General features: G+C 73.7%; 49 protein-coding genes (1 of these 49 only partly in view). 30 read left to right on the plus strand and 19 right to left on the minus strand.

The window, feature by feature from the left end:
• Both FHU30_RS38170 and FHU30_RS38175 read left to right on the plus strand, forming a co-directional pair.
• On the plus strand, window positions 1–706 hold a 706-nt coding region (locus FHU30_RS38170), incomplete at its 5' end, for an aromatic acid exporter family protein (protein WP_253882453.1).
• A gap of 109 nt (window positions 707–815) precedes the next feature.
• Window positions 816–2,279, plus strand: a complete 1,464-nt coding sequence (locus FHU30_RS38175; protein WP_253882454.1) for a cutinase family protein — start codon at window positions 816–818, stop codon at window positions 2,277–2,279.
• Here the strand turns inward: FHU30_RS38175 and FHU30_RS38180 are convergent.
• The 3 genes from FHU30_RS38180 to FHU30_RS38190 are packed head-to-tail and all read right to left on the minus strand — an operon-like array spanning window position 2,276 to window position 6,545.
• Entirely contained in the window at window positions 2,276–4,309 is a 2,034-nt protein-coding gene (locus FHU30_RS38180; protein WP_253882455.1) for a protein kinase domain-containing protein, read from the minus strand. The two genes, FHU30_RS38175 and FHU30_RS38180, sit on opposite strands and share 4 nt — an antisense overlap.
• Window positions 4,310–4,340: 31 nt before the next feature.
• On the minus strand, window positions 4,341–5,381 hold the full coding sequence (locus tag FHU30_RS38185; RefSeq protein ID WP_253882456.1) for an outer membrane protein assembly factor BamB family protein: 1,041 nt from the start codon (window positions 5,379–5,381) through the stop codon (window positions 4,341–4,343).
• Window positions 5,382–5,405: 24 nt separating this feature from the next.
• Window positions 5,406–6,545, minus strand: coding sequence for a serine/threonine-protein kinase (locus FHU30_RS38190; protein WP_253882457.1), 1,140 nt, complete (start codon window positions 6,543–6,545; stop codon window positions 5,406–5,408).
• Window positions 6,546–6,808: 263 nt separating this feature from the next.
• Here FHU30_RS38190 and FHU30_RS38195 point away from each other — a divergent pair, with 263 nt between their 5' ends.
• Window positions 6,809–7,309 (plus strand): hypothetical protein, encoded by a 501-nt coding sequence (locus FHU30_RS38195; RefSeq protein WP_253882458.1) that lies wholly within the window; start codon window positions 6,809–6,811, stop codon window positions 7,307–7,309.
• Here FHU30_RS38195 and FHU30_RS38200 read toward each other — a convergent pair.
• On the minus strand, window positions 7,288–9,591 hold the full coding sequence (locus FHU30_RS38200) for a LuxR C-terminal-related transcriptional regulator (protein ID WP_253882459.1): 2,304 nt from the start codon (window positions 9,589–9,591) through the stop codon (window positions 7,288–7,290). The genes FHU30_RS38195 and FHU30_RS38200 overlap by 22 nt on opposite strands.
• A complete protein-coding gene (locus FHU30_RS38205) occupies window positions 9,588–12,308 on the minus strand; it encodes an ATP-binding protein (protein ID WP_253882460.1) in 2,721 nt (906 codons plus the stop codon). The genes FHU30_RS38200 and FHU30_RS38205 overlap by 4 nt, the downstream gene beginning before the upstream one ends.
• 129 nt (window positions 12,309–12,437) lie before the next feature.
• On the opposite strand from FHU30_RS38205, the gene FHU30_RS38210 reads away from it, so the two are divergent.
• From FHU30_RS38210 to FHU30_RS38220, 3 genes are all read left to right on the plus strand, one after another.
• Window positions 12,438–13,031 carry a helix-turn-helix domain-containing protein gene (locus tag FHU30_RS38210; RefSeq protein WP_253882461.1) on the plus strand — a complete coding sequence of 198 codons (594 nt, stop codon included), beginning with the start codon at window positions 12,438–12,440 and terminating at the stop codon, window positions 13,029–13,031.
• A 278-nt stretch (window positions 13,032–13,309) separates the two neighbouring features.
• Window positions 13,310–15,379: a hypothetical protein gene (locus tag FHU30_RS38215; protein WP_253882462.1), complete on the plus strand. Its 2,070-nt coding sequence runs from the start codon at window positions 13,310–13,312 to the stop codon at window positions 15,377–15,379.
• A gap of 171 nt (window positions 15,380–15,550) precedes the next feature.
• Window positions 15,551–16,672, plus strand: a complete 1,122-nt coding sequence (locus tag FHU30_RS38220; protein ID WP_253882463.1) for a glycoside hydrolase family 5 protein — start codon at window positions 15,551–15,553, stop codon at window positions 16,670–16,672.
• 40 nt (window positions 16,673–16,712) lie between these two features.
• Here FHU30_RS38220 and FHU30_RS38225 read toward each other — a convergent pair whose 3' ends face one another.
• Complete coding sequence (locus FHU30_RS38225; protein ID WP_253882464.1) at window positions 16,713–17,075, minus strand: DoxX family protein; 363 nt, start codon at window positions 17,073–17,075, stop codon at window positions 16,713–16,715.
• A 35-nt stretch (window positions 17,076–17,110) separates the two neighbouring features.
• Window positions 17,111–17,608 (minus strand): cupin domain-containing protein, encoded by a 498-nt coding sequence (locus FHU30_RS38230; protein ID WP_253882465.1) that lies wholly within the window; start codon window positions 17,606–17,608, stop codon window positions 17,111–17,113.
• A 100-nt stretch (window positions 17,609–17,708) separates the two neighbouring features.
• Between FHU30_RS38230 and FHU30_RS38240 the strand changes: the two genes are divergently transcribed.
• Window positions 17,709–18,560, plus strand: a complete 852-nt coding sequence (locus tag FHU30_RS38240) for a LysR family transcriptional regulator (protein WP_301324277.1) — start codon at window positions 17,709–17,711, stop codon at window positions 18,558–18,560.
• Here the strand turns inward: FHU30_RS38240 and FHU30_RS38245 are convergent.
• Window positions 18,548–19,366 carry a dienelactone hydrolase family protein gene (locus tag FHU30_RS38245; RefSeq protein ID WP_253882466.1) on the minus strand — a complete coding sequence of 273 codons (819 nt, stop codon included), beginning with the start codon at window positions 19,364–19,366 and terminating at the stop codon, window positions 18,548–18,550. The genes FHU30_RS38240 and FHU30_RS38245 overlap by 13 nt on opposite strands.
• 99 nt (window positions 19,367–19,465) lie before the next feature.
• On the opposite strand from FHU30_RS38245, the gene FHU30_RS38250 reads away from it, so the two are divergent.
• Window positions 19,466–20,497: a GlxA family transcriptional regulator gene (locus tag FHU30_RS38250; protein ID WP_253882467.1), complete on the plus strand. Its 1,032-nt coding sequence runs from the start codon at window positions 19,466–19,468 to the stop codon at window positions 20,495–20,497.
• Here FHU30_RS38250 and FHU30_RS38255 read toward each other — a convergent pair.
• A complete protein-coding gene (locus tag FHU30_RS38255; protein ID WP_253882468.1) occupies window positions 20,470–20,946 on the minus strand; it encodes a DUF1203 domain-containing protein in 477 nt (158 codons plus the stop codon). The genes FHU30_RS38250 and FHU30_RS38255 overlap by 28 nt on opposite strands.
• Window positions 20,947–21,099: 153 nt before the next feature.
• Between FHU30_RS38255 and FHU30_RS38260 the strand changes: the two genes are divergently transcribed.
• Window positions 21,100–21,480, plus strand: a complete 381-nt coding sequence (locus FHU30_RS38260; protein ID WP_253882469.1) for a hypothetical protein — start codon at window positions 21,100–21,102, stop codon at window positions 21,478–21,480.
• Between the two features lie 73 nt (window positions 21,481–21,553).
• Here FHU30_RS38260 and FHU30_RS38265 read toward each other — a convergent pair whose 3' ends face one another.
• Window positions 21,554–22,432: a LysR family transcriptional regulator gene (locus FHU30_RS38265; RefSeq protein WP_253882470.1), complete on the minus strand. Its 879-nt coding sequence runs from the start codon at window positions 22,430–22,432 to the stop codon at window positions 21,554–21,556.
• Window positions 22,433–22,545: 113 nt separating this feature from the next.
• Here FHU30_RS38265 and FHU30_RS38270 point away from each other — a divergent pair, with 113 nt between their 5' ends.
• Both FHU30_RS38270 and FHU30_RS38275 read left to right on the plus strand, forming a co-directional pair.
• The gene (locus tag FHU30_RS38270) at window positions 22,546–22,986 is read left to right on the plus strand and encodes a hypothetical protein (protein WP_253882471.1); all 441 of its coding nucleotides are present in this window, start codon (window positions 22,546–22,548) and stop codon (window positions 22,984–22,986) included.
• On the plus strand, window positions 22,979–24,577 hold the full coding sequence (locus tag FHU30_RS38275; RefSeq protein ID WP_253882472.1) for a multicopper oxidase family protein: 1,599 nt from the start codon (window positions 22,979–22,981) through the stop codon (window positions 24,575–24,577). Before FHU30_RS38270 ends, FHU30_RS38275 begins: the two co-directional genes overlap by 8 nt.
• 70 nt (window positions 24,578–24,647) lie before the next feature.
• On the opposite strand, the gene FHU30_RS38280 is transcribed toward FHU30_RS38275, so the two are convergent.
• Window positions 24,648–26,372, minus strand: a complete 1,725-nt coding sequence (locus FHU30_RS38280; protein ID WP_253882473.1) for a carboxylesterase/lipase family protein — start codon at window positions 26,370–26,372, stop codon at window positions 24,648–24,650.
• Window positions 26,373–26,499: 127 nt separating this feature from the next.
• The gene (locus tag FHU30_RS38285; protein WP_253882474.1) at window positions 26,500–27,195 is read right to left on the minus strand and encodes an SDR family NAD(P)-dependent oxidoreductase; all 696 of its coding nucleotides are present in this window, start codon (window positions 27,193–27,195) and stop codon (window positions 26,500–26,502) included.
• Window positions 27,196–27,292: 97 nt separating this feature from the next.
• Between FHU30_RS38285 and FHU30_RS38290 the strand changes: the two genes are divergently transcribed.
• Window positions 27,293–27,892 carry a TetR/AcrR family transcriptional regulator gene (locus FHU30_RS38290; protein ID WP_253882475.1) on the plus strand — a complete coding sequence of 200 codons (600 nt, stop codon included), beginning with the start codon at window positions 27,293–27,295 and terminating at the stop codon, window positions 27,890–27,892.
• Between the two features lie 11 nt (window positions 27,893–27,903).
• On the opposite strand, the gene hemC is transcribed toward FHU30_RS38290, so the two are convergent.
• The 3 genes from hemC to FHU30_RS38305 all read right to left on the minus strand — a co-directional run bounded on the left by hemC (window position 27,904) and on the right by FHU30_RS38305 (window position 31,673).
• The gene (gene hemC / locus FHU30_RS38295) at window positions 27,904–28,923 is read right to left on the minus strand and encodes a hydroxymethylbilane synthase (protein WP_253882476.1); all 1,020 of its coding nucleotides are present in this window, start codon (window positions 28,921–28,923) and stop codon (window positions 27,904–27,906) included.
• 63 nt (window positions 28,924–28,986) lie between these two features.
• Window positions 28,987–29,889, minus strand: a complete 903-nt coding sequence (locus FHU30_RS38300) for a hypothetical protein (RefSeq protein WP_253882477.1) — start codon at window positions 29,887–29,889, stop codon at window positions 28,987–28,989.
• Between the two features lie 137 nt (window positions 29,890–30,026).
• Entirely contained in the window at window positions 30,027–31,673 is a 1,647-nt protein-coding gene (locus FHU30_RS38305; protein ID WP_253882478.1) for an alpha/beta fold hydrolase, read from the minus strand.
• 164 nt (window positions 31,674–31,837) lie between these two features.
• On the opposite strand from FHU30_RS38305, the gene FHU30_RS38310 reads away from it, so the two are divergent.
• From FHU30_RS38310 to FHU30_RS38330, 5 genes are all read left to right on the plus strand, one after another.
• Window positions 31,838–32,440 carry a hypothetical protein gene (locus FHU30_RS38310; protein ID WP_253882479.1) on the plus strand — a complete coding sequence of 201 codons (603 nt, stop codon included), beginning with the start codon at window positions 31,838–31,840 and terminating at the stop codon, window positions 32,438–32,440.
• Between the two features lie 83 nt (window positions 32,441–32,523).
• A complete protein-coding gene (locus tag FHU30_RS38315; RefSeq protein ID WP_253882480.1) occupies window positions 32,524–33,612 on the plus strand; it encodes an ABC transporter substrate-binding protein in 1,089 nt (362 codons plus the stop codon).
• A gap of 58 nt (window positions 33,613–33,670) precedes the next feature.
• Entirely contained in the window at window positions 33,671–34,690 is a 1,020-nt protein-coding gene (locus FHU30_RS38320) for a FecCD family ABC transporter permease (RefSeq protein ID WP_253882481.1), read from the plus strand.
• A complete protein-coding gene (locus tag FHU30_RS38325; RefSeq protein ID WP_253882482.1) occupies window positions 34,690–35,457 on the plus strand; it encodes an ABC transporter ATP-binding protein in 768 nt (255 codons plus the stop codon). The genes FHU30_RS38320 and FHU30_RS38325 overlap by 1 nt, the downstream gene beginning before the upstream one ends.
• Before the next feature lie 174 nt (window positions 35,458–35,631).
• The gene (locus FHU30_RS38330) at window positions 35,632–37,059 is read left to right on the plus strand and encodes an NAD(P)/FAD-dependent oxidoreductase (RefSeq protein ID WP_253882483.1); all 1,428 of its coding nucleotides are present in this window, start codon (window positions 35,632–35,634) and stop codon (window positions 37,057–37,059) included.
• A gap of 56 nt (window positions 37,060–37,115) precedes the next feature.
• On the opposite strand, the gene FHU30_RS38335 is transcribed toward FHU30_RS38330, so the two are convergent.
• Both FHU30_RS38335 and FHU30_RS38340 read right to left on the minus strand, forming a co-directional pair.
• Window positions 37,116–38,534 (minus strand): TrpB-like pyridoxal phosphate-dependent enzyme, encoded by a 1,419-nt coding sequence (locus FHU30_RS38335; protein WP_253882484.1) that lies wholly within the window; start codon window positions 38,532–38,534, stop codon window positions 37,116–37,118.
• Between the two features lies 1 nt (window position 38,535).
• Window positions 38,536–38,820: an acyl carrier protein gene (locus FHU30_RS38340; protein ID WP_253882485.1), complete on the minus strand. Its 285-nt coding sequence runs from the start codon at window positions 38,818–38,820 to the stop codon at window positions 38,536–38,538.
• A 472-nt stretch (window positions 38,821–39,292) separates the two neighbouring features.
• Here FHU30_RS38340 and FHU30_RS38345 point away from each other — a divergent pair, with 472 nt between their 5' ends.
• The 4 genes from FHU30_RS38345 to asnB all read left to right on the plus strand — a co-directional run bounded on the left by FHU30_RS38345 (window position 39,293) and on the right by asnB (window position 44,674).
• Window positions 39,293–40,471: an acyl-CoA dehydrogenase family protein gene (locus FHU30_RS38345; RefSeq protein ID WP_253882486.1), complete on the plus strand. Its 1,179-nt coding sequence runs from the start codon at window positions 39,293–39,295 to the stop codon at window positions 40,469–40,471.
• Complete coding sequence (locus FHU30_RS38350; RefSeq protein WP_253882487.1) at window positions 40,468–41,985, plus strand: amino acid adenylation domain-containing protein; 1,518 nt, start codon at window positions 40,468–40,470, stop codon at window positions 41,983–41,985. The genes FHU30_RS38345 and FHU30_RS38350 overlap by 4 nt, the downstream gene beginning before the upstream one ends.
• A 3-nt stretch (window positions 41,986–41,988) precedes the next feature.
• A complete protein-coding gene (locus FHU30_RS38355) occupies window positions 41,989–42,786 on the plus strand; it encodes an alpha/beta hydrolase (protein ID WP_253882488.1) in 798 nt (265 codons plus the stop codon).
• A 64-nt stretch (window positions 42,787–42,850) separates the two neighbouring features.
• Window positions 42,851–44,674, plus strand: a complete 1,824-nt coding sequence (gene asnB, locus FHU30_RS38360; RefSeq protein ID WP_253882489.1) for an asparagine synthase (glutamine-hydrolyzing) — start codon at window positions 42,851–42,853, stop codon at window positions 44,672–44,674.
• Window positions 44,675–44,756: 82 nt separating this feature from the next.
• Here the strand turns inward: asnB and FHU30_RS38365 are convergent, their stop codons facing one another.
• Window positions 44,757–46,511, minus strand: a complete 1,755-nt coding sequence (locus tag FHU30_RS38365) for an AMP-binding protein (protein ID WP_253882490.1) — start codon at window positions 46,509–46,511, stop codon at window positions 44,757–44,759.
• A 207-nt stretch (window positions 46,512–46,718) separates the two neighbouring features.
• Between FHU30_RS38365 and FHU30_RS38370 the strand changes: the two genes are divergently transcribed.
• Complete coding sequence (locus FHU30_RS38370; protein WP_253882491.1) at window positions 46,719–48,143, plus strand: MFS transporter; 1,425 nt, start codon at window positions 46,719–46,721, stop codon at window positions 48,141–48,143.
• Here the strand turns inward: FHU30_RS38370 and FHU30_RS38375 are convergent.
• Window positions 48,116–50,338, minus strand: a complete 2,223-nt coding sequence (locus FHU30_RS38375) for a lantibiotic dehydratase (RefSeq protein ID WP_253882492.1) — start codon at window positions 50,336–50,338, stop codon at window positions 48,116–48,118. The two genes, FHU30_RS38370 and FHU30_RS38375, sit on opposite strands and share 28 nt — an antisense overlap.
• Window positions 50,339–50,511: 173 nt before the next feature.
• On the opposite strand from FHU30_RS38375, the gene FHU30_RS38380 reads away from it, so the two are divergent.
• The 8 genes from FHU30_RS38380 to lysX all read left to right on the plus strand — a co-directional run.
• Window positions 50,512–51,549 (plus strand): ketoacyl-ACP synthase III family protein, encoded by a 1,038-nt coding sequence (locus FHU30_RS38380; RefSeq protein WP_253882493.1) that lies wholly within the window; start codon window positions 50,512–50,514, stop codon window positions 51,547–51,549.
• A 157-nt stretch (window positions 51,550–51,706) separates the two neighbouring features.
• Entirely contained in the window at window positions 51,707–52,594 is an 888-nt protein-coding gene (locus FHU30_RS38385; RefSeq protein WP_253882822.1) for a sulfotransferase, read from the plus strand.
• Window position 52,595: 1 nt separating this feature from the next.
• Window positions 52,596–53,369 carry an SDR family NAD(P)-dependent oxidoreductase gene (locus FHU30_RS38390; RefSeq protein WP_253882494.1) on the plus strand — a complete coding sequence of 258 codons (774 nt, stop codon included), beginning with the start codon at window positions 52,596–52,598 and terminating at the stop codon, window positions 53,367–53,369.
• Between the two features lie 13 nt (window positions 53,370–53,382).
• Window positions 53,383–54,210 carry a family 3 encapsulin nanocompartment shell protein gene (locus FHU30_RS38395; RefSeq protein WP_253882823.1) on the plus strand — a complete coding sequence of 276 codons (828 nt, stop codon included), beginning with the start codon at window positions 53,383–53,385 and terminating at the stop codon, window positions 54,208–54,210.
• 41 nt (window positions 54,211–54,251) lie between these two features.
• Window positions 54,252–55,076, plus strand: a complete 825-nt coding sequence (locus FHU30_RS38400; protein WP_253882495.1) for a transketolase — start codon at window positions 54,252–54,254, stop codon at window positions 55,074–55,076.
• Complete coding sequence (locus tag FHU30_RS38405) at window positions 55,073–56,107, plus strand: transketolase family protein (RefSeq protein ID WP_253882496.1); 1,035 nt, start codon at window positions 55,073–55,075, stop codon at window positions 56,105–56,107. Before FHU30_RS38400 ends, FHU30_RS38405 begins: the two co-directional genes overlap by 4 nt.
• Window positions 56,082–56,249 (plus strand): lysine biosynthesis protein LysW, encoded by a 168-nt coding sequence (gene lysW / locus FHU30_RS38410; protein WP_253882497.1) that lies wholly within the window; start codon window positions 56,082–56,084, stop codon window positions 56,247–56,249. The genes FHU30_RS38405 and lysW overlap by 26 nt, the downstream gene beginning before the upstream one ends.
• Window positions 56,246–57,141: the 5' portion of a lysine biosynthesis protein LysX gene (gene lysX / locus FHU30_RS38415; protein ID WP_253882498.1), read on the plus strand. 19 nt of this gene lie beyond the right edge of the window; the window shows 896 of its 915 coding nt (coding positions 1–896); the start codon lies at window positions 56,246–56,248; the stop codon falls past the right edge of the window. The genes lysW and lysX overlap by 4 nt, the downstream gene beginning before the upstream one ends.

Consider the following 57,141-nt stretch of genomic DNA (forward strand, 5'->3'; position numbering starts at 1 on the left):
TCGGCTGGTCGACGCGGTCATCGGCGTCGCGGTCGCGCTGCTGTTCAGCCAGCTGCTGCTCCCGGCCGAGCCGGTCGCCGTGCTGCGCCGGGTCGAGCGCGACGCGCTCGCGCACCTCGCCGCCACGGTCGGCCTGGTCACCGAGGGCATCCACCGGGCCGACCGCAAGCTCACCGCCGAGGCGCTCTCGGAGATGGAGGAGACCGCCTTCCACCTCGCCGACCTGACCGACATCCGCGGCGCGAGCACCCGCTCCGCCTGGCTCTCCCCCCTGCATCTCCGGCGGCTGGCCGCCGTCAAGCGGGAGGTCCGGCACGCGCGGCGGCTGGAGCTGCTCAGCCTGAGCTCCCTCACGCTGATGCGGACGATCCTGATGCCGCCGCCGGAGGAGCGGCCGACCGCGCACGCCGTCCCGCACCGGTTCCAGCAGGTCCTGGTGACGCTGTCCACCGACGACGGCAACGCCGGGGCGCTGGCGTCCGGCCAGATGCTCGACCTCGTCCGCTCCACCGCCGCGGCCACCCTCCACCACGAGGCGCTGAACGCGGTCGGCGCCGTGCTGTGCCTGACCGCCGAGGACGTCCTGGTCTACGCGGGCCGGGGCCAGCGCGAGGCGGCCGCGATCGTCCGCGACGCCTGGCGCGAGGCCCGCACCTCCCACGACACCCCCGACGACGCCGAGGGTCACGACGACCGCGACGCCTAGACCGCCCCGGGCGCGCGCCGCCTCGTTGTCATCGGGTGCGTATCGCGGCGAATGTCAAATAGATAGCTTCGTCTGAGTGAGTTGGTCCACGACGAGGCAGGAGACCACCGTGCGCAGATCGACTCGGAGCAGGACGTCCCTCCGCAGCCGGGTCCTCGCCTCCGCCCTGGCGGTCCTGGCCGGGACGGCCGGGGTGTGCGGGCCGGGCGCGAGGGCCGAGGCGGACGGCTGCCAACTCCGCCGGACGGCCACCGACCCCGACACCGGCTACGTGTACGGCTTCCCCATCGACAACCCGACCGCGCCGGTCACCGATCCCGGTGCCTGCGACGCCGACCATGCGGGCGCCTACCCGTTCGTCCCGGTGAAGCAGAGCGACGGAAGCTGGGTCTATCCGCCGCCCGCGAGCGTGGAGCCGGGGTTCGACGCGGTGCCCGCCACGATCACCTCGTGCCCGGCCGTCATCACCTACGCGATCCGCGGGGCCCGGGAGGACGTCGATGCGGGCGTCGATCCCGCCTCCCAGAAGTGGTGGAGCCGCAGCGGGCTGGCGGCCGACCACGGGGCCGGGGTCATCGCGAACGCGGTCTACCAGCGGCTGGCCGCCGTCGAACCACCCGGGACGACCGCCCTCTACGCCGACCACTACCCCGCCGACTACCTGATGACCGACAGCAGCTACCTGGACATCCCCGGCCAGTTCCTCGCGAGCGTGAAGCTCGGGATCGACCAGGCGGTCGGCGACCTGAACCGGCTCGACGCCGCGTGCCCGGACTCGCACCTGCTGGTCATCGGCTACTCGCAGGGCGCCTACGTGCTGCGGCGGACGCTCGCGGACGCGCGCCTGGCCGCCGGGGTCGGCCCGAACGACCTGGTCGAGATCTTCGCGGACGTCAACTTCGAGCCCGGCGACCGGAACCAGCCCGGAAGCCCCGGCTACGACCCCGCGCGCGCCGCGATCACGCTGCACGGCGCGTTCACGCCAGGGCATTCGGGCATCGCGAACGCGGCCCAACCGGTCATTCCGCTGCCCGCGCCGATCCCCCGGCGGTTCACCGTGCACTCGTGGTGCCACGACCAGGATCCCGCGTGCCAGGGGACGCCCGGTCCGAACTTCCTCGACCAGCACCTCACCTACGGTGCGCAGGATTCGTTCGCGGGCGCCTACACGGCGGCGCAGTATTTCGCCACGTCCGGGTCGCCGAAGGTGACACCAACGGCGGCTGTCCCGTCGGCACACCTGCTGAGCCACGCGTGCGTCAGCCTCACTCCGGGCACAACGCGGGTTCAGACCGTCCTGAACGACAGCGGTTCTCCTGCCGCCGCCACGTTCGACGGCGGCGTCGGGTACACGAACGGCGGGACGATCACTCCGGCTCCGGGCTCGACCAGCCGGACCGTCGCGGCCGGCGCGTCCGACACGTGGTCGCAGAACCTCCCGTTCGTGTTCGGTCAGAACCGGTTCCTCTACAGCGTCACCGCCCACGGCGTGAGCAACCCCGATGCCGTCACACCCGCCGGCACGCATCCGGACGCGCTGCTCCATGAAGGCTTCTACGACACCCTCTGCTAGGCGGTGAAGCTCAGTGCGATCAGGGCGCGGTCGTTGCCGAGGATGAGGAGGTCGCCGAAGGCCACGGCGACGGCGTTGCGTCCGGTGAGGGTCGGGACGGGATGGCTCGCGATCGGCCGTCCCGTTGCCGGGTCGACGCCGTGGACCTGCTGGTCGCTGACGTAGGCGACCACGCCCCGGGCGACCGTCGCGACTCCGTTGTCCGGGACGAGGTGGTCTGAGCTCCAGTGCGCGGCACCGGTCGCCGGGTCGAGCGCGTGCAGGCCGTCCCCGGCGACGATGAGGCGGCCGTCGTGGACGGTCAGGCTGGACGCGTGGTGGTCCGAGGTCCAGCGGACCGCGCCGGTCCGGGCGTCCAGGGCGGCCAGCCGCCGGGACGGGCCGCCGACGAACAGGAGGCCGCCCGCCAGCAGCGTCGTCGGGCCCGCGACCTGCGGGGCCGTCCACCGCCGGGCGCCGGTCGCCGTGTCGAAGGCGAGCACGGACCCGGTGGACGCGTCGCCCAGGTAGAACAGCCGTCCGGCGGGCCACGCCACGCCGGTGACCAGGTCGGCGCCGGTCGGCGGTGAGTAGAGCTTGCGCCGCCACCTCGGACGCCGCCGGCGCAGGTCGAGCGCCAGCGCTTCGCCGTTCTCGGCGGTGCAGATGAGGCTGCCGCCGACGGCGAACTGCGGCGCGAAGGTGGTGTTGGAGGTCTGGTCGCGCCATCCCCACGTCCCGTCGCCGGTGTCGATCGTGTAGGCGACGATGTAGAGGTTCGACATTGCGTACAGGGTCGTCCGGTCGACGACACCGGCCGCGTCGCCCCACAGCGGGCCGATCGATCCCTGCCCCCACATGAACTTGCCGTCCCGGACGTCGGTCGCGTTCACACCGGGCGTGATGGACGTGCCGGCGCCGCTGAACAGGGTGTGGCCGAGAACGAACGGGCGGCGCGCGCCGGTGACGCCGTTCGCGGACCAGGCGTGGTGGAGTGCGGGGAACCGCGGTCCCTTTCCGGTCGATGTGCGGGCGGCTTTCGAGCGCGACGGGCGTCGCTGCGCCTCCCAGATGGCCGCGCCACCGCCTGCGGTCAGAACGGCGGCGCCTGCTGCTCCGAGGCCGCCGAGCAGGAGCGTCCGGCGCTTCGGGGGACGCACCCGGGTGACGGCGAAGGTCTCGGCGAGCGTCGCTTCCCGGTGCTCGATGTCGCGGAGGATCGGCTGCGGCAGCGTCCAGTTCCCAGACGCCTGGACGGACGGGAACCGCGCGAGCAGGTCGCGCGCCGACGGACGGTCGGCCGGTGGTTTCGCCAGGCAGTCCGCCATGATCCGGGCCAGGTCGGCGGGGAGGCCGGACAGGTCGGGGGCCTCATGCGCGGCCCGGTACATCAGGACCGCAGCCGGGCCCGTTCCGAACGGCGGACGGCCTGCGGCGGCGAAGGCCAGCACGGCACCCAGCGCGAAGACGTCGGCGGCGGGTCCGACCTGCTCGCCCTCGGCCTGCTCGGGCGCCTGGTAGCCCGCCGTGCCGGCGACCTGCCCGGCGGCGCTGAGCACGCTGTCGTCCAGCACGCGCGCGATGCCGAAGTCGATCACGCGCGGGCCGTCGGCGGCGAGCAGGATGTTGCCGGGCTTGAGGTCGCGGTGGACCTGGCCGAGCGCGTGGATCGCCGCCAGCGCCTCGGCCAGCGCCGCGCCGAGCCGCGCCACCGCCGCCGGGTCGAGCGGGCCGTGCGCGTCGACGGCCTGCTGGAGCGACGGACCGGCGATGTAGGCGGTGGCCATCCACGGCGTCGGCGCTTCGGGATCGGCGTCCAGCACCGGGGCCGTGTAGGCGCCGCTCACCTGCCGCGCGGCGGCGACCTCGCGCCGGAACCGCTCGCGGAAGCCGGGCTGCCCGGCCAGCTCGGGCCGGACGACCTTGACCGCGACGGGCCGTCCGCCCGGCGACCGGCCCAGGTAGACCCGTCCCATGCCGCCCGCGCCGATGCGTCCGAGGAGCGCGTACGGCCCGACCGCGCCGGGTTCGGCGTCCTGGAGAGACTGCATGCGGCTCCTCTGGCGCGGCTTCTGCGGGCCCTTACGCGCGGAAGCCGGTGAGGGCCCGGCTTCCGGACGTGAGCAGGCAGATGATGTCGCCGACGACGGCCAGGCCGTACGACGTCGAGATGTCGCCCGGCAGCGTGTAGGTCCAGGCGCTCTTCCCGTTGGCAGGAGAGAGGACGCGGAACCCCTTCGAGCGTCCGGTCGCGATCGCGGCCGCCACCACCCGGTCGGACGCCGCGATCAGGTTCGGGCTCGGGTCGAGCTGCTTGGCGCCCTTGCCTTCGACATGCCAGCGGACCTTCCCGAAGGACGGGTCGACGGCCCGGACGCTGTAGTCCGCGCCGAGCAGGTAGACGTGCGTGCCGGTGGCGGCGGCCTGCGCCATCGGCCCCGCGTCCAGCCGCCATTTGGTCGTGCCGTCTGCGGGCGAGATCCCGAGCAGCTGGTGCGGTTCGTCCGAGGCCGGCCCGTATCGGGCCACCAGCATCCCGCCCGCGATGAACAGCTGGCCCGACGTGCCGCGAAGGGTGGTGCCCCAGCGCTGCTTCCCGGTGCGGGCGTCCAGCGCGATGAGGTCGCCGGTCTCGGCCGTCCCGAGGGTCTCGGCGACGTAGAAGCCGTGCCGGTCGGCCGCCAGCGCCGGGAACGCGCCGCCCCTGCGCGGACGCGTCCAGAGGATCTTCCGGGCCTCCAGGTCGTAGGCCGCCAGCCGGAGGTCGGTCGGGTCGGCCATGCTCATCGAGCACATCAGGACGGACCCGGACATCGGGCCGACGGAGCTCACCGCCTCGGTCCCCGGGGCGACGAGCCCGACCTTCCGGGCGGCGCCGGTGCGCGGGTCGATCGCCGCGAGCGTCTGGCCCTGGGCCGGTGCGGCATCGACGATGCCGTAGAGCGTGCTTCCGTCGAGCCAGACGTTGGTGCCTGCCGCGACGGTCGTTCCGGCCGGGTGGGCGCCCGCAATGCCGGGGATGTGCCAGCGCGTCGTGCCGTGGTTCGCATCGATGCCGAACACTCCGGCGCCGGCGGTCGATGCCACGAGCAGGTCGCCCGCGGCCACCGTGCCGGCCTGCACGCTGACGCTGGGATCGGCGTAGATTCAGATCGGCACGTCGCCCCGGACCGGTTCCTTCCGGACGGCCACTCCGGTCGGCCGGGCGGAACCGCGAGGAGCGGCACCGTGCCGCGCGCCGGACCCGCCGATCCCCTGCTCGACCAGCGCGCCGACACCGGCCAGCCCCGCGACGCCGCCGACCGCGGCTGCCGTGAGCCCGAGCACGCGCCGACGGTTCGGGCCATGTCCGCCCGTCGGCTTTGGGGCCGCTTTCGGTTGGGTGGTCTGGTGGCGGACGGGAGGCGGCGGGGCGGCGGCGAGGGCGGCGGCCTCGGTGGCGCGGCGTCGCAGGTCGTCCCACAGGGCGGGCGGCGGCCAGGCGGAACCGGCGCCGAACATGCCGAGGAGCTGTTCAGGCGTGGGCCGGGCCGCCGGGTCCTTCCGCAGGCAGTCGGCGAGCAGCGGCCCCAGCCCGGGCGGCACGCCGTCCAGGTTCGGCTCGGAGTTGACGATCCGGTAGAGCACCGAGGCCGCACTGCCCGTCCCGAACGGCCCCCGGCCGGTCAGCGCGTAGACCAGCGTCGCGCCGAGCGCGAACACGTCGCAGGGCGGACCTGCGTCCTGCGGCGCGGCGACCTGCTCGGGCGCCATGTACCCGGGCGAGCCGAGGACGGTCCCGGTCCGGGTGAGGACGGTCCCGTCCAGGGCCCGGCTGATGCCGAAGTCGATGACGCGCGGGCCGTCCCCGGCGATCAGGACGTTGCCGGGCTTCATGTCGCGGTGCACCAGCCCGGCCCGGTGCACCGCGAGCAGCGCTTCGGCGAGGCCCGCGCCGAGCGTCCGCACGGTTCGCTCGTCCATCGGCCCGTGCGCCGCGACGGCCTCCTGAAGCGACGGGCCCGGGACGTAGGCGGTGGCCAGCCACGGGACCGGGGCGGCGGGGTCGGCGTCCACGACCGCGGCGGTGAACGCGCCGCTCACCGCCGAGCAGGCCCGGACCTCCCGGTCGAAGCGCGCCCGGAACGCCGCGTCCTCGGCCAGCTCGGGCCGGACGACCTTGACCGCCACGAGCCGTCCGCCCGGGGACACCGCCAGGTGCACCTGCCCCATGCCGCCCTCGCCCAGGAGCCGCAGCGGCCGGTAGGGGCCGATGCCGCCGGGCATGACCGCGTCCTGCGGCTGCATGGCCCCTCCCTCGGCGCCGACGTCCCGCGACATTCAACATCAACTCCGCCGCCGGGACGGGAGGGACCGGACAAATCGCAGCGAGGGGCCCCGGCACACCGTGAGGACGTCACGCCCCCGAACCGCAGGCCCCTCGCCCGGCCCCGCCGGTAGCGGATGGCGGGGATAACCGATGCTCGCCGCGGACGGGCCGGACGACACTCCTGCTGTCACATCGTCGGCTCCGGTCCAGGTGGCCGGGGTCGTCCTGGAGAGGCAGGGGCATGAGACGACGGGTCTTCGGAGTGGCGGCGGCGCTGGTGGGGCTGGTGGTTCCGCTGGCGGCGGCCGTGCCGGCGTTCGCGGCGGACTCCACGCTCACTCTTAACGTCACCTTCGACGGGCAGGGGCGTCCCACGGTCACGATCCCCGGGGACTGGGGTGTCGGCGACTGCTTCATGAGCCAGGGGACGTCGGTGACGTGGACGGGCAGCATCAACGTGGCCGACTCGCCCAAGGGCGTGCCGTTCCCGCACCCGACCTTCCACTGGGACGGATATACGAAGACCACGCACACCAACAACTACGACCAGTGGTGGTTGACGGTGTCGTTCCTAGACGGTTCGGGGAACTACCTGTTCGGGTTCAGCGATGTCGGCGGGCCGCAGATGTCCTCCACGGGCTACTGGTACCACGCGAACATCAATGCGCTCGGGCATTACGCCAACTTCAGCGCTCCCCGGACGTCGCAGGCGGCCAAGGCTCAGGTGAGGTCCACCTGCTGATCGGCGCCGGACGCCCCGGACGCTCCGGACAGCCCGGACGTCACGGCGAGCGCGACGGCCGCGCGTGAGACGACGCCGAGCTTGGCGAACAGGGCCGTGAGCCGCCGCTCGACCGTGCGGATGCTGAGGTGGAGTTCGGCGGCTATCTCTTGGTTGGTGCGTCCTGCGGTGACGAGCGTCGCGATCCGGCTCTCGTGGTCGTCGAGGAGGCGGGGGAGGCCGCGTCGTGCCTTGCGTTCGAGCGGCGTCGCGCCGCATCGGCGGGCCAGGATCGCTGCGCGGGCCAGCGGTCCCGTGCTCGCCGAAGCGTCCGCCACGGCGATGAGCGCCCATGCGGCCAACGCCGGGTCGCCCAGGCGGAGGAAGCCTGCGGCGGCCCGGCGGGCGTGCTCCGCACGGTCGGCGGGACGGGACGCGGCGGCAAGCGCCAGGTCGGCGATGGCCCGGTCGCGGGGCAGTCCGCTCGCCTCGGCGCGCAGGTTCGCAGCTCTGGCCGACCGGTCGGCATCGTGGATATCGGACGCGCAGTCGGCGAGCAGCATGAGGCCGAGGACGCCCGCCGGTCCCGGCAGCGCGGGCAGGTCGCGGCCGCCGCCCTCGGCCAGCAGGAGGTCGGCGCAGCCCGCGTGATCCTCGGCGAGGCGGCGCGCCCAGGCCATCTCGGCGACGGCCGTCCCGTTGGCCAGGCTTCGCGCGGGCGCGCGCAGGGCGAGGGCTTCGGCGATGCATCCCGACGCCAATTTGTGGTCGGCCGTCCAGGCGGCAGCTGATGCGCGGACGGCGAGGCTGAGACGGAGCGCTTCGTCGCCGCCTCCTGCGCGCGCGGTAGCGACGGCTCGCGCGGCCGTGTCATTGGCGTGGTCTAAGCGTCCGCAGCGGGTCAGCGCTAGGGCGCGCAGGGCCAGAACGTACGGCCGCCCTGCCGGCACGGTCGACGCTAGAGCCTGGTCGAAGCGCGCTTGGGCCCGCGCTGCTTTTCCTGCGTACAGCTCGCACAGGCCGGTCGCGATGAGAACGTGAGGGTCGGCGCTGTGCGCGTCGAAACTGCGCGGCGAATTGCCGCTCGTCAGGGCGGCGAACGCAGTGACTGCGGCGTCGCGTCGGCCGGGCCTCGGGTTCGGGATGTCGTCCAGAGGAACCGAGTCGCCGCGCATGAGGCGGGCTTCGGTTCTGGCCAGGGCGAGGGTGGCGGAATCAGGGTGTTCGGTCAGTCCTGCTTCCGCGAGGGCGACGGCCTCGTCATGGCGGCCGAGGAGTTGCTCGGCCCGGACGCAGAGTCGCAGCGCGTCGATGCGGCGGTCTCCTGGCGGAAGGCTCTCTAGCAGGCGGTGCAGTCGTTCCCGTGCTTCTTCCGGACGGCCCTCAGCGACGAGGCCGCGGGCAAGGCGGAGATCAGCTTCCGAGCCGTCGGGGTCGCGGACGAGGCGCTCGTGCAGACGCAGGCGCTCGCCAGGTGGGATGTCCCGGTACAGCACCTCGCGGACGACCTCATGACGATGCCGCCAGAGTCCGCTGCGGCGGTCGTGGCGGCACAGGTCCCGCGCCTTCAGATCGGCGAGGAGGGACGCGCAGCGCTCCGGGTTCAGGCCGGTGACCGCCGCCAGGTCGGTCACGCGGAACCGGGCGCCGAGGACGGCCGTAGCCCGCAGCGCCGCCACCTGGCCCGGCTCCAAGTGGGCCAGCTCAGCGGCGAGCAGCGGGCTCGGGCCGGTCCCGTCGCGGAGGAGTTCGCGGACGTAGCCGGGGTAGCCGCCGCTCCGGCGTAGGGCCGGGCCGTCTCGTCCGCCCGCCATCTCCGCGATCTCCGCGGGCCGCAGGCGCCGCAGCCGGACGCGCGCGACGGATCGCAGCAGGTCGCGCAGCCGTGGCGGCGCCTGCCGGGGACGGTAGGCGAGGAGAAGAGCGACGTTCGGCGGCGGTTCCGTGATCAGGGCCTCCAGCAGGTCGAGCATGTCGGGATCCGCGTGGTGCAGGTCGTCCAGCGCCAGCAGGACGGGATCGCGAACCGCACGGGCAGCCGCGAGCACGTCATGCATCGAGTCGCTCGGAAGGTGCTGCACATCCGCGCCCGGGACGGCTTCGAGGGCCCGGACGAATGCGCCGAACGCAAGATCGGGCGCGGGTCGGCACTGGCCCAGGCCGGAATGCGGAGACCGCGTCCGGCACACTTCCCGAAGCAGCGCGGTCTTGCCGAGCGCCGGATCTCCCGGAATGGCGACGACCGAACCTCCGGGGGCGGCGGCGAGGTCGCGCACGAGGTCGGCCCGTCCGACGAGGCTCATGCCGAGGGCCCATCGCCGAGCCGGGAGGCCAGCCCGGCGCGGTTGGGGACGTCCAGCTTGCGGAACAGGTGCGCGAGGTGGTGCTCGACGGTGCGGGCGCTGATGCGCAGCCGGGCGGCGATCTGCCGGTTGGTCAGCCCTCGTCCCGCCAGCTCGGCGATCTCCCGCTCGCGCGCGGTCAGCACGGCGGGCGGGGTGGACGGATCAAGCACCGTGCGGGGCAGCCGCGCCGCGATCCGGCGGGACCGCCGGACGGCATGGTCGGCCCAAGCGGGCGCGCCGCAGCCGGTGAACAGCGTCCGGGCCCGGCCGAGGGAGCGCCGCGCGGCGGTGACGTCCCCGGCGAGGCCGTGGCAGGTCCCGGCGAGGACCAGCGCCTGCCCTTCCCACAGCCGGACGCCCGTCGCGGCGAAGCGGTGCGCGGCGCGTTCGGCGAGCAGCGCCGCGGCCGATGGGTCCTGGTCGGACAGCAGGCGCGCGGTGGCCAGGTCGGCGTAGGCGAGCCGTCCGGGTGAGCCGGCCTCCTCGGCCGCGGCGACGCACAGCGCGGCCCAGCGTTCCGCGGCGGCGCGGTCGTCGCGCAGCAACTCGGCACGGCTGAGCAGCTCAAACCACATGGGCGCCTGTGATCGAGCGAGTTCGGGCAGGTCCGCGCCGCCACCGGCTTCCAGAAGCAGGGCCCTGCCGAGGGCGAGCACGTCAACGTCCGGGACGGCGGCGGTCTCGGCAGCGACGATGTGCGCCATGCCGAGCACCGCCTTGCTGGTCGGCAACCACGGGCTGCGTTCACCGCGCAGCGCGGCGACGGCCCGGTGGCCGCACTCGACGGCGGCGCGCTCGTCGCCTCCCCACAGGTCGGCCTGGCATAAGCGGATCAGCGCGGTCCCGGCCATCTCCGGGCTGCGGATCGTCTCGGCGAGGGCGAGCGCGTCGGCGGCGTGCGCCCGCGCCTCGCGGACGCGGCCCAGCCAGAGCCCGGCCGTGGCGCGCCCGACCAGGCATTCGTGCACGTACTCGTTGCGGCCCGCCGCGCGGGTCAGGCGCAGCGTCCGGGCGAAGTGGCGGTCGGCGTCGGCGAACCGCTCCAGCTGGACCTCCGCCCACGCCAGCGTCCAGCCCAGCGACGGCACCGGGGCGAGTTCGGGGTCGAGCAGGCCGTCGGTGGTCTCGGCGGCGGTCCGGATCAGCCGCTCCCCCGCCCCGGCCCGGCCCGAATGCAGGTCCACCAGGCCGAGGACGGTCAGGGCGCGCGCCTGGACGACCCGGTCGTCCGGCAGCGCGTCGAGCGCGCGCCGCGCCGACTCGCGTGCCGCGGCGAAGTCGCCGCCCGACTCGCACAGCCCGGCCCGTTCCAGGTGCAGCGCGGCCACCAGGTCCGGCCGGTCGGCGGGCAGCCGCTCCAGTTCCCGTCCGACGTCGTCCGCGGCCGCGCCCAGGTCGCCGAGGTGGTGCCCGAGCATGGCGTGGAAGGACAGCAGGGCGAGGTGGTCGCGGTCATGCGCGTCGCCCCAGGGGCGGTCGCGCAGGGCGTCCGCGAGCAGGTCGCGGCTCTCGGCGAAGCGCCCGCGCGCGTGGTGGGCGCGGGCGAGCGTGAGCCGGAGCCGGTGGTCGGGACGTCCGGGCGGCAGCAGCGCCAGGGCCGCCTCGATCCAGCGGACGGCCGTCACCGGCGCTCCGGCGAGGACGACGTTCGCCGCCGTCACCAGCAGCTCCACGGCATGGACGTCGCCGGGCCGCGCCGAGCGGACGACGTGGTGGGCGTACTCCTCAACCGGACGTCCCGCATCGGCGAGCACCCGCGCCGCCCGTCCGTGCGCCTCGGCAGGCGTCCCGCCGGGGAGCGTGTACGCGGCGGCGCGGACGAGGGGGTGGCGGAAGTCGAAGCAGGCAGCGTCCAGCTCACGGATCAGGTCGCGGGCGGCGAGCGCGTCCAGGGCGTCGAGCACCGCGCCGGACGGGACGGCGGCGACCCGTCCGGCCTGCTCCGCGGTGAAGGGTTCGCCCAGGACCGACGCCGCCTGCGCGACGAGCCTGGCGGACGCGTCGAGCCCGGCGAACTCGGCGGCGAACAGCGCGGCCGCGGACGTTCCCTCGCCGCCCGCGGCGGAGGCCGAAGCCAGCAGGTACAGCGGATTCCCGCCGCCGTCCGGGCACGGCCGGTCGGTGAGCCGCGCCGCCGCGTCCTCGGGCAGCGGCCCGACCTCGCACGTGACGCGCCGGACGCCGGAGTGCGTGCCCGACAGGACGGCGGCCAGCCGGTAGGCGGCCTGCCGGTTCCGGTAGGCGACCGCCACGGCCAGCGGGCAGGCCGGAGGATGGTGCAGCAGGTGGTCGAGGAACTCGCAGGACGCGTCGTCGGCCCAGTGCATGTCGTCCCAGGCGACCAGCAGCGGACGCCCGTCCGCGCGTTCGGCGAGCCGGGCGGTCAGGCGGCGGAACAGCACGAAGCGTTCCACGCCGGCCGTCCACTCCGGTCCGGCCGCCCGGCCCTGGAGTACTGCGAGCGGACGTTCCCGCTCGAACTCGGTCGCGGTGCCGTCCAGCACGGCGAAGCCCCGGTCGCGCGCCCGCGCGCGCAGCTCGGCGATCAGCCGGGTCTTGCCGATGCCCGGCTCCCCGGACACTTCGATGAGCACGCGCTCTTCGCGCGAGGCGGCGTCCAGCGCCGATTCCAGGGCGGCGAGCTCCGGTTCGCGGCCAACCAGCAGAGGTTCCATGACGCCCCCGTCGTTCGCGCCGACTGCACACGGAACAGACTGCGCCTCCGTTCCGGCGACGCGTAGGACCGGTTCCGGTCAGGCGACGGGGACTGCATGAGAACTTGCCGCTGTGGCAAGGTCGGACGCATGGCGGACGAGACGGACCGGGTTCTGGACATGGTCGGCCCGCGGTTGCGGGCGCTGCGCAAGCAGCGCGGGCTGACCCTCGCCGACGTGTCGGCGGCGACCGAGACGTCCGAGAGCACCCTGTCCCGGCTGGAGAGCGGCGGGCGGCGGCCGACGCTGGAGCTCCTGCTGCCGCTTGCCCGGCTGTACGGGGTCCCGCTGGACGAGATGGTCGGCGCGCCCCGGACCGGCGACCCGCGGATCCACCTGCGTCCGATCCGCCGCCACGGGATGACGTTCATCCCGCTCACCCGGGGCGCGACGGGCGTGCAGGCGTTCAAGATGCTGATCCCGGGACGTCCGGAACCGGCGGAGCCGACGCCGCAGACGCACGGCGGTTACGAGTGGGTGTACGTCCTCAGCGGTCGGTTGCGGCTGGTGCTCGGTGACCGGGACCTCGTCCTGACCGCGGGCGAGGCCGCCGAGTTCGACACCGCGCTGCCGCACTGGCTGGGATCGGCCGACGGGAACCCCGTCGAGACCCTCGTCCTGTTCGGGCCGCAGGGCGAGCGCGCGCACGTCCGCGCCCGCCCGGCGGCGCGCGGTCCGTCCTGACCCGGGAGTCGGCGGAACCGGTGGCGAAGATCATCTCGCGGTGGCTACGCTCTCGGGCCGAACCGGCCTTCTAGGAGCTTCCCATCAACATCGACCAGCGTGCCTTCGCCGCCCTGTTCGCCGCCTCCGAGCTGGACGACTGGCAGCCGCTGGTCGCCTCGGCGCCCAGCTGCTTCGGCGAGTCGCTGGCGCGAGGCCCGCTGCCCGCCCCGCTGATCGAGGCGCTCCTGCGGGAGCGGCGCGGCGAGTCCCTCCACCAGCTCGCGAGCAACTGGGACGTGGTCAGCGCCGTCCCCGGCCTGTGGCGGCGCCTCGCGGCGACCGGGCATGCGGACGTGGCCGCAGCGATCTTCAGCGGCCCGCCCAGCTGGGTCAAGAGCGGCTGGTGGCCGCTCCGCGCCTACCGCGAGGTGCTGGCCGCCGCGAGCCCGCAATGGGGCTGGACGAAACCGGACGGCCCGCTGAAGACCTTGAGGATGAGCATGCCGCGCCAGAGGCGCGCCTCGGTGGTGTGCCCGCTCGAAGGGGTCGCGCGCACGATGCTCGTCGTGCCCGGTTACGGGCTGACGCGTGCCGAGCAGCTCCGGGGGCTGGTGACCGTCCACGACCATGACGGCGGGGCGGAGGGGCTCCGGCAGCTCGATCGGGACAAGCTGCGTCCGGAGGTCGTCGAGATCCTGGGCAGCGGTGACATCGCCGCACTGCGGGCGGCCATGGACGTCGCCGAAGGCACCGCGGGGCTGATCGAGGAGTTCCAGGAGTTCGAGGGCCTCGGCCACGGGCTGGACGTGTACCTCGACATGCTGGGCCTGCGCGACGACATCGACTGGGACGCGGTCCGTGACGCCCACGCCGAGCGCCTATTCGGGAAGAACGCGCTGCTTGCGCTGGCGACGCGCGCCGACTGCCCCGCCGACCTCCGCCCGCCCGCGCCCGAAGCCGCGCCCACCGGCGACGATCAGAAACTGCGGGCGCTGGTGGCCGAGCATCTCGGGGACGACGTCGAAGCCTGGCGGACCGTCCGGGCGCGGTTGGCGCGGTTCAGCGGAGACCTCGCCGAGCTGGTGGCCGAGGTCGGCACGTCCGGCAAGAGCGCATCGAGCAAGGCGAAGAAGGCGGCGGCCAAGTGGCCCGGCGCGGGCGAGATGCCCGCCTGGGATCGCGTCGCGTCGGTCACCGGCGCCCGGGCCAGGTTCCTGACCCTTCTCGACGCCGCGCCCGACGAGACGCACCTCAAGCTGCTCAAGCACCTGGACGACCGGACGGTCAGCGACCTGTTCGGGCAGGGCGAGTGGCGCGACGCCTGGCTCGACTTCGCGCTCGGCGCCAGGCCGAAGCGCTACCGGCTCGCGCTCGCGCAGCGTCCGTCGCTCACCGAAGAGGCGATCGAGGCGCTGATGGGACGGGGCGACCCGGACGTCAACGCGCGGCTGTGCCTGCGGAACGGCGCGACCGGCCCGCAGCGGGAACGGCTGCTCGCGGGACGGCTGACCAAGGAGCTTGTCGAGCGCCTGCTGGGACGCCAGGGCGGGTTCCGCGCCCGCGACGCGATCGGCTGCTCGGACGCGCGGCTCCAGCGGCACATCATGGAGATGGTCCGGGTCCGCGGAAACATCCCGCAGCTGCGGCTGCTGCTGAACCTGTGGGAGCGGGGCGGGCCGGCCGCCGTGTCCGCGCTGCTGGACGAGAAGCTGCAGGGCCGCAACTTCAGCCGCAACGTGATCCGCTCCGACGTCCGCCGGTCTGCCGCCAGGCTGCTGGCGCAGCCGGACGCGGACGCCGCGCTGGCGGAACTGCGCGCCAAGGTCGTCGCCGGCGAGACCGCCGAGGCCCAGATCGAGCGGCTGCGCGAGCACGGCACGCATCCCGGAGCGGAGGTGTTCCGCGAGGCGCACCTGTGGCACTGGGACGAGCTGATCGCCGAGCACCGGCGCGAGCCGTTCAGCCCGGTGGTCATGCTCGGCCTCATCGAGGTCCCCGAATGCCCGCAATGGATCCGGGACGAGGCCGAGCGCGTCCGCTGGCGCTGGGTCGAGGCCAACCCGAGCGTCATCCAGGGTGAGACTCCGGAAGAGGTCCTGGGCGGCAGGCAGGCCGGTCCATGGTTGCCCCGGGCGGTGAGGGCGGGCGCGCTGACCTGGGAGGACGCGATCACGCTCGGGCACCCCGCCGCCCACGTGCTCGCCGCGATGACCACGCCGGAGGCCCGCGCGGTGCTGGGGCCGCTCGTCCGCGAGCACCTCGACCCCGACCCGGGCGCGTGGCACCTCGCCCTCCGCATGATCCCGGGATTCACCGGGACCGTCACCGAACTCCTCCAGACCGCCGTCCTCGCCACGTCGCACTGACCGTCCTCGTCACCTAGCACTGACCGTCCTCGCCACGGTGCACTGAGGCGCTCCTCAGCGGGCGTGGAGGCAACGGTCGGATAACGATGGCGGCGGGTCGGCACGCGCGGGCGGCGCGGCACGGATGATCTTCAGCGCCAGCACCAAGATCGCTTGAACGGACGTGGATCCATGCGACGACTCCCCTGGGTGCTCATCCCCGCCGCCCTCGCCCTCGGCGCCGCCGGTTGCGGCACTTCCCCCGACCGCAGCGGCGCGCTCTCCGGCGCCGACTCCGGCGCGCGCACGGCGGCGGCGGGCCTCGGCAAGCTGCACTCCACCGCCACGCAGGCGTTCGTCCGCGCCGACGGGAAGGCCCAGCGCCTGGTCGGCCCGAACGTGCAGCCGGTGTGGGACGCCCGGTCCGGCGACACCTGGGCCCAGCCGGCCTACACGGCTATCAAGGCCAAGGGCTTCACCAGCGTGCGGTTCGTCCTGTTCTGGGATGACTTCGAGCCGCGCAAGGGCGCGTGGAACGAGACCGCCTTCAAGACGCTGTCCACCGCGCTCGGAAGGGCGAGGTCCGCGGGCCTGTACGTCGTGCTCGACTGCGTCCACCTCTACGGGCAGCCGGAAGGCCAGGGCCGCGTCCCCGCCTGGGCCCGCAAGGCCGACGGGATGGGCGCCGTGGCGTCCAACGGGCTGCGCTTCCTGCAGCAGCTCGCGGCCCGCTACGGCGCCAACCCCGCGCTCGCGGCCTACGACCCGGTGAACGAGCCGTACCGGTGGCCGGTGAACCACAAGAGCGTCCTCGCCGACTACACCAAGATCGTCAACGCGATCCGGGCGAAGGACGCGAAGACCGGCATCGCGATCGAGCCGACCTACGGCGACGCGCGCGTGCCGAGCAGTGCGTTCGCCTCGTTCAAGCCGACGAGGCGGTCCAACCTGATCTGGTCGGTGCACGACTACTACACCGGCAACGCCGGGGTGGGCTTCGACCGCAACGACATCGGGACGTCCCCCAACGCCTCGGACGGCACGACCGGATACAAGCCCGCCGACAAGGCCAACCTCGCCAAGCACCTCCAGGTGCACCTCGACATGGCCAAGAAGGTGAAGCTGCCAGTGTGGATCGGCGAGTTCGGCATCGGCGGCCGCGCGGCCGGGCACGACCAGTTCATCAAGGACAAGGTCGCGCTGTTCAAGTCCAAGGGCCTGGGCTACGCCTGGTGGGAGTACTCCGACAACGGCACGTTCTCGATGGTGAACGGCAACGGTTCGTGGAAGGCGTGGGCGGGCCTCGTCCGCTGATCCGGGCGCAGGGCCCCCGGACCGATGGGGGCCCTGCGGCTCACAGCCAGGACGTCGCGAGCCAGGCGGTGACGGCCGCCGTGACCAGCAGAACGAGGTTGAGCGCGATCTGCCGGTCCCCGAGCCGCAGGTGGACGCGGGTCGCGCCGAGCTGCAGCAGGACGAACCCGACGGCGGCGGCGAGCGCGAGCCAGGCCGCGATCCCGGTGGCGGGCGGCAGCACCAGCCCCGCCGCGCCGAGGATCTCGACGCCGCCGATCGCCCTGACCAGCGGCATCGGGACGGTGTCGACCCAGGCCATCATCGGCCGCAGCCGCTCCCGGGTCCGGGTCGTCTTGAGGACGCCCGCGTAGAGGTAGAACAGGGCGAGCAGCCCCGCGACGATCCAGTAGGCGACGTGCATCGTTCGGTTTCCGTTCGCTGGAGACGTGAGTGCCGCTAGCGGGCGGACTCGGTGGTCGGCTCGATGACCGCTTCGTCGGCGGGTTCGGTGGCGTAGCGGCTCATCGCCTCGATGTTCGCCTCCCGGGTCAGGGGCCGTCCGCCGGACATCATCTCCCCCAGGTCCCGGAAGTACTGGACGTACAGGTCGGGGGTGAAGGTGCTCAGCATGACGGCCGGTTCGTCCGCCGGGTTGGCGAAGGTGTGCGGGGCGCCGGGCGGGACCATCACCAGCGTCCCGGCGGTCGCGTCGTAGGTGTCGGCGCCGACGGTGAACCGGACCGTGCCGGAGACGATGTAGAAGCCCTCGTCGTGCCGGGCGTGGCGGTGCTGCGGCGGGCCGGGCGTGCGCGGGGCGAGGACGGACTCGGCGAGGCCGAGCCGGTGGCCGGTGGTCGTGCCGTCCTCCAGGACGCGGAAGCGCGTGCTGCCGAGCATGATGACCTCGCCGTCGTCCGGGCCGACCACGGAGACCGCGGGTGCCTGTGGCGTCATATCCGATTGCCGTGTCATGGTCCGAGTCCACCGCCCGCGCGGCCGCCGTGTCCAAGACCGGCTGGGTGGAGCCGATACCGCATCGGTATCGTGGCCGTTCATGGAGTTGCGCACGCTGCGGTACTTCGTCGCGGTCGCCGAGGAGCTGCACTTCGGCCGGGCCGCGGCGCGGCTGCACATGAGCCAGCCGCCGCTGAGCCGGGCGGTCAAGGCGCTGGAGCGCGATCTCGGCGCGGCGCTGTTCGTCCGGTCGCCTGCGGGTGTCGCGCTCACCCCGGCAGGGACGGCGCTGCTGGAGGAGGCCCGCGCGCTGCTCGACCGGGCCGACCGGGCGCGCGTGCGGGTCGCCGCGGCTGCGGGGACCGCGACGATCGCGGTCGGGATACTGAGCGACGGTACCGATCCGGGGCCGCTGCGGCTGGCCGCCGCGTACCGGTCGCGGCATCCGGACGTCCAGGTCCGCGTCCGGGACGCCGACCTGACCGATCCGACCTGCGGGCTCCGGGCGGGCCTGGTGGACGTCGCGCTGACCCGCGCGCCGTTCGACGAGACCGGGCTGACGGTGCGGCGGCTGCGCAGCGATCCGGTCGGGGCGGTGCTGCGCGCGGACGATCCGCTCGCGGCCCGCGACCAGCTGAAGCTCTCCGACCTGGCCGATCGCCAGTGGTTCCAGTTCCCGGAGGGCACCGACCCGGCGTGGCGCGCGTACTGGAACGGCGGCGAGCCGCGCGAGGGGCCGGTCGTCCGGGTCGTCCAGGAATGCCAGCAGGTCGTCCTGTGGAACGGCACGGTCGGCATCTCACCCCTCGGGCACGAGCCGCCCGAGGGGTTGGCGCTCGTCCCGCTCGCCGACATGGAGCCGAGCCATGTCGTGGTCGCCTGGAAGGACGGTGACGCCAACCCGCTGGTCCGCTCGTTCGTCGAAGCGGCGGCGACGGCCTACCGGGCCTGAGCGGTGCGCTGGAGGCGGGCGGCCAGGTAGGCGAGGATCTCGTCCCTGGCCTGGACGGTGGGGTGGCCTTCCTCGTCGACGAAGTGGGCCGTGACGACGCTGTGCGGGGTCTGGACCATGTCGCGGAAGAACGGCGGCGGGTCGGTGTTGGCGGCCTCGCCGGGCAGGACGCGGCCGTCGAAGGCGTCGCCGAGCAGCGACCGGTAGGCGGCGAACCGCTGCCCGGTGCACCAGCGGTCGTTGTCGAAGCGGTAGGCGAGGACGGTCAGGCCGTCGCGGGTGACGCGGTCGCGGATCGCGCGGGCGTCCTCGTCGCCGATTTCGAGTCCCGCCGGGTCGTCCAGCGGGAGGGACGGGTGGTTGACCACGGGCGCGATGACGGACGGTTCGAGCGCCATGGTCAGGGCGAAGTTGCCGGTGAAGCACAGGCCGATCGCGCCGACTCCGGGCCCGCCGCATTCGGCGTGGGCCAGGCGGGCGAGGCCGCGCAGCCAGGACGCGACGGGGCTGGTGCCGCCTCCGGCGAAGGCGCGGAACTCGGCGCTGACGCAGGCGCGGCGGATCACCTTCTCGCCGTCCTCGACCGTGGGGTAGGCGCCGTCCCGGCCGAAGAGGGACGGGACGTAGACGGTGAAGCCCGCGTCGCGGATCCAGCGGGCCAGCCGGAGGACGTCGGGGCTGATGCCGGGCATCTCGGGCATCAGGACGACGGCCGGGCCGGTGCCCGCGACGAGGACGGTCTTCTCCACGCCGTCCACGTCCACGCGGCGGTGGGAGAAGTCGGTGATCGGATCATCGTTGGTCACCTCCCCAGCGTGACCTGGGACGGCCGCACCGGGCGATGGGCCGGATCGCCATGTATCGGGGTAATCTCGCCAGCGTCCCTTCGTGGTGAGGAGCCGGGTGTGAGTGCGCTGCGGGTGGGTGTCCTGGCCTATCCGGGATGCTTCGCGTCCGAGGTGTTCGGCGTCCCCGACCTGCTGACGATGGCCGCCCACGTCGCCGGTTCGGGCCGGGCCGGGTTCGAGGTCTCGGTCGTCTCGCCGCGGCGGCGCGTGGTCGCGTCCGGCGGTGCGGCGCTGGCGGTGGTGCCGCCGCGCGAGGTGGACGTCCTGATCGTGCCCGGCTTCGAGCTCGCCCCTGACCTGGACCTGGACGGGACGCTCGCCGCCCTCCGCCCCGAGGTCGCCGCGATCCGGGCGCACGCCGCGTCCGGTCAGGCGATCGTGTCGATCTGTGTCGGGGCCTTCCTGCTGGCCGAGGCCGGGTTGCTCGATGGCAGGCAGGCCACCACCGCATGGCTCTACGCCGAGCGGCTGGCACGGCACCGCCCCGAGGCCGACGTCCGGGCCGATCGGCTCGTCGTGACCGATCGGGGCGTGACGACCACGGCCGCCTTCAGCGCCATGTACGACTTCGCCCTGGACCTGATCCGGCGGCACAGCGGTCCCGGCGTCGCGCGGGCCACCGCGCGCCTGGCCCTGCTCGACGACGCGCGCTCGTCCCAGACCCCGTACGTGGACGCCCGGCTCCTGCCCGAGCCGGGCAGCGCGTTCTCCCGCGAGGTCATGCGGCACCTGGACCAGCGCCTCGCCGACCGCTACGACCTGGCCGCCCTGGCGGGCGCGTTCAACGTCAGCAGCCGGACGCTCCTGCGCCGCTTCGCCGCCGAGACCGGCCAGAGCCCCCTCGCCTACCTCCAGGCCGCCCGCGTCCGCCGGGCCCGCCACCTGCTGGAGACCACGGACCGGACGGTCGCGGGCATCGCCGCGGCGGTCGGCTACGGCGACGCGGGCACCTTCGCCGCGCTGTTCGCCCGCCACACCGGCCGCCGCCCCCGGGACTACCGGACGGCCTTCCGCCCCGGTCCGAACCGCTCGCCTGAGCCGTGCGGTCCGGACCGCACGGCTCAGGCGAGCCTGACGGCGAAGTTGTAGCAGCCCGCCTCGACGTTCCGGAGCTGGACGAGGGCGACGTCCGGGCGGGCCAGCAGGTCCCTGGTCACCGCCTCGCCCTCCTTGCCGTCCGCGACGAGAACGCCCTCGACGAGGGTGCCGCCCTGCCCGTAGGCGCGGACGACCTGCCGCCGGTAGCTCAGCGCGGGCGGGTAGTCGTGCGGCGTGGCGTACCCCCCGCAGTCCTCGGCGTGGACGAAGACCGGCCCGCGCTCGGCATAGGCGCCGGACCCGCCGGGCGGCGTGTAGGCGATCAGCAGCACCCGGTCGCCGGGCTCGGTCTCGCGCAGGCAGCACCGCACCGGGTTGCCGCCCTCCTCGTCCACCTGGACGGCGAGCGGGCGTCCCGTCTCGTCGCGGAGCCCGGTCCGGATCCGGTCCAGCTCGTCCTGCGGAATCGCCTCGAACACCAGCTTCGCGTCATCTCCCATGCCGACAAGCTTCGCCCGCTCAGCCGCAGGACGCTGGCAGGAATCCGACACCGCATTCGACCACGGGATTCGACGGCGGAAACCCTGGCCGCCGGGCACCGGCCCGCCTTATGATCACGCGCTGACGATCGACGCGCCCCCCGGGAGACGACCTTGGAACGACCGAACGACCGTTTCCCCTCGGTGCTGCGCTTCGCCACCGAACTGGTCGCCTGGGTGGGCGTGCCGTGGGCCCTGTGGAGCCACTCGTGGGTGCTCGCCGTGCTCGCGCTGGTCGTGCTGATCGGGCTGCCGACCGTGTTCTCCACTCCGGGCGACAAGGCGAACGTGATCGTCCCGGTGCCCGGCGCCGTGACGATCGCGCTCGTCGTCCTGCATCTGGTCGCGGCCGTGGTCGTCGCCTGGACGACCTGGCCCGCCTACGTCGCGGTCGTCGTGTCGGTGCTCGCCGCAGCGACCGTGTTCACCGAGCGTCGCCGCTGGCGGTGGCTCCTCTCGCTGGGCCGGAGTCCGGCCGGACGCCGCCCCGCCTAGCAGTCGGACGGGCGGGAGCCGCCCCGCCTAGCGGTCCCGGACGGGCGGGGGCGGCCCGAGGGCGGTGCCGCGGTCAGGCCGTCCAGGGCCACTCGGTGATGGCCGTCCGCATCAGGCGGGCGGCGGACGAGAGGTGCGCGCCGTCCCACCACGACAGGGTGACCGTCCGGCGGGAGTCGGGGTCGTCGACGGCGACCCACGTGACGGGCAGGCGGGGAGCGCCGGCGCGGCGCCCGAAGCCGGGGACGAGCGCGACGCCGAGCCCCGCGCCGATCAGCTCGGCGATGGCGCTCGGCTCGTCCACCTCGCAGACGATCTTCGGGGTGAGGTCGCGGGCGGCGAACAGCCGGTCGAGCAGGCGGCGTTGCCAGTGCCCCGCGCTGGTGGCGATGAACGGCTCGGCCGCCAGCTCCTCGACGCGCACCGAGGCGCGGTCCGCCAGCGGGTGGTCGGCGGACACCCCCACGCCCACCGGATCGTCGAACAGCCGGACCGGCTGCAGGCCCTCGGCGGGGATGGGCTGGGAGGAGACGCAGAGGTCGACCTCCTGCGCGCGCAGCCGGCGGGCCATCTCCTCGGCGGGCAGCTGGCGCAGCTCGACCTCGATGTCCGGATGGGCGCGCTTGAACGCGGCGAGCGGCCCGGTGAGGGTCAGGAAGGTCTCCGACGCCAGCCGGACGGTCCCGAACCCTTCGCCCGTGCTCTCGGCCACGGCCCGCCGTCCGGCGTCCAGCTCGCCGAGCGCGCGTTCGACGTGGTCGCGGAACAGCCGTCCGGCGTCGTTCAGGCGGAGGCGTCCGGCGCGGTCGAACAGCGGGGTGCCCAGCTCGCCCTCCAGGCGGGCGATGCTGCGGCTGAGCGAGGGCTGGGCGACGTGGAGCTCCTCGGCGGCGCGGCTGAGGTGCTCCAGCCGGGCCACCACCAGGAACTGGGCGAGGGTGTTCAGCTCCACGGGTCATGCCTCCGATGTCATAGCCATATAGCAATATTCGTCTTGGACATGATAACGCGCGGGTCATAGCTTCGTGGTGATCAAGAACCGAGGACGAGGGAGGGGGACGCCTCATGGTCACCGCAGCCGACCGGCCCGCCACCGCCGTGCCCGCCGGACGCCGGACCGGGCCCGCCGGGTGGACCCTGCGGGCGGTCGTCAGCGCGCACGTGGTCGCGATCGCCGGGCAGCCGGTGTTCGCCGGCGTGTACCTGAGCGGCGCGTACAGCGGGCTGCGCCTGCACGAGATGGGCGCGAACATCGTCACGTCGCTGGGCTACGTCCAGCTGGTCGTGGCGGCCGTGGTCTGGGCGCGGCGGAAGCTCGCCTGGCCCTTCGCCGGGACGGTCGCGCTGGTCGCGGCCGAGACGGTGCAGTACTTCGCGGGGATGGCGGGCGCGTTGTGGCTGCACCTGCCGCTCGGCGTGATGACGATCGTCGCGCTGGTGGTGCAGTTCATCGCCGTGTGGTTCCGGCCGCTCGCGCGTCGCGCGCCGGAGGCCGGCGATGAGTGAGCGGGGCATCGGGCGGCGGCAGCTGCTCGGCGTCGGCGGGGCGCTCGGGCTCGTGGCGTTCACCGGGCTGACGACCGCGGGCGCGCTGGCCCGCCGTCCGCCGCGCACCGGGGACGTGCTGCACAGCAAGGTGCCGCTGCCGCCGCCGTTCCAGGTGCCGCTTCCGGTGCCGCCGGTGCTGAAGCCGGTCGGCACGGCGGGCGGTGTGGACCGGTACGCGATCACGCAGCGGGAGACGAGCGCGGAGCTCCTGCCCGGGGTGCGGACGCCGCTGTGGACGTACGAGGGCAGCTTCCCCGGGCCGACGATCGAGTCGCGCCGGGGCCGTCCGATCACCGTGTCCCATCGCAACGAGCTGCCGGTGCCTACGGTGGTCCACCTGCACGGCGGGCGGACGCCGGCGTCGTCCGACGGGTATCCGACCGACCTCGTCCTGCCGCAGGGGTGGGAGGAGCCGCGTCCGATGATGGGCGGGATGCACGGCGGCATGGGGAAGATGCGCGACCCGCGCGCGGTGGTGACCCGGCAGACGCGCGACTACACCTTTCCGCTGGACCAGCGGGCGACGCTGCTCTGGTACCACGACCACCGGATGGACTTCACGGCCCCCGCGATCTGGCGCGGCCTCGCCGGGATGCACATCGTCCGGGACGACGCGGAGGACGCGCTCGGGCTGCCGTCCGGGAGGCGCGAGCTGCCGCTGATGATCGCCGACCGCGCGTTCGCCGCCGACGGGTCCCTGCACTACCCCTCGCTCGACCGGCACCTGCGGGACAAGCCGGGCGTCGAGGAGCCGTACCTCGCGGGCGTGCTCGGCGACGTGATCCTGGTCAACGGCGCTCCGTGGCCGATGCACGAGGTCGACGCGGCGCGGTACCGGCTGCGCGTCCTGAACGCGTCCAACGCCCGGCACTACGACCTGGAGGCGGTGCTGGACGACGGGCGGCGGCTCGACCTCGTCCAGATCGGCGCCGACCAGGGCCTGCTCGCGGCCCCAGTGAGGCACAGGAACCTGCCGCTCGCGCCCGCCGAGCGCTACGACCTGGTCCTCGACTTCGCGAAGGTCCCGATCGGCGGACGGGTGCGGATCGTGAACCGGCTCGGATCCGGACGCACCCGGGACGTGATGGCCTTCCACGTCGTCCGCAAGGCCGCAGACGGCAGCCGCGTCCCGCGCGTGCTCGCGAGGGACCTGCCGTCCTGGCGCCGCGCGGACGCCGCCCGGGTGCGCGAGTTCTCCTTCCGCGCCGGACGGATGGACGGCGGGCACGGTTGGCTGATCGACGGCCGCGCCTTCGACCCGTCACGCACGGACGTCACGACCCGGCTCGGCGACGTCGAGGTGTGGCGGCTCGTCGCGGACGTCCACCACCCCGTCCACCTGCACATGGTCGGCTTCCGAGTGCTGTCGCGCGGCGGCAGGGACCCGCTCCCCCACGACGCCGGGCTCAAGGACACGATCTCGCTGCGTCCCGGCGAGGCGGCCGAGATCATCACCCGGTTCGGCGGGTACAAGGGCCGCTACCTGTTCCACTGCCACAACGCCGAGCACGAGGACATGGGCATGATGGCGAACCTCGAAGTGACCTGACGACCTCGAAGTGACCTGAACGGCCGAAGGCCCCGTCCGGTGCGGACGGGGCCTTTCTGGCTGGGAGGCGTCAGCGGGTCCAGGTGGTGCACTTGTGGGCGGAGGCGTCGTTGGTGATCGGGCCGGTGCCGGTGCCGCCGGCGGCGAGCTCCTGCACGTGCGGGGCGGTCGCGCGGTAGCGGGTCCAGGCCGGGGCGGCGGGGTTGTTCGGGGAGCCGTGGCGGGCGAAGGACGTCCAGTAGGCGGTCATCTGGTCGGACAGCCGCTGCTGGGTGGCGATGAGCCGCGCCGGGCCGTTGTCGGCGCCGGGCATCGCGGGACGCGTCGTGGCGAACAGGTACGGCAGGTCGGTCAGGTGCGCGGCGCCGCCGGGGAAGTACGCGGGGACGGGCAGCCAGGTCGGCGCCGTCCGGTCGGCGAACTCGTAGACGAAGGTCGGGACCTGCCGCGACAGCGCGTCGGCGTCGGCGAGCATCGGGCAGGCGGTCGCGCGGTCGGTCTCGATCGCCGCCCAGGCAAGGGCGCCCTCCATGTTCGTCCGGTCGGCGGCGGGAGTGCCGGGCAGCAGGTCACCGGCGTAGGCGGACGGCTGGTAGGCGCGGCGGACGGCGGCGGCGCGCGGCCCGTAGGCGGCGTCGGTCAGCTTGGCGTAGACATCCGGAGTGAAGGTGACCTTGCCGAAGGCCGGGTTCACGATGGACGAGGTGACGAACCGCCCTTCGTCGCGGGTGTGCCCGGCCAGCACCGGGACGCGGGCGAACCGGCCCTGGCGGATCGCCTGGTCGGGCTTCGAGGGCAGCGTCGGGGTGCCGTAGGCGGGCGTGCCGAACGCCGGGAAGGTCGGGTCGGTCGCCGTCTTCGGACCGGCGAGCGCGTCGACCGAGGCGGCCCGCAGGCAGTCCACCGGGTCGGCGTGCGCGGCGCAGCCGAGCTTGCCGGCCAGCGTCGTGCCGCGTGCGGTCACGGCCTTCAGCGGCGCCCACGGCGAGACGTCGTGGGACTCGGGCGCCGGCGCTCCCGGGTAGAGGCGCGGCTCCAGGGTGCCGCAGCTCGCGCTCTGCAGGATCACCTTGCTGAACGCGCCGCGCGCGGCCGGTGAGGTGAGCTGCGCGCAGACGGCGGCGGACCCGGCGGACTGGCCGAACAGCGTGACGTTCGAGGCGTCCCCGCCGAAGGCGTGCGCGTTGCGGTGCACCCAGCGCAGCGCGGCCTGCTGGTCCTGCAACCCGAAGTCGCCCGATCCCTTCAGGCCCGGGTAGCCGAAGAAGCCGAACACGCCGAGCCGGTAGTTGAGCGTGACCACGACGACGTCGCCGCGCGCCGCCATCCGCGCCGGGTCGAACGCGCTGCCGGTACCGGAGGTGAAGTCGCCGCCGTGCACGAACACCATCACCGGCCGGGGACGGGTCGGAGCGGCCGCCGGGGTGGTGACGTTGACGGTCAGGCAGTCCTCGCTGACGCTCGTCCCGGCCGGGAGGTTGTAGGTCGGGCCGACGCACGCCGGGCCGCTCGCCGTCGCGGCCCGCACGCCCTGCCACGGACGCACCGCCTGCGGGGCCTTCCACCGCAGCGGGCCCACCGGCGGCGCGGCGTAGGGCACGCCGAGGAACTGGTGCGTCTGGCCGTTCGCTGCTCCGCGCAGGGTCCCGGCGTCGGTCTTGACGGTGATCGGTGCCTGCGCCTTCCCGCCGGCGGTGGTGGCGGCGGTGGTCGTGGCGGCGGCGGTTCCGCAGCCGGTGACGAGGGCGAGGCCGAGGGCGGCGGGGGCGATCGTGAGCTTCACGGGGTGCTTCATCGTCGGGCTCCAAGTCATCGTTCGCTGGTGTCGATGAGGGAACCTTCGCCGCCGCCGCGCACCGTCCGCGCACGGTCCGCTGACCGTGCCCGCCGCCCGTCCGTGCGGGGCCCGTCAGCGGCCGTTCCTACCAGGGGACGACGTCGCCGTACCGGTCGAGGAACCGGAGGCCGGGCGCGCCCGCCTGGTCTTCCAGGACGTCCACGACCAGCGGGATGCTCTCCTCCGGGACGAGCGGCGCGTCCGGACCGCCGAGCGCGGTCTTGTTGTGGCCCGGGTCGATGAGCAGCTTGGTGCGGCCGTCGTCGCCGTGCCGGGTGGCGTAGCTGCGCATCAGCTGGTTGAGCGCGGCCTTGCTCGCCTTGTACAGCTCGTAGCCGCCCTCGGTGTTGCGCGTGATGCTGCCCTGCTCGGACGACATGACCGCGACCGTCCCGCCGGGGACGACCAGGTCGCGCAGGGTTTCGAGGGCGCGCAGCGGGCTCAGCGCGTTGGTGATCATCACGTCGGTGAACATCCCGGTCGGGACCTCGCCGATCGGCACGTCGCCGCGGTCGATCGCGGCGTTCACGAACAGCAGGTCGACGCGGCGGCCGTCGAGCCGCCCGCGCAGCGCGGCCAGCTGCTCGGGGCTGGTCATCTCCAGGTTCTCGACGGTCAGGCGGCCGTCCGAGGTGTCGGCGCTCACCTGGAGGGCGCCGCCGGACTGCCGGGTGGTGGCGATGACGTGCCATTCGCGGCGCGCGAGCTCCTCGGCGAGGACGAGCCCGAGACCTCGGGACGCCCCGATGACCAGGGCGTGGCGGATGGACGGTGCGGGCATGGGCCCTCCTTCGTGGTCGGCGGCGCCAGATTAGACGAGACGTTTCGTCTAGACAAGCGCGCCCACCCGCGGGACGGCCGGCCGGTATCGTTTGCGCATGCCCGCCGCCAGCCCACCGCCCCGCAGGACGCGTTCCGGCAACCGGCGCGACGAGGCCGCGCGCCTGGCCGTCCTGCACGCCGCCGACGACCTGCTCGCCGAGACCGGCTTCGGCAGGCTGACCATCGAGTCCATCGCGCGCCGCGCGGGCGTCGCCAAGCAGACCATCTACCGCTGGTGGCCGTCCAAGGTCGAGATCCTGCTCGACACCCTCATCGAGGACACCGGGAAGCGCCTTTCCCTCCCCCTCGAAAAGGCCACGGCGGAGACCGTCCGCGAGTACGTTCGCGCTTTCGCGCGGTTCCTGACCGACGACCCGGCGGGAAAGGTGCTGCTAGCGCTCATCGCCGAAGCGCAGCACGACCCCGCGACGGCCGAGAGTTTCCACAAGCGCTACCTCGGCCCGCGCCGTGACCTGGAACGCGACCTGCTCGCCCGCGCCGCCGAAGCAGGCGAGATCTCACCGAAGCTCCCTTTGGACGCCACGCTCGACGCCCTTCTCGGGCCGATCGTCTATTGCGCCCTGACGGGGTCGTCCATTCCGGATGAACTGCTCGGCGTCCAGGTCGACGACCTGCTCGGCCTTCGCTCCGCATAAGGGCCGCTGGGTCAGTGCGGAATGCCTTCGATGATGTCGAGGGCGCCCTTCCGGGCCAGCGTTGACGCCACGAGAGCGCCGAGTTCGCGGGCGCGGTCGGATTCGTCGGTTTCCTGGACGCGGACGAACTCGTCGCCCTCGCTGGTGAAGACCATCCCGATCAGCGAGAGGCGCCCGTCCGGGGTGCTGGTGCAGTATCCGGCGATCGGCGAGTTGCAGTGGCCTTGCAAGCCGTGCAGCATCGAGCGCTCGGCGGTGGCGTGCAGCTGCGTCTCGGGGTCGTCCAGTTGCCGCAGCAGCTCGATCAGGCCGAGGTCGGATTCGCGCGCATGCACGGTCAGGACGCCCGCGCCGACGGCCGGGACCATCTCGTCCAGTGGCAGAACCTCGCCGATGCGCTCGGTCATCCCGATGCGCTCCAGCCCGGCGGACGCGACGATCAGCGCGTCGAACCCGCCGCCGTCCTCCGCCTCGCGCTCGCCGTCGCTCCCGTGCTCGCTGTCGCTCCCGTGCCCGCCGTCGCTCTTGTGCTCGCCGTCGAGCTTGGCGAGGCGGGTGTTGACGTTGCCTCGGATCCGCTCGACGCGCAGGTCCGGACGCAGGCGGAGCAGCTGGGCCTTGCGGCGCACCGCCGAGGTCGCCACGAGCGCGCCCGGCGGCAGGTCGGCCAGCGACCGGTGCTCCGACCCGGCGGGGAACACCACGGCGTCGTGCACGTCGTCCCGCTCCAGGTAGGCGGCGATCAGGGTGCCGGACGGGAGCGGGACGTCGCCGGGGATGTCCTTCAGGCAGTTGACCGCCATGTCGATCTCGCCCGCGACCAGGGCCTTGTCGATCTCTTTCAGGAAGCTGCCCTTGCCGCCGAGCGCGGCCAGGTCGCCCTGCCAGGTGTCGCCGGACGTCTGGATGCCGACGATCTCGACCTCCGGGCCGTCCGCCAGGCCGGTGATCAGGCCCTGGACGTGGCGGGCCTGGGCCATGGCCATCGGCGACTTGCGTGACCCCAGGCGGATGCGTCGCTGATTCAGCACCCGTTCAACGTAGGGGACCGTCCGGCGCGGGCCCGTCCGGGGTGGGTATAGGGCGCGCCCCGGTCAGGTGAAGACGACGGCGCAGACCGGCATGGCCGGGTTCTGGTGGCCGTGCAGCAGCAGCGCGAAGCCGTGGTCGGGCACCCGTCCGATGAGTTCGCCGTGCTCGACGCGGACGTCCTGCGCCTCCAGGTCGGCGACGACCTCGGCGTACGGCCGGTCGAGCAGCGGGACGCCGCGGAACCGGGCCGTCCCCCGGACGCCGACGAAGCCGATCGCCAGCCTGGCCAGCCGGTCGGACGCGTCGAAGTCGAGGATCAGGCCGTGGTCGAAGTACCAGTCCTGCGTCTCGCCGCCGTAGTCGGGGCGGCTCTGCATCGCGGGCCCGAGCAGCCGGCGCAGCTCCTGCTTGTCCTGGCCGAGCCGGACGAGTTCGGTGCCCTCGCGCGAGACCAGGCGGTGGTCGGTGATCGGCGCGACCCCGTCCTCGTCCGACATGCCGAGGACGCTGCCGGCCGGACTGCGGACGTAGACGCCCACGCACGTCACCGGCTCGGACGCGTCGTCGGCCGCGAGGTTGAACCCGGCGTCCGGGACGTCGCAGCCGTCGTGGTCCTCGACCACGCGCTCGCCCGCGCCGCGCAGGTCGGCCACGACGTCGGCGTAGGGCCGTCCGAGCAGGGCGACACCGCTGTGGGACACGGGAGCGGGTTCGAAGACCTCGATGTAGACGATCCGGTCCTGGTCGTCGTGGTGCAGGATCAGGCCGCCGTCGAGGTAGTGGTCGCACAGGCCCAGCTGCCAGGCGGCCTTCCGGAACGCCCGCACCTCGCCGAGCGCGTCGCCGAACGCCTCGGCGAGGCGGCCCGCCACCGCCGTCCTGTCGGCGCCGAGCGGAACGCCGCCCGGAAGCATCCCGTCGAGACCCTTGTAGGGGCTGATCCGCCACCCTGCCCGTTCGCTCACCGGAGCATCCTCGCAGAACGAACAAATCCCCATGAAAGAAACGCGAAGTGCGGCGGTCGCAGCGCGGACGCACCGGGCCCGGGCCGTCCCATGACGGCCCGGGCATCTATGGTGAACGGCTCATCCGCCCCTCGGGGTCAGACCCCCGATGGCTGGGCGAACAGGCCGGTGAAGGACTTCTGGGCGCCCGGCCGCGGCTGCGGCTCCGTCGACGTCGGGGCCGGGAGGCCCTTGCACGTGCCGTTGTCAGGGCGTCCGGTGGCGAAGTAGGACGTGATGTGCGCCGCGCAGTCCGTCGGCATGCCCGCCGCCGACCCGTGCACGTCGTCGTCCACGGTCAGCACGGACCCGCCCACGGCCGACCGCATCTGCAGCGACCACGGGTAGGGCGACGGCACCTCGTAGCGGTGCGCCGACATCACCAGCGGCGCGTTGCTGTGGTGCAGCCGGACGGGCTGGACGGGCAGCGGCCAGCCCGCGCACATGTTGACCGGCAGGGTGAGCAGGCCGGTGGCGGGGTACTGCTTGAGGTCCTTCTGGTAGGCCTTCCAGAAGGTGCCGAAGTCGCGCGGGCCGGTGTCCTCGTTGCAGAACACCGCCTGGTTCATCGTCGTGTTGAACTGCTCGGGCAGGTCGGCCGGGGGCTGGCCGCCACCGCCGGGCGGCGGCCCGAAGAACTGCTTGATCAGCGCGGGCGCCGGCTGGCCGCTCTTGGCGTCGCGCAGGGCCTTGAGCAGCGCGGCCGTGCTCGGCCAGTCCAGGCTCGGCTGGCCCGCGAGCCGCGCGGCGATGAACCCGTCGAAGTTGCGTCCCGGCAGGTCGGTGAAGGTCTTGGGGTGGGCGTTCAGCTCCTTCTCCATCGCGACGATCGCGGCCTGGACCTGGCGCGCGGTGGTGCCGAACCCGTAGGTGGAGTTCCGCGCCGCGACCCAGGCGGCGTAGCGCCCGAAGTCCACGGCGGTGGCCTTGGCGCGTCCGGCGAAGAACGCGTCCAGCCGGAAGTCGGGCAGCGCGGTGCTGTCCAGCCACATCAGCCCGACCTTGCCGGGGAACAGGTCGCGGTAGAGCGCGCCCAGCCACGTCCCCCACGAGACACCGAGGTAGCTCAGCTTCTTCTCGCCGATCCCGGCGCGGATGCGGTCCATGTCGCGCGCGACGTTGGCGGTGGTGAGCCCGCCGAGGAACGCCGGGTCCTGCTTGGCGCACGCCTTGTTGTTCTGGACGACCCAGTCGTAGCGCTTCTGCGCGTCCGCCTTGCTGACGGGCGAGCCCGACTGCGGCGGCGGCGCGCCCTTCGCGCAGTCGAGCTTGCTGCTGTAGCCGACGCCGCGCGGGTCGAAGCCGATGAGGTCGTACCGCTGGTTCAGCTTGGCGCCGATGCCGACCGAGCGCTGCATGACGTACTCGACCGGCATCAGGTAGCCGCTGCCGCCCGGCCCGCCCGGGTTCAGCGCGATGCTGCCGAGCCGGTGCTTCTGGTCGACGGCCTTCAATCTGGTCACGGCGATGGTGATGTGCCGTCCGGACGGTTTGCGGTAGTCGAGCGGCACGGAGAGCGTCCCGCATTCCGTGCGCGCCCAGAGCTTCTTGAACTCGGGGATCTGCTCGGGCGGCATCATGGCCTTCAGTGCCGCGTCCGAAAACTGCCGGCAGGGCTGCCAGGCGACCTTGGACGCCTGGCCCGGAGCCGGTGCGGCGGCGATGGCCGCCACGGGCATGAGAGCGGTGGCGACGGCGGCGGCCAGGCAGGCCGTGGCGCCGGCGAGTGCTCGTGATCGGGTCATGGCGCTCATGCTCGCGATCACGTTGTGATGCGGGCGTAACCAAATACACGAGCCTTTCTCGCGACACCCGCGCCTCCTGCGCCTCCGCCGTGCGCACGCGGGCCGATCCTCCCCATCGCCGGGGTCGGTGCGGGACCGGGCGCCGGGGCTCCTAGGCTTGGCCCGTGATCGTTTCGGGGGCGGCGGGGGCGCGGTGCGCGCGCGGGCTGTTCCTCGCGGCGACGTGCACCGCGCTCGCGCTCGCGGGCCACACGATCGGCGGACGCGGCGCGTGCTGCGTCCCGCCGCTGCCCGCCGTGGCCGGCACCGGCGCCGTGGTCGGCGTGCTGTGCGTCGCGGTCGCGGGCCGGATGATGTCGTTCTGGAAGATCCTCGTCGTGGTCGGGTGGGCGCAGGTGGCGTTCCACCTGGCGTTCACGGCGTTCGCCGGCACGGCCTTCGCCGGGACGGGCATGCACCACGACATGGCCGCCGCAGCTCCGCCGCCCCCGGCGGGCGGGATGAGCTGGTCGATGCTGGGCGGGCACGCGCTCGCGGCCGTCGCGGCCGCGGTGCTGCTGGCCGGGGCCGAGCGGACGCTGTGGTGGCTGGCCGGTGCGGTCTTCGCCGTCGTGGCGATCGTGCTTCTGCTGCTCGGGCGCCCGGACGCGCCGGAGCGCGCGCCGTGGATCGTCGTTCCCGACTCCCCCGCTCCCCGGCTCGGTGTGCTGCTCGCGCGGGCCGTGCGGCGGCGGGGCCCGCCGGCAGGCGCGCTGCACGCCGCCTGAGCCCGCCCTCTGCCTGGTGCCGGTGGGCCGGCCGGCGTGCCCTCGCATGCCCGAACACCACCGGATCACAGGGAACGACCCCCATGTTCAATCGCAGGATCCCGGCGGCCGTGACGGCCGCCCTGCTCGTCGCCGGAAGCGCGGGCACCGTCGCCGGATGCGCGAGCACCAAGGCCGCCTCGTCCGGCGCGTCCGACGGCGTCCCGTCCTCGCCCGGACGGACGTCCTACCCGTTCACCCTCGACAACTGCGGGCAGAAGGTCACCTTCACGCGTCCGCCGCAGCGGGTGCTCATCCTGAACGGCACGTCGGTGGCCGAGTCCGAGAGCTTCGTGCTGCTCGGGCTGCAGGGCCACGTGTTCGCGAACGCGCAGTCCTACGGCGTCTCGGACGACCCGACGATGACCGCCAAGGTCGCGGCGCTGCCCAAGCGCGGCCTCACCATGAACCGCAATTTCGAGGTGCCCGCAGAGCAGGCCCTCGCCACCAAGCCCGACCTCGTCGTCTCCACCTGGACGGGCGGGTTCGACCCCAAGCGCGGCCTGGCCACCCGCGAGCAGTTCACCGCCGCGGGCGCGAACACGCTGGTCAACCCGGTGAACTGCGCGCTCGGCAAGCCGAACGCCACACTCGCCGAGAAGAAGGCGTACGCGTCGGTGTCGGTCGACTCGTCGCGGGCGTTCCTGCTGCTGCTCGGACGGATCTTCGACGTCCAGTACAGGGCCGCGCAGGTCGTCCAGGATCTTCGCGCGCGCGTGGACGTCGTGCGCCGCACGGTCGCGGGCGGGCAGCCGAGGAAGGTGCTGCTCGCGTACCCGGGCATGGCGATGATGAACGCCAACGGCCTGCCCGCCGTCATGACCGGGCGGATCACCGACGACGTCATCCGCGCGGCGGGCGGCGTCAACGCGTTCGCCGGACGCGACCGCGACACCACCAGCACGCTGAACAGGGAGCAGCTCGCGTCCGCGCAGGTGGACGTCCTGGTCGTCGGCGTCTTCACGCCCAAGGAGGACCCGGCGGGCGAGGCGCGCAAGCTGTTCGCCGCGTATCCGCAGTGGCGCGCGTCCCGCACCGGGACCTACACCACCGTCTCGGACGGCGCGTTCCTCGGGCCGCTCAACGCCTGGGCCGTGGAGAAGATCGCCAAGGCGGTGCACGGTGCTGGCTAGCCGCAATCCCGTGACCCGGACCCGGCCTGCCGCCACGCCCGTTCGGAGGCCGCATCTCGTGTCCGGGGCGTTCACGGGCGTGCTGATCGGCGGGCTCGCGGTGGCGCTGGTCGCCGTGTGCGTCATCGCGATCTCGCTCGGCTCGGTCACGCTGCCGCTCGGCGCGGTCTGGCGGGTGATCGCCGCGCATCTCACCGGGTCCGGCGACACCGACCCGCTGCGGGACCAGGTCGTCTGGGACATCCGGACACCGCGCGTGCTGGTCGCGGCCCTGGTCGGGGCCGGGCTCAGCGCGGCGGGTGTGGCGCTGCAGGCGCTCGTCCGCAACCCGCTGGCCGATCCGTACGTGCTGGGCGTGTCGTCCGGGGCGTCGCTCGGGGCGGTGCTGGTCGCGGCGGTCGGCGCGCCCGCGCTCGGCGGGCTCGGCGTGACCGGCGCGGCGTTCGTGTCGGCGCTGCTGAGCGTCCTGCTGGTGTACGTGCTGGCGCAGCGCGGCGGGCGGCTGCTCGACTCGCGGCTGGTGCTGGCCGGGGTCGCCGTCGGCTACCTGTGCCAGGCCGCGACCAGCTACGTCCAGCTCCAGCTCGACCCCTCGGAGCTGCAACGGCTGATGTTCTGGCTGATGGGCAGCATCGCGGGCGCGACCTGGCACGACCTGCGGCTGCCCGCCGCCGTGATCGCCGCCTGCACCGCCTACCTGCTGCTCCAGGCGCGGCGCCTGAACGCGCTGCTGGCCGGGGACGACGCGGCGACCGCGCTCGGCACCCCCGTCCGGACGCTCCGGCTGGCGCTGCTGGCCGTCGCGTCGCTGCTCACCGCCACCGCCGTCAGCGTCGTCGGCGGCATCGGGTTCGTCGGGCTCATGGTGCCGCACGCCGCCCGGTTCGCGGTCGGCGCCGACCACCGGCGCGTGCTGCCCGTCGCGACGCTGCTCGGCGCGGTGTTCCTGGTGGTCGTCGACCTGGCGACGCGGACGGTGGACCGGCCGAACGAGCTGCCGGTCGGGGTGTTCACCACCGCGATCGGCGTGCCGTTCTTCCTGTGGCTGCTGCGCCGCCGGACGGGAGGGGCGGCCTGATGCGCCTCGACCTCCACGGCGTCACCGCCGCCATCGACGGCGCCCCGATCGTCTCCGGCGTGGAGCTGACCGCCGCGCCCGGCCAGTTCGTCGGGCTCGTCGGGCCCAACGGCAGCGGCAAGTCGACTCTGCTGCGGACGGTCTACCGGACGCTGCGTCCGAGCGCGGGCGTGGTCTCGCTGGACGGCGACGACCTGTGGCGGATGCGTCCCCGCACGGCCGCCCGCCGCCGCGCCGCCGTCACCCAGCATGGTGATCCCGGCGGCGAGTTCACCGTCGCCGAGGTCGTCGCGATGGGCCGCGCCGCTCACCAAGGGCTGCTGGACCGCGAGACCGCGTCCGACCGCTCGGTGGTCGCCGAATCGCTGGAGCGGGTCGGCATGGACGGCCGGGACGACCGGCTGTTCAGCACGCTGTCGGGCGGGGAGCGCCAGCGCGTCCTGCTCGCCCGCGCGCTCGCCCAGCGCGCCCCGCTGCTGGTCCTGGACGAACCGACCAACCACCTGGACGTCGGCGCGCAGCTCGGCCTGCTCGACCTGGTCCGCTCGCTCGGCCTGACCGTGCTCGCCGCGCTGCACGACCTGGACCACGCGGCCGCGTACTGCGACCACATCGTGGTGCTGCGGGACGGGCGGGTCCGGGCGGCCGGGCCGCCGCTGGAGGTGCTCACGCCCGAGTTCATCGCCGAGGTGTTCGGGGTGCGCGCCCACGTCGGGCCGCATCCGCTGACCGGACGGCCGCACATCGCGGTCGCCTCGCCGGTCTGAGCGCGGGCGGCCTCCGGGGACGTCCCGGAGGCCGCCCCACGGCGCCGTCTTGGACGTCGCTCGGCGGCCTCGGCCGGGCGGCTATCCCGCGCCGAGGCAAAGACTTCTTCAGCACTCCGTCCGCGTGCGGGGCGCGGTCGCGTGCGGCCGGGCGGCGCGGGGACAGAGAGGTGTATGACACGAATCGTCGCTGTCGGGGCGGGTTTCGGGGGCTTCCACTGCCTGAGAACGCTTCAGCGCCTGCTGCCCAGGAACGCGGCCGAGCTGGTCGTGGTGAACCCCAAGGACTACCACCTCTACACGCCGCTGCTCCCGCACGTCGCGGGCGGGCGCGTGCACCCCGCCTCGGTGGCGGTGTCGCTGCGCACGCTCAAGCGCACCCGCTTCGTGCGCGGCAGCGTCGTCGACGCCGACCTGGACGGGAAGACGATCACCGTCCGGGACCCGATGGGCCGGCACCACGAGATGAACTGGGACCGGCTCGTCCTGGCGCCCGGCGCGGTCACCCGGATCTTCGACATCCCGGGGCTGAAGGAGCACGCGCACGGGTTCAAGACGATCACCGAGGCCGTCTACCTGTTCGACCGGGTGCTGGCGAACCTGGACATGGCCGCCAGCACCCAGGACGCGGCAGAGAAGGAGGCGCTCACCACGTTCATCGTGGTCGGCGCCGGCCTGGCGGGCGCGGAGTACGTCGCGCAGGCGCGCCGCCTGGCGGCCGCCGCGAACCCGCACCTCACCACGCGCTGGATCCTGCTCGACATGGCCGACTCGGTCATGCCGCAGCTCGGCGGCGACCTGCCGGACAAGGCGCTGAAGGCGCTGCGGTCCGAGGGCATCGAGGTGCGGCTCGGCATGTCGGTGAAGGAGGTCACCGCCGACTCCGCGACGTTCACCGACGGCACCCGCGTGCCGTGCCGCCTGCTGGTCTGGACGGCCGGAGTGTCGGCCAGCCCGCTGATGGGCCGCCTCGGCCTGCCGACCGACCGCGGCCGGCTGGTGGTGAACGCGGAGATGCGCGTGCCCGGGTATACCGACGTGTTCGCGCTCGGCGACGCCGCGGCCGTCCCGGACCTCACCGGGGAGCCCGGCGCGATCTGCGGCCAGACCGCCCAGCACGCCATGCGGCAGGGCCCGGCCCTCGCCCGCAACATCGCGGCCTCGCTCGGCCGCGGCGAGGCGCGCCCCTACCGCCACCACGACCTGGGCATGGTCGCCGACCTCGGCGGGTTCAAGGGCGTCGCGAGCCCGCTGCACGTGCCGCTGGTCGGGCTGCCCGCCAAGGCCGTCGCGAGCGCGTACCACCTGATGTCGCTGGAGTCGCTCAGCAACCAGGCCCGGCTCGCGTCCGACTGGTTCATGCACGCGCTCACCCGGCCCGCGCCGACCTCGTTCGGCCTGGTCACCGACTCGCACGCGGCGCTGACCGCGGCCGAGCAGCTCGGTATCTACCCTGCGGACAAGCCGTCGTCCGGTGGCGGGGCGGACGCCAGGGCGAAGGCCAAGCAGGACGGCCAGGCGCAGCACGGCGGCGCCAAGGCGTCGTCCTCGGGATCGTCGTCCGCGAAGTCCAAGCCCAAGGCGCACCAGGCGACCGGCTGAGCGAGCCCGAACCTGAACCCGGGCGCGCGCTGGGCCTGCGCTCGGGTCCGCGCCTGTCAGGACGATTCGATCAGCGGACGCAGCGACGCCTGGATCTGCTCATCGGTGGGGACGACATCGACGGTCTCCCCCGCGAGGTGCATCTCGTAGGCGCTGAGGTCGAGCAGCCCGTGCCCGCTCAGACCGAAAAGGATCACGCGCTCGCGCCCTTCCTCGCGCGCCCTGACCGCCTCGTCGATCGCGGCGGCCACGGCGTGCGCGGACTCCGGCGCGGGTACGAGGCCCTCGGCCCGCGCGAAGGCCATGCCGCTCTCGAAGACGCGGCTCTGGCTATAGGACGTCGCCTCGACCAGCCCCTCGTGGTACATCGCGCTCACGATCGGCGCGGCGCCGTGGTAGCGCAGGCCGCCTGCGTGGATGTGGTACGCCGTGAACGTGTGGCCCAGCGTGTACATCTTCACCATGGGCGTCACGCCTGAATAGTCGGTGTGGTCCATGAGGTAGCTGCCGCGGGTCATCTTGGGGCAGGCGTCGGGCTCGACGGCCAGGAACCGGGTGCCGGGATGGTCCTGCATCGCCTCCCGGTAGAACGGGAACGCGATGCCGGCGAAGTTGCTGCCCGCGCCCATCGCCCCGATCACCACGTCGGGGAACTCCCCCGCCTTCTCCATCTGGAGCAGCGCCTCCTCACCGATGACGGTCTGGTGCAGGAGGACGTGGTTCTCGCCGCTACCGATCGAGAACCGCGCGTCCTTGCGTCCGGACGCGTACTCGATGGCCTCGGCGTTCGCGATCCCGAGGCTGCCCGGCGAGTCGGGGTCGGCGCGCAGCGCGGCCCGTCCCACCTCGGTCTCCATGCTCGGGCTCTCGATGACGCGGGCGCCGTTCAGCCGCATCAGCGTGCCCCGGTACGGCTTCTGCCGGTAGCTGGACCGCACCATGAACACCGTGCACTCCATGCCGTACGGCAGGCACGCCATCGACAGGGCGGTGCCCCACTGCCCGGCGCCGGTGCCCGTGACCATCTGCTTGACCCCGGACTGGGCGTAGTAGTAGGCCTGCGCCAGCGCCGTGTTTATCTTGTGGCTGCCGGACGGGCTCGTCCCCTCGTACTTGAAATAGATGTGCGCGGGGGTGTCGAGCGCCCTTTCCAGCCGGGACGCGCGGTACAGCGGTGTGGGCCGCCACCGCTGGTACTCCTCGCGGACGGGCCCGGGGATCTCCACGTGCCGGGTGCGGCCGATGCTCTGCCGGTACATCGACAGCGGCAACTGCGGCCGAACCGGCGTGCCGTGCCCGTTCGCCTCAACGTCAGCATCACCACCTTCGCCGTCCACGCCGGGCACTGTCCCGTTCGTCCGGGCGTTCGCGCGGGGAGCGGAGCGCGGCGCGGGGACCTCCACCGGGAGGTCGGCGAGGATGTTGTACCAGTGCGTCGGAACCTGGGACGTGTCGAGGTGGAAAACCTGGCGCATGCTATTCGCCCGTCCCCTTCGCGTCGACGACCGTGCGGATCATGGCGACCAGGCTGCCGACGTCGCTCAGCTCGGCGGCCATCACGTCCTCGTCGTCGATCTCGACGCCGAACCGCTCCTCGGCCTGCACGAGGATGTGCAGCAGGCTCAGCGAGTCGAGCCCGACCGCCGGCGAATAGAGCGAAACCGACTCGTCGAGTTGCGCGCGGTCAATGCCGAGTTCCAGCACGCCGATCATGACGTCCTTGACCTCCGCTGCCAGATCCAGATTCTTGGCACGATCCACAGCATTTTCCTCTTCTGCAGGCGGGCGGAATGCCGGTGACGGAAAAAGGGGTGCGTGAATAGTCGGACGCTCCCGCCGGCACGCAGCGCGCGGCGGGTCGGCGCGGCGGGCCTCCGGCCCCGCCCGCCAGGCCCCGTGGCGCTGCCGGACCGAACCGGCCGGGGCCGCTCTGGAACCGCGATGACGCCTACCGCGGTTGGCTGACGGTCCGTACCGTACGACAGCGATCTGCGGTGTGCAAGAGATCATCCGGAGCCGTTCGGCGGGCACCACCTGCCCAAAGTTCACCCTTTTCAAGATCGGATGTCTCATGGACAATGGGTCGCGGCCGGTGCCGGCCGAGCCGGGCCCTCCCACCCGGCTCCCGCGAAACCGAGAGGTGGAGCAATGGCGATCGGGCATGCGCCTTACGGACCTCCGCGCCTTACGGGACCCGGTGTCGCATGAAATGAGCCCGGCCGAACGGAGAGCCATGCGATTCGAATGGGACGACCAGGCGGACGATCTCTACCGGGATTTGCGAAGGCTCGGCGAAGAGACGCTGAGCAAGGACGTGGCGGAACGCGACAGGGCCGGCGAGTTCGGCCACGAGGATTGGCGGCTCTGCGCCGAGCACGGCGTCCTCGGACTGCTGATACCGCCCGAGTACGGCGGCGCCGGACGTGATCCGGCGGCTTATGCGCGGGCGATGGAGGGCCTCGGCCGCGGCTGCGGCGACAACGGCCTGATGATGGCGATCGGCGCGCACGTCCTGGCGGCCGAGGTGCCCGTCTGGAAGTTCGGCGACGAGGAGCAGCGCCGCCGGTACCTGCCGGGTCTCGCCTCTGGACGGCTCATCGGAGCCAACGCGATGACCGAGCCGGACAGCGGCTCCGACGCCCTCTCCCTATCCACCACCGCCGAGCGCGACGGCGACTCCTACCGGCTGACCGGCCGCAAGCTCTACGTGACCAACGCGCCCGTCGCCGACCTGTTCGTGGTGTACGCGACCGTCGGCCGGAACCTGGGCTTCACCGGCGTCACCGCGTTCCTCGTGGAGCGCGACGACATCGGCGTCTCGGTGAAGGAGCAGGCCGACAAGATGGGCCTGCGCACCGCCCGCTGGGGCGAGGTCGAGCTGGACGGCTGCCGGGTCCCGGCGTCCCGGCGGCTCGGCGCGGAGCGCCAGGGCGGCACGGTCTTCGCGCGGACGATGGCATGGGAACGTTCCCTTCTGCTCGCCCCCTGGCTCGGCGTGCTGGAGCGCGAGTTCGACGAGGCGCTGCGGCACTGCCGCCGGCGCCGCCAGTTCGGCAAGCACATCGGGCACTTCCAGTCGGTCGCCAACCGCATCGTCGACATGCGGATCCGCTGGGAGGCGTCCCGGATGATGCTCTACCGCGCCGCGTCCGAGCTCGACGGGCCGCGCGCGACGATCTTCCCCGAGGCCGCGAAGCTGTACGTGAGCGAGGCCGCGGTGGAGATGCTGACCAGCCTGGCGCAGCTGTACGGCGCGCTCGGCTACTCCTCCGAGGGACGCGTCGAGCGCCACCTCCGGGACGCCTTCGGCATGACGATCTCGTCCGGGACGTCCGACATGCAGCGCGTGGTCATCGCCGGGAAGCTCGGCATCACCTGGCCCGACACCGCGCGAAGCGGGGACGAGCGGTGAGCGGGCTCGGCGACTACCTGCGGCATTGGGCGGCCAAGCAGCCGGACGTGCCCGCAGTCGAGTTCCAGGGCCGGACGCTCACCTACGCCGACCTGGACGCGCGCAGTTCGAGCCTGGCCCGCGCGCTTTTGCGCAACGGCGTCGGTCCCGGCGACCGGGTGGGGCTGTGGGCGCGCAAGTCGATCGAGACGGTCGTCGCGATCCACGGCGTCCTGAAGGCCGGTGCGGTGTACGTCCCGATCGACCCGAGCGCGCCGTTCAACCGCGCGGGCCACATCCTCACGCACTGCGGCGTGTCCTGCGTGATCGCAGAGGACGACCGCGTGGACTGGCTGCGGGAGCAGTTCGCCTGCCCGACCCTGACCCTCGGTTCCGAGGAGCCGGACACGAGCGGCGAGGGCATGCCTCCGGTGCTCGTGGATCTCCGTGATCCGGCGTACATCCTGCACACGTCGGGCTCGAAGGGCACACCCAAGGGTGTGGCGCTGTCCCATGGCAACGCGCGCGCGTTCGTGGAGTGGGCGGTCGAGGAGTTCGGCCTGTCCCCCGCCGACCGGGTCTCCAGCCACGCGCCGTTCCACTTCGACCTGTCGATCCTGGACCTTTTCGCGACCTGCGCCGCCGGTGCGTGCGTCGTGCTGGTGCCGGAGAGCCAGGTCGGGCTCGGCGGCGCGCTTAACAAGTTCGTCGCCGACCAGCGCATCACCGTCTGGTACTCGGTGCCGGGCGCGCTGACCCGCATGCTGGCCGCCAAGAACAGCGAGCTACTGGCCGGGTCCGCGCTGCGGGCCGTCCTGTTCGCCGGGGAGCCGTTCCCGCTCCCCCACCTGCGGACGCTGCGCGCGCTTGTCCCCTCCGCCCGCTTCTACAACCTGTACGGCCCGACCGAGACGAACGTGTGCCTGTTCCACGCCGTCCGGGAAACGGACGTCTCGCCGCACCTGACGCGTCCGGTGCCGATCGGGCGTCCCTGCCCGTACGCGACGGCGTTCCTCATCGGCCCGGACGGCCGTCCGGTCGAGATCGCGCCGGGCGCGACGGGCGAGCTGTGCATAGCGGGCGAGTCGGTGATGCTCGGTTACTGGGGGGACGACGCCCTCACGACGTCCAAGACCGTGCTGATCCCGCAGGACGGCGCGGAACCGGTCGCGGCCTACCGCACCGGCGACCTCGTCCGGATCGACGACGACCTGAACCACGTGTTCCTCGGGCGCGAGGACGACATGGTGAAGATCCGCGGGCACCGGGTCGAGATCGGCGAGATCGAGGCGGTGCTGTCGGCCGCCGCGAACGTCCGGGAGGCCGCCTGCGTCGCGGTCGGCGACGGGCCGGACGACCGCGCCGTCCAGGCATACGTCGTGCCGGAGTCCGCCCCGCTCGACCTCGCGGCGGTGCGCCGCCACTGCCTGGGCGAGCTGCCGCGCTACATGGTCCCCGAGCGGTTCCACGTCGTCGCCGAGCTGCCGGTGACCCGCACCGGGAAGATCGACCGGCGCGGGCTGGCCGGGGCGTAGGCGATGGAGGTCCTGACCGAGACCTGGTGGAGCGCGGCGATCGGCCGGGAGAAGTCGGTCGAGGTCGTCCTCCCGGCCGGCTACTCCCCGACCGAGCCGCCCTACCCGGTGCTGTACCTGCTGCACGGATTCGGCGGCAACCGCACGACCTGGCTCCAGTGCGCGCGCCTGCCGGACGAGGTCGACGCCGGCCGGCTGATCCTGGTGCTCCCCGAGTCCGGACGCTCCTGGTTCATCAACGACGCGCGCGGGCGCCGCTACGAGGACCACCTGATCGGCGAGGTCGTCGGACGGATCGACGCGCGGTTCAACACCGTGGCGTCCCGCGGCGGACGCGGCGTCGGCGGGTTCTCGATGGGCGGCGCGGCCGCGCTCTTCCAGGCGCTGCGGCACGGCGAGGTGTTCTCGGTCGTGTGCAGCACCGGCGGCGCGTTCGAGGCGCCGCTGCGGGAGGGCGACCCGTACGAGCGCTTCCGCGGCGACCGCGAGCTGGCGATGCCGACCGTCCGGGACCACGAGCGCGTGTGGGGGCCGGTCGGCAGCGCGGTCCGGCGCAGGTACGACCCGTACCGGCTGATCCGCGAGCGCGACCCGCGGCATCCGCTCGGGATCTACCTCGACGTCGGCCTGGACGACTACGACCGAATGATCTCGATGAACCGGCGGACGCGCGCCGCGCTGGCCGAGGGCGGCGTCCCGCACGAGTACCGGGAACGCCCCGGCGGGCACGACTGGGCGTTCGTCGACGCGGGCCTCCCTCACCTGTTCGCGTTCGCCCGCGACCACCTCGCCTCCGCCTAAGCCCCACACCCCCAACACCTGACTTCGCGAGCCACCAAGGACGACGACGACCAGAGGACTGCGCATGTGCGGCATCACCGGATGGGTCGACTGGACACGGGACCTCGCCCAGCGGCGTTCCGTCATCTCGGACATGACACGGACGCAGGCGCCGCGCGGCCCGGACGCGGAGGGCCTGTGGCTGTCGGCCCGGGCCGCGCTCGGCCACCGCCGGCTCGCCGTGATCGACATCGAGGGCGGGCGGCAGCCCATGCCGCGCGCCGCGCGCGGCGGCGGGCAGGCCGTCGTGACCTTCAGCGGCGAGATCTACAACTTCCGGGAGCTGCGCGACGAGCTGCGGTCGGCGGGCTGGACCTTCGCGACCCGCTCGGACACCGAGGTGCTGCTGACCGCCTACCTGGAATGGGGGCCCGACTTCGTCCACCGGCTGAACGGCATGTTCGCCTTCGCCATCTGGGACGAGCGGACCGAGCGGCTCCTGCTCGTCCGCGACCGGCTCGGCATCAAGCCGCTCTACTACGCGCCGCTCGGCGACGGCATCATCTTCGGGTCGGAGCCCAAGGCGCTGCTGGCGCATCCGGAGATGGACGCCGAGGTCGGCCTCGACGGCATCGCCGAGCTGATGGCCGTCCCGCGCGCCCGGACGCCCGGCCACGCCGTCTACCGGGGGATGCGGGAGCTGAAGCCGGGCTGCCTGCTCCTCGCCGACGCGTCCGGACTCCGCGAGCGCCGGTACTGGCGGCTGGAGGCCCGTCCGCACGAGCAGGACTTCGCCGCGACGACCGCGGAGGTCCGGTCGCTGCTCACCGACATCGTCCAGCGGCAACTGGTCGCCGATGTGACGGTGGGGACGCTGCTGTCCGGCGGCATCGACTCCAGCGCGATCACCGCCCTGGCCGCGCGCGAGTTCCAGGGCGAGCTGTCCAGCCACTCGGTGAGCGTCCCGGCGCCCGCCGCGGCGGGCAGCGACGCCTGGCGCCCCAGCCCGGACGAGCCGTACGCGAAGCTCGTCGCCGAGCGGCTCGGGCTCAAGCACTTCGTCACGCGGGTCGGCACCGACGACCTCGTCCGGGGCCTGGACCTCGGGCTCCGCGCGCGCGACCTGCCCGGCTGGGGCGACCTGGACACCTCGCTCCACCACCTGTTCGGCGCGGTGCGGGAGCACTGCACGGTCGCGCTGTCGGGCGAGTCCGCCGACGAGATGTTCGGCGGCTACGCCTGGCAGATCGACGAGCGGTTCGTCGGCCACTCCTCGTTCCCCTGGATGTACGGCAGGCGGCAGCCGCAGCACCTGCTGCGCGAGGACGTCCGGCGGCAGGTGAAGCCCGAGGAGTACGAGGCGGAGCGGTACCGGGAGGCGCTGGCCGAGGTGCCGCACCTGGACGGCGAGGACCCCGCCCGGCGCAGGGAGCGGGAGGTGTTCCACCTCGGCCTGACGCGCTGGCTGGGCGCGCTGCTCGACCGCAAGGACCGGATGAGCATGGCGGTCGGGCTGGAGGTGCGCGTCCCGTTCGCCGACCACCGGCTCGCCGAGTACCTGTTCAACGTCCCGGCGGCGCTGAAGGCGGCGGGTGGCACGGAGAAGGCGCTGCTGCGGCAGGCGTGCGCGGACCTGCTGCCCGAGGAGATCGTGAACCGGCCGAAGAGCGCCTACCCGGCCAGCCAGGACCCGGTCCTCGTGGCGACGATGCGCGACCTCGTCCTGGACGTCCTGGACGAGCCGGGCGCGCCGCTGTTCGACCTGATGGACAGGGAGAAGGTCCGCACGGCCGTCACGTCCGAGCTGGACACGCTGCCCGGCCCGATCACCGCGAGGACGTCCGCGATCGGGCTGTCGTACCTGCTGGAGCTGAACCGCTGGCTCGGCGGCGTCCGCATCGTGACATGACGATTGGACATGCCGAAGCGAGAATTGACGCGCGGCGAGCGTCCGCGTCCGGGCACGCTGCCCGGACGCGGACCCGGCGCGGTCACGATGGCAGGTTCGGGAGGGCGTAGCGCTCGCGGAGCTCGGCCTTGCGGATCTTCCCGGTGGCGGTGCGCGGCATGGCGTCGAGCACCTCCAGGCGGCGCGGCCAGTAGGACTTAGTCATCCCGGCCTCGTCGAGCGACCGCTGAAGGTCGTCCAGGCTCACCGCCGCGTCCGGACGGGCCGGGGTGACGACCGCGCAGATCGTCTCGTCCTCGCGCTCGTCGCGCAGGCCGATCACGGCGACGTCGGCGACGGCGGGGTGCCGTCCGATGATCGCCTCCAGGTCGGTGACCGGGGCGATGTTGGCGTTGCGCAGGATCATGTCCTTGGCCCGGCCGGTGATGCGGATGCCGCCGCGGCCGTCCGGGCGGGCCAGGTCGCCGGTGTTGAAGTAGCCGTCCGCGTCCAGTTCGGCGGCGTACAGGTCGTCCCGGCGGTAGTAGCCGAGGCACTGCGTCGGGCCCTTGATCCACAGGACGCCCTCGCCGCCGGTCCGGTCGGAGACGGGGTCGATGCGGAGCAGGGTGTCGGCGATGGGGCTGCCGTCGCTGTGCGCGGCCCAGTCCTCGGGGTCGTCCGCGCGGGTGATGGTCGCGGGCCCGTTCTCGGTCATGCCCCACAGCGAGTACAGGCGCAGCCCGAAGACGTCCTTGGTGTCGGTGATGAAGTACGGCGGGATCGGCGCCGACCCGCTGACCAGGTGCGCGAGCGCGGGGATGGCGCGCGGCTCCGCCCGCTGCGCCTCCAGCAGGCTGAGCAGGTAGAACGGCGCGCAGTAGAAGAACGTGACGCCGTGCGCGGCCATCAGGTCGAGCGCGTCGCCGGGCTCCTTGGCGTCCTGGAACGCCATCGTCCCGCCGAGCATGAGCGGCATCAGCATGCCCTGCACGACGCCGGTGTAGTGGGTGTAGAGCGCGGTGGTGTACATGACGATCGAGTCGTCCAGGCCGAACGCGTCGGCCTCGCCGCGGACGGCCGCGTACAGCGTGTTGAGGCTGTGCAGGACGCCCTTGGGCTCGCTGGTCGTGCCGGAGGTGAACAGCACCAGGTAGGGATCGTCGGGGCCCAGCTCGCGGGCGTCGAGCAGGTGGCCGTGCCGCTCCTCCCAGGCGGTGCCGAAGAAGAACGACTCGAACTCCTCCGTGCCGTCCGGGCCGGTGCCGTCCGGGCCGGGGCCGTCGGCGACGAACACCCGCTCCAGGGACGGCAGTTCGGCGGCGAACTCCGCGCCCATCTCGCCCAGCCGGTCGCCGTTGTCCTCGGCCATGGTGATGAGCACGCGGGCCTCGGTGACGCGCAGCATGACGTCCAGCTCGCGGCGCCGGTAGGACTTCATCAGCGGGCAGTACACGACCCCGGCGCGCATGCAGGCGAGGGTGAGCACGGCGAGCTCCCACCGGTCGGTGAGCTGGGCCGCGATGACGTCGCCCGGCCGCAGCCCGAGTTCGACGAGGGCGCCGGCGCAGCGTTCGGTGGCCTCGGCGAGCCGCCGGTAGTCGAGCCGGTGCGTGCGCCCGTCCGACTGGCGCCGCGCGATCACCGCGGGCTTGCCGGGCGTGGCGCGGACGTGCCGCCGCAGGTCGTCGAGGAAGGTCTCGTCCCGCCACCAGCCGCGCTCGCGGTACTCCGCCGGCGTCCCGGCCATGGGCGCTCCCGGCGTCCCGGCCATGGGCGCCGCCGGCGTCCCTTCCAGGGGCGCCGCCGGCGTCCCTTCCAGGGGCTCGGTGCCGCGCTGCGTCGTGCGCTCGGTCATGCCTGCTCTCCTCCCGTTCTGCCCGCTTCGTCGGGGGCTCGGTGCGGTCGAGGGTCGCGTTCGGGGTCGTCCCCCAGCGAAGATCCATGATCTTCGCCGCTTTGTCCAGACTTCCCCGGACTCGGCGGGAGAGCCTGGCCTTCGGGTGGCTTTGTCAGTTACCGTCCGCCGCAGCCCGGACGTCCCTGCGGCACCGTGAGGAACCCCATGCTCCCTGAGCAAGCCTCGGACCACGCCACCGAACGCGAGGACGAGGCGCGGGGAAGGCTCGCGCTGGGCGTGTTGGCCGGGTGCCAGCTGGCGCTGGTGGTGGACGCGTCGATCGTGAACATCGCGCTGCCGAGCGTGCAGCGCGGGCTGGGCTTCTCCGGCACCGGGCTCTCGTGGGTCGTCAACGCCTACACGCTCGCCTTCGGCGGGCTCCTGCTGCTCGGCGGGCGCGCCGGGGACCTGCTCGGGCACCGGCGGACGTTCATGGCGGGCGTCGCGGTGTTCACCCTCGCGTCCCTGGCCGGAGGGCTGGCCACGACGCCGGGCGAGCTGCTGGCGGCGCGGGCCGCGCAGGGCGCGGGCGCCGCGTTCGCCGGACCCGGATCGCTCGCCCTGATCGCCACCACCTTCCCCGACGGGACGCGGCGGAGCCGGGCGCTGGCGGTGTTCGCCATCGCGGCGAGCGCGGGCATGGTCGCCGGGCTGATGCTGGGCGGGCTGCTGACGGCCTGGACGTCCTGGCGCGCGGTGATGTTCGTGAACGTGCCGGTGGGCGCGGTGATCGTCCTCCTCGCGCCGCGCGCCCTGCGCGAGTCGCCGCGCCGCCAGGGACGGTTCGACCTCGCCGGCGCGCTCACCTGCACGCTCGGGTCGGCGGTGCTCGTCTACGGCCTGATCCGCGCGGCCGGGCACGGCTGGAGCGACGGCACGACGGTCGGGGCGCTGTGCGCGGCGGCCGTCTTGCTGGGCCTGTTCCCGGTGATCGAGGCGCGCGCCCGGCAGCCGATCATGCCGCTGGGGCTGTGGGGCGACCGGGAGCGGGTCGGCGCGTTCGCGATGCGGCTGCTGCTGACGGCGGCGATGAGCGGGATGATGTTCTTCCTGACCCTGTTCGTGCAGGGTGTGCTGCGGTACGGGCCGCTGGCGACCGGGTTCGGCTTCCTGCCGACGACGGTCGCGCTCGTCGCGGTCAGCCGGGCGGTGCCGCGGCTGCTGCCCCGGTACGGGCCGCGTCCGCTGATGGCGGCCGGCTCGGTCCTGTGCGTCGCGGGGATGGTGTGGCTGGCGCAGGTCTCGGCGGACGGCTCGTACCTGACGCTGATCCTCGGCCCGGTGCTGCTGTTCGGCGCGGGGTCCGGGATGGTGTCGGTCGCGGCGACGTTCGTGGCGATGGCGTCGGTGCCGTCCGGCGAGGCGGGCGCCGCTTCGGCGGTGCTGCAGAGCATGCAGCAGATCGGCGGGTCGCTGGGCGTCGCGGCCCTGGTCACCGTGGACGGCGCGACGCGCGGCGCATCGCCGGTGGACGGCATGCGGGGCGCGTTCACGGCCGGTGCCGTCCTCACCGTCGCGATGGTGGCGACGGCGCTGTTCGGCTTCCGGCGCTCGTCCGGAGATCAGGGACGTTCCGGGTCGCAGATCTGAAGGCGCAGCTCGGAGTAGTAGCGGCGGCCCTGCGCGTCCTCCAGCCAGGCGTCCCCGGGACCGGGCAGCAGCTCGCTGAACACCACCGGGACGTCCGCGCCGGATCTCTCCCGCGTGGAGCGGAGCATCGCGGCGAACGCGGACACGTACCGCGGCCCGGTGAAGTCGACGTACACCGGCTTGACCTCGGTGCCGATCTTGGCGAAGACCCGCTCGGGCAGGCCGAGCGACGCGCGCAGCCGGCGCGCGGCCAGGTACTCCGGGACGGCGCCGGTCGCCTTGACCAGCCCCGTGCCGCCGACCGTCGTGCGCCAGGTCTCGCGGACGACGACCAGCCGGTCCAGGGTGATCCGCGGGTGGTGCGGGCCGGTGCCGACGAGCTTGAACACCTCGGTGCCGAGCCAGCCGAACAGCAGCGCGAACACCTCGCGCAGCGGGCGCCGGAACCCGTCCGGGCCGATGACCTCCAGCGTTCCGTCCCGGTCGGTGACGGTGAGCGCGGTGGTCGGAATGGCACGGTCGGGATCGGCGCCCGAGGCCGCCGTGAACGCGAGCTGGTGGTCGGTGACGCCCAGCACGGGCGCGATCCGCGCGGTGTACTGCGGCCACCACGTCGGGTACAGGGGACGGAACTGCGGGCCGATGTCCTCGGCGGCGGCGGCGCGGAGCCGGTCGGGGTCGGGGTGCCGGTCGGCGAAGACCGCGCAGTCCAGCGTGGGCCAGGCGGTGTGCATCTCGCCGAGCACCAGCGTGAACTCCCCGGCGGCTAGCGCTTCGACGCTGGAGGCGCAGATGTGCACGTCGGGGCTGTGGATCCGGCCGCCCGCCCAGCCCGGCCGGTCGGCGGCGAACAGCCTCGCGGCCCGCTCGGCCAGGTCGGCGCTGCTCAGCTGCAGTGCGCGCTCGGCGACGGAGTTCTCGTCCAAGCCAAACAGCTCGTTCCAGCGGCGGCGGAAGCCGGCGATGACAGTGTCCGCCGGACGGTCCGGACCGCCCAGCAGCGGTTGGACGACCCGCCAGAACACCGGCATCGGCACACCGTCGGCGTCCGGTTCGCGGAACTTCCGGTACAGGACTTTGAAGGCGTCGTCGTAGGCGTCGGCCAGGGTCGCCGACACCCAGCGCGCGGCGGGCAGCAGCACGTTCCCGAACGGCCCGGCGAGCGCGTCCAGGATCGGGCGGCCGAAGGCGACGTCCAGGTCGCGGACGGTGTCCTCGTGACAGACGCTCCGCCCGGCGTACATCTGCCCGTCGCGCCGCCTCGGTTCGGCGCCGGTCACGGCCGTGAACTCGGCGTCGAGCGCCGCCAGCGCCCCGGCCAGGGCGTCCGGATCACCGGCGGCGGCCGCCACGGCGGCGCGCGCCAGATCGAGGCGCTCAAGCCCGGACAGCGCGCGCTTCCGCGCCTCCGGTTCGGGGATGGCGTCGAGCGTCTCGCGCAGGACGCCTTCGGCGCGCGGGTTGTAGGGCATGTTCGCGCCGTGCCGGACGACGCCGTTCTCGATCAAGCGGTCCAGCGCGGCGGCCTGCTCCGGCTCGGGGGCGATCCGGGCTGCGGCGGTCACGCCGTCGCAGCGTGCCAGGACGGCGGCTTCGGTGTCGTCCAGGTGCAGGGGCGGGCCGTCCGGGCGCAGGACGCGTGCACCGTCGATGGTCAAGTGCGGCTGGACGCCTGCGGGCAGCCAGGGCGCGACCTCGGGATCGGCGAGCAGCGAGGCGACGTACGCCTCCAGCACCCAGAACTCCAGGGAGACCTGCCGGTCGCGCACGAGCCCGCTGCCAGGCCGTGCCACGACTGCCGGAGCCAGTTCGGGGTCGATCGTGCCCCAGGTGACCGGCCCGAAGAACCCGACCGTGTCGTTCTTGCCGCAGTACCGCTGCCAGTACCGGACGAGCGTGTTCTCCCGCGCGCGCCATTTGTGCCCCGTCCGGCGGCCCGAGGCGCCGGAGGGCGCCGCGAGTTCGGCCATGCGGCGTGCGGCGGCGGGGTTCTGCCAGGTCAGCGCCTCGCGGAACAGCGGGTCGGCGGCGATCTCGGCAGCAGTCCGAGTCGCATCGGTCAGCGCTTCGTCGAGGGTCTGCGCGAGGTCGTCCTCGCTCGCCCGGCCCGCCAGGAACGCGTCGGCGACGGCCGCGCAGCCGGGCGCGGCGAAGCGGGTGAGCCCCTCGGCGGGGAACCCGGTCGACCGGAGCACCACGTCCTTCCAGACCGCCCACTCCGTCCCGGGGAGCGGTGCCGAATGAGCTGGGATGGGATGACCGCTGCCGCCCAAGGCGCCTCCTGCCGGCTCCGGAACCGCTTCTCGGTCCGACCTAGATCACCATAATGTGGCGCCCGTCCGCCGTCACCGCCCCCACGGAGGTGCGCATGCGCTGCGACGGCCTGTTCCTCTCCGGCCTGGCCCACCACCTTCCGGCGCCCGTGGACGCGGCGGGCGCCGTCGCCGAGGGCCGCTACGACCCGTCCGACCACGCCGCCGACCAGTACGCCTCGGTCACCGTCGCCACCGGCGAGGCACCGCCCGAGATGGCCGCCGCCGCCGCGCGGCTCGCCCTGCGGCGGGCGGGCACGCCGCCGGGGGACGTCGCGCTCCTGCTGCACGCCTCAGCCTGGTTTCAGGGCGTGGACTACTGGCCGGCCGCGGCCTTCGTCCACCGCGAGGTGCTCGGCGAGGCGGGCCGGTACGCGCCCGCGATGGACGTCCAGCAGATGTGCGCGGGCGCGCTCGGCGCACTGGAGCTGGCCGCGTCCTACCTGGCCGCCGAACCGGCCCGCCGCGCCGCGCTCGTGACGACCGCCGACCGGTTCGGCGGGCCCGGCTTCGACCGGTGGCGCGCCGACCTGTCCGGCCTGGTCTACGGGGACGGCGGCGCCGCGGCGGTGCTCGGCCGGGAGGGGTTCGCCCGGCTGCTGTCGGTCGGCACGGTCGTGGACACCGAGCTCGAAGGAATGTACCGGGGCGACGAGCCGTTCGCGACCGCGCCGGGCCGTCCGGTCGACGTCCGGGCCCGGCGCGCCGCGTTCGCCGCGGGCGCGGGCCAGCAGCTGGGCGGCATCGGCGACCGGACGACCTCGGGCCTGACCGAGGCGATCGACCGGACGCTCAAGGACGCCGGGCTGGCGCTGGACGACATCCACCGGTTCGTCTTCCCGAACGTGGGCCTGCGCGTGCTGCGCACCCGGTACTGCGAGCCGCTCGGCATCGACCTCGCGCGCACCACCTGGGACTGGGGGCGCCGCACCGGGCACGTCGGCGCGGCCGACCAGCTGACCGGCCTCGCGCACCTGGCCGAATCCGGCCGGGCCGGTTCCGGGGACCGTGTGCTACTCGTCGGCATCGGCGCCGGTTTCGCCTGGACCTGCGCCGCCGTCGAGATCACCGCCCGGCCGGACGGGCGCGGCTGACGCATCCGCGACGGATCCGCGACGGAACCCGGGTTTCGGGTCGGACGGAGAGGGCTTTTGGAACCCGTCCTTGGCGGACTGTTCCCTTCTCCGGAAGATCATGTTTTCATGCAGTCTGACCAACTCGCGCCGGTCACCCCGGGAGTCGTGGTTGTCGATGAGGGTGCTCTACATCACCGGTTGGTGCCGTAGCGGAAGCACGGTACTGGGCAACGTCCTCGCCGAGGTCCCCGGCGTCGTTCACGTGGGTGAGCTGCGCTTCCTCTGGCGCAACGGCGTCCTCGGAACGGGCAGCAACGCGCGCTGCGGGTGCGGCGACGACCTCCGCGAGTGCCCGGTCTGGGGCCGGGTGCTGGAGGCGGTCCGGCCGGACGGCCGGACCCTGGAGCAGCACGCGGCCGAGGTCGTGGCATGGCAGGACGCCAACCGCACCCGGCACACCTGGCGGACGCTGCGGACCCCGCCCCGCAACGGCTGGCCCGGCACGCTCGCCGCCACCTACCGCGCGATCGCCGACGTCTGCGGCGCGCACACCGTCGTCGACAGCTCCAAGTACGCCTCGGACGCCGCGCTGCTGTCGGCGATGCCGGGGATCGACGCGTCCTACGTCCACCTGGTCCGCGACCCGCGCGCGGTCGCCTGGTCGTGGATGCAGCCCAAGGCCTACACCGGGCGGCGCTCGGCGCTGAACAGCACGCTGAACTGGGCCGGGTTCAACCTCGCGGCCGAGGCGGTCGGCCGCGCGCACCGCGCGGACGCGCTGCACCTGCGCTACGAGGACCTGGTCCGCAGCCCGCGCGCGGCGGTCGGGAGCATCCTGGAGCTGATCGGGCACGCCGGGCCCAACCCGGTCGCCGCGGACGGGACGGTCGAGCTCGGCGGCAACCACACCGTCACCGGCAACCCGAACCGGTTCGGACGCGGCCGGACGCCGATCGACGAGGACCGCCGGTGGCACACCGCGCTGCCCCGCCCGCACCGGGCCGCGACCACGCTCCTGGCGCTTCCCCTGCTGCGCCGGTACGGCTACGAGACGAGGGTGTGACGTGGACCTGGGACTGAACGGCAAGGTGGCGCTGGTGTCGGGCGGCTCGGCGGGCATCGGCCTCGCGATCGCCCGCGACCTGCTGCGCGAGGGCGCCGCGGTGTCCATCGCCGGGCGCGACCCCGGACGGCTCGCCAAGGCGCGCGACGGCCTCGCCGAGGAGTTCGGCGTCGAGGTCGGAACGCGGGCCCTCGACCTGCGCGACACCGACGCCGCCCGCGCCTGGGCGGACGACACCGCAGCCGAGCACGGCGCGTTGCACCTCGTGGTCAGCAACGCGGGCGGGCCGCCCGCCGGGCCTACCGGCGCGTTCGACCCCGACGGCTACCGCGCGGCCTTCGACCTGGGGATGATCGCCCACGTCGGGCTCGTCCAGGCCGCGCTGCCGCACCTGCGAGCGGCGGGGTGGGGGCGGGTCCTGATCGTCGCGAGCGAGACGATCCGCGACCTCATCCCCAAGTATGCGCTGTCGGGCATCGCGCGGGCCGGGCTCGCCGCCTACGCCAAGACCCTCGTGCACGAGCTGGGACCGGGCGACATCACCGTCAACGTCCTGGCCCCCGGCTACACCGCGACCGACGCGCTGCTGAGCGGCATCAGCGGGGACGCCGCGGCCGAGACCGCCCGCATCGCCGCCGAGGCGGGCATCCCGCTCGGGCGGGTGGCCCGTCCCGAGGAGGTCGCGGCGGCCGGAACGTTCCTGCTCAGTGCCCGCGCGAGCTTCGTCACCGGAACCGTCCAGGTCGTCGACGGCGGCCGCTCCCTGGGGATGTGAACCATTGTCCGAAGTGCGCATGATGCTGGACGATCCCGAGCTGACCCGCCGCAGCCCGGGCGAGGAGTTCGCGCTCGCCTACGCCCGGCAGGGGCCGAAGGCGGCGGTGCAGCTGCGCGCCGCCATCAGCGACCTGTTCCCGCCGGCCAAGCGGCGGCCGCGGCTGACCGTCCGGCACCTGCTCCGCAAGGCGGTCGTGGACGCCGACGAGATCACCGTGTTCACCGAGCGCGCCGAGAACGTCGCGCCGGACGAGGCCGCGCCCGAGTGGGAGTTCCAGGTGGGGTCCGCGACCGTCCGGACGCAGACCGTCCGCGCCGCCGTGCCGGTGCCCGCCGAGGTCCTCGCCGACCCGGCCGCGCTGGCCGCGTTCGTCGACTACCGGCTGCTCGTCCGGCTCGGGACGGCCGAGAACGACGCGCTGCTGAACGGCTCGGGCGACATCCGCGGGCTGCTGCGCACGCCGGGCGTCCGCCGCCGCGAGCCGCGCGCCACCGACCGGACGGCCGCCGCGACGCTGCTGGCCACCGCCGCCCTGTGCGAGTGGTACGGCGGGTCGGCCGACGGGATCGTCATGCATCCGGACGACTGGTGGCCGCTGGTGGAGGACGGCGCGTTCCTGGAACGGCTCGCCACGCAGGGCGTCAAGGTCAGCCGCACCCGCATGGTCCCGCCCGGCTCCGCGCTGGTCGGCGACTTCACCGCCGCCGCGACGCTGCTGGACCGGCGCTCGTCCACGATCCGGCTGTCCGGGGACGAGCTGGTCGCCGAGATCCGGGAGGGTCTCGCCGTCCACCTGCCGGGCCACTTCGTGCTCACCGCACTGCCGGGCCGGCGCTGATGGAGCCCGAGGTAGCGGCGGATCCCGGGGTGGCGGCGGCGGTGGATCCCGAGGTTTCGGCCGCCGATCTGGCGGCGACGGCGCATCGCGTCCGCGAGCACATCGTCGGCATGTGCGCGGGGCCCGAGGGCGGGCACCTCGGCGGGTCGATGTCGCTGGTGGAGATCCTCAGCCTGCTGTACTTCGAGGTGCTGCGGAACGACCCGGAGCGGCCGGACGCGCCCGAACGCGACGTGCTCATCCTCAGCAAGGGGCACGGCGCGATCTGCCTGTACGCGGTGCTGGCCGAGCGCGGGTTCTTCCCCGTCGGGGAGCTGGCCGAGTACGCGCGTCCGGGCAGCCGGCTGATGGGCCACCCGATCCGGGACGTCCCCGGGGTGGAGATGCCGACGGGCTCGCTCGGTCACGGGCTCGCGCTCGCGACCGGCTTCGCCCTGGCCGATCCGTCTCGGCGCTGCTTCGCGGTGATGGGCGACGGCGAGTTGCAGGAAGGGTCGGTGTGGGAGGCGGCGATGACCGCCGCGTCCCTCGGCCTGGGCAACCTGACCGCGGTCATCGACCGGAACCGGCTCCAGCTTACCGGGCCGACCGAGGACACCGTCGCGCTGGAACCGCTGGCGGACCGCTGGCGGAGCTTCGGCTGGACGGTCCGCGAGGCGGACGGGCACGACTTCGGCGCCCTGCGCGCGGCGCTCGCGCCCGCGGAGTCGGACCGTCCGGTCGTGGTGATCGCGCACACGGTCAAGGGGCGCGGGCTGCCGTCGCTTGAGGGCCGTCCCCGGTCGCATTACGCGACGCTGGGCGGACGCCAGGCCGAACGCGCCCTGGCCGTCCTGCGCGCCCGGCACCGGAGGGCGGTGTCGTGACTCCCGAACCCCGCACGAGCACGCCCAGCCTGGGAACGGAGCGGCCGCCTCAGCGGGAGGAGGCGAAGCCGCGGTCGGCGCGCGAGGCGTTCCGCGACGTCCTGCCCGAGCTGATGCTCGCCGACGACCGGCTGTACTGCCTCGACAGCGACACCGGGCTGTTCGACCCCGAGGCGTTCGCCGCCGTCCCCGGCCGCTACCTCAACCTCGGCATCGCCGAGCAGGCGCTGATGGGGACGGCCGCGGGCCTGGCCGCGAGCGGCAAGGTCCCGTTCGTCACGACCATGGCCACCTTCGCGACCACGCGCGCGCTGGAGGCCGTCAAGATCGACATCGTCTACAACGCGCTGCCGGTGCGGATCGTTGCCACGCACGGCGGCCTGGCCGCGGGCCATCTCGGCCCGACCCACCACGCGCTGGAAGACCTGGCGATCACGCGGACGCTGCCCGGCCTCACCGTGGTCGTCCCGGCGGACGCGGCGCAGGCCGAGGCCGCGGTCCGGCAGGCCGCGGACCTGCCCGGCCCGCTGTACGTCCGGCTCGGGCGCAAGGCCACCCCGGACGTCGGCGGCGGCGCGTTCGAGATCGGCCGGGCGCAGCGGCTGCGCAGCGGCGGCGACGTCGCGATCATCGCGTGCGGGCCGCATCCGGTGCTGGCGGCGCTCGGCGCGGCCGACCGGCTGGCGGCGCGGGGCGTGCGGGCGACCGTGCTCAACCTGCACACGCTGCGCCCGCTCGACACGGCCGCCGTCGTCGAGGCGGTCGCGGGGACCGCGGGGGCGGTCACGGTGGAGGAGCACTGGCGGTCCGGGGGGCTCGGCGGCGCGGTCGCCGAGACGCTCGCCGAGCACGCGCCCGCCCGGGTCGCGCGCGTCGGGATGCCCGACGCGTTCGCCGGACGGGCCGGGGGGCAGCACGACCTGATCGAGCGGTACGGCATCACCGCGGCGGCCGTCGCCGCGGCGGCGACCGGCCTGATCGGCCGATTCCCTGGAGGTGGCACGGATGACCCGGACCTGTCCCGAGTGTGAGGGCCCCGTCGAGCTGGCCGAGCCGGTGCGGCTGAGCGAGATCGCCCAGTGCGCCGACTGCTCCAGCGAGCTGGAGGTGGTCGGCCTGGAACCGGTCGCGCTCGCGCTCGCCCCCGAGATCGAGGAGGACTGGGGCGAGTGAGGCCGCTGGCCGTGCCGGCCTCCCGGGTGCGGCACGAGGAGAAGCTGCTCTTCGCCGCCCTGGAACGCCGCGGGGTGCCGTACGTCCACCTCGACACCCGCCGGTTCGGCGCCGAGCTGGGCCGCATGCCGGACGGCCCGTCCCGGGACGGGCCGTCCCGGGACGGGCCGCCCTACGCGGCGGCGCTGAACCGGGAGATCTCGCAGAGCCGCGGGCTGTACGCGTCGCTGCTGCTGGAGTCGTGGGACGTCCCAACGGTCAACCGGTCCGAGGTGATCGGGGTGTGCGGCGACAAGCTGCGCACGTCGCTGGCGTTGGAACGTGCCGGGCTGCCGGTGCCGCGGACGGCGGTCGCGCTCACGCCCGAGGAGGGCGTCGAGGCGGCCGAGCGGCTCGGCTTCCCGGTGGTGGTCAAGCCGCTCTCCGGGTCCTGGGGGCGGATGGTGGCGGTGGCCCGCGACCGGGACGCCGCCGAGGCCCTGATGGAGCACCGCGCCGCGCTGCCCTCGCCGCAGCAGCACATCGTCTACCTGCAAGAACTCGTCGACAAGCCGGGACGCGACATCCGCGTCATCGTCGCCGGGGAGGACGTGGTCGGCGCGTCCTACCGGTACGCGGACGGCTGGCGCACCAACGCCGCACGCGGCGCCCGCTCCGAACCGTGCCCGCTCGATCCCGAGCTGGCCGAGCTCGCGCTCGCGGCGGCGCAGGCGGTCGGCGGCGGCGTGCTGGGCGTGGACCTGGTCGAAGGGCCGGACGGGCCGCTGGTGCTGGAGGTCAACCACGCCGTGGAGTTCCAGAGCCTCCAGGCCGCGCACGGCGACTCGCTGGACGTCGCGGACGCGATCGTCTCCCACGTCCTCAGCCTGATCCATGACGACGGCGCGCCGGC

Origin of the sequence: Actinomadura rupiterrae (assembly GCF_024172125.1) — a bacterium.
GTDB lineage: Bacteria > Actinomycetota > Actinomycetes > Streptosporangiales > Streptosporangiaceae > Spirillospora > Spirillospora rupiterrae.

Bases quoted from the DNA above. Each gene is read 5' to 3' on its own strand.
- FHU30_RS38180 (WP_253882455.1), bottom strand. From the start codon at position 4,309: ATGCAGTCTCTCCAGGACGCCGAACCCGGCGCGGTCGGGCCGTACGCG.
- FHU30_RS38190 (WP_253882457.1), bottom strand. From the start codon at position 6,545: ATGCAGCCGCAGGACGCGGTCATGCCCGGCGGCATCGGCCCCTACCGG.
- FHU30_RS38195 (WP_253882458.1), top strand. From the start codon at position 6,809: ATGAGACGACGGGTCTTCGGAGTGGCGGCGGCGCTGGTGGGGCTGGTG.
- FHU30_RS38200 (WP_253882459.1), bottom strand. From the start codon at position 9,591: ATGAGCCTCGTCGGACGGGCCGACCTCGTGCGCGACCTCGCCGCCGCC.
- FHU30_RS38205 (WP_253882460.1), bottom strand. From the start codon at position 12,308: ATGGAACCTCTGCTGGTTGGCCGCGAACCGGAGCTCGCCGCCCTGGAA.
- FHU30_RS38210 (WP_253882461.1), top strand. From the start codon at position 12,438: ATGGCGGACGAGACGGACCGGGTTCTGGACATGGTCGGCCCGCGGTTG.
- FHU30_RS38220 (WP_253882463.1), top strand. From the start codon at position 15,551: ATGCGACGACTCCCCTGGGTGCTCATCCCCGCCGCCCTCGCCCTCGGC.
- FHU30_RS38225 (WP_253882464.1), bottom strand. From the start codon at position 17,075: ATGCACGTCGCCTACTGGATCGTCGCGGGGCTGCTCGCCCTGTTCTAC.
- FHU30_RS38230 (WP_253882465.1), bottom strand. From the start codon at position 17,608: ATGACGCCACAGGCACCCGCGGTCTCCGTGGTCGGCCCGGACGACGGC.
- FHU30_RS38240 (WP_301324277.1), top strand. From the start codon at position 17,709: ATGGAGTTGCGCACGCTGCGGTACTTCGTCGCGGTCGCCGAGGAGCTG.
- FHU30_RS38255 (WP_253882468.1), bottom strand. From the start codon at position 20,946: ATGGGAGATGACGCGAAGCTGGTGTTCGAGGCGATTCCGCAGGACGAG.
- FHU30_RS38270 (WP_253882471.1), top strand. From the start codon at position 22,546: ATGGTCACCGCAGCCGACCGGCCCGCCACCGCCGTGCCCGCCGGACGC.
- FHU30_RS38275 (WP_253882472.1), top strand. From the start codon at position 22,979: ATGAGTGAGCGGGGCATCGGGCGGCGGCAGCTGCTCGGCGTCGGCGGG.
- FHU30_RS38280 (WP_253882473.1), bottom strand. From the start codon at position 26,372: ATGAAGCACCCCGTGAAGCTCACGATCGCCCCCGCCGCCCTCGGCCTC.
- FHU30_RS38285 (WP_253882474.1), bottom strand. From the start codon at position 27,195: ATGCCCGCACCGTCCATCCGCCACGCCCTGGTCATCGGGGCGTCCCGA.
- FHU30_RS38290 (WP_253882475.1), top strand. From the start codon at position 27,293: ATGCCCGCCGCCAGCCCACCGCCCCGCAGGACGCGTTCCGGCAACCGG.
- FHU30_RS38305 (WP_253882478.1), bottom strand. From the start codon at position 31,673: ATGACCCGATCACGAGCACTCGCCGGCGCCACGGCCTGCCTGGCCGCC.
- FHU30_RS38315 (WP_253882480.1), top strand. From the start codon at position 32,524: ATGTTCAATCGCAGGATCCCGGCGGCCGTGACGGCCGCCCTGCTCGTC.
- FHU30_RS38325 (WP_253882482.1), top strand. From the start codon at position 34,690: ATGCGCCTCGACCTCCACGGCGTCACCGCCGCCATCGACGGCGCCCCG.
- FHU30_RS38330 (WP_253882483.1), top strand. From the start codon at position 35,632: ATGACACGAATCGTCGCTGTCGGGGCGGGTTTCGGGGGCTTCCACTGC.
- FHU30_RS38335 (WP_253882484.1), bottom strand. From the start codon at position 38,534: ATGCGCCAGGTTTTCCACCTCGACACGTCCCAGGTTCCGACGCACTGG.
- FHU30_RS38345 (WP_253882486.1), top strand. From the start codon at position 39,293: ATGCGATTCGAATGGGACGACCAGGCGGACGATCTCTACCGGGATTTG.
- FHU30_RS38355 (WP_253882488.1), top strand. From the start codon at position 41,989: ATGGAGGTCCTGACCGAGACCTGGTGGAGCGCGGCGATCGGCCGGGAG.
- asnB (WP_253882489.1), top strand. From the start codon at position 42,851: ATGTGCGGCATCACCGGATGGGTCGACTGGACACGGGACCTCGCCCAG.
- FHU30_RS38365 (WP_253882490.1), bottom strand. From the start codon at position 46,511: ATGACCGAGCGCACGACGCAGCGCGGCACCGAGCCCCTGGAAGGGACG.
- FHU30_RS38370 (WP_253882491.1), top strand. From the start codon at position 46,719: ATGCTCCCTGAGCAAGCCTCGGACCACGCCACCGAACGCGAGGACGAG.
- FHU30_RS38380 (WP_253882493.1), top strand. From the start codon at position 50,512: ATGCGCTGCGACGGCCTGTTCCTCTCCGGCCTGGCCCACCACCTTCCG.
- FHU30_RS38385 (WP_253882822.1), top strand. From the start codon at position 51,707: ATGAGGGTGCTCTACATCACCGGTTGGTGCCGTAGCGGAAGCACGGTA.
- lysW (WP_253882497.1), top strand. From the start codon at position 56,082: ATGACCCGGACCTGTCCCGAGTGTGAGGGCCCCGTCGAGCTGGCCGAG.